This window comes from Clostridium perfringens ATCC 13124 (assembly GCF_000013285.1).
Lineage (GTDB): Bacteria > Bacillota > Clostridia > Clostridiales > Clostridiaceae > Sarcina > Sarcina perfringens.
In genome coordinates this window covers 1,326,446-1,384,116 of the sequence record NC_008261.1, presented here as the reverse complement: position 1 = coordinate 1,384,116, position 57,671 = coordinate 1,326,446, and the positions used below count along the sequence as shown (strand labels likewise).

Genomic DNA, 57,671 nt, shown 5'->3' with positions numbered 1-57,671 from the left:
AAAAGTTTTTGGAGTGAATTCATCTCCCTTTGCTTTTGGTTCTCCAAAAACAGCTTTTACACTTTCACTTTGAGGATTATGATTTATGTGTTTTTTGTTGTTATTTTTTTTACTCATTAATATCACCTCAAAAATAGTTTGTGTACTTCCCTTCTCTTTATTCCTAGCATATATTAACTATTTATGAAATTATATTTTCTAATAAGATAGTTTACTCTAAAAAATACCTATGTATCTTTTAAATTTTTCTTCACCTTAAAAACAGTAATACCTAATAGAAAAGAATTTATTATGCTAAGCCACCCCAAATATGAACCTTCTATAAGAAAAACTATAGTTACTATAAAAAAATATACTACTCCTAAAATCCATAAATATCTTTGATTTTTTAATGACATTAAATCACCTAAAAATTACATATATATAAATTATATGATTACAAATCTTAAATTGTCAGTTTATTATAATTAAATCTCAAATTTCTATTTATTTAAAATAATTTTTATATATTATTTAATATCTATTACATTAACCCCTACTTTAATAGTAAATAATATAAATTAAACTCAAAATTATACACTTTAATTAATTTTATAAATTTTGGTAAATTTATTACTTTTATATGAAAACCATTTAAAATTTACTTATTTTATAAAAATATATTCTTTTACAGATATTTTCTCCTTCTTTTTATTAACAAACCATTAATTTATTAACATACTTTACTTTAATTTAATGTGTATTATTTGTATACTTAAGAAAAATAAGGCTTTAAAAGTATATATGAGAGGTGATTTTATATGGAATCAAAAGAAAAAAGTAAATTAACCCTAACAGCCTTAATCCTTATGATCTTTACATCTGTTTATGGCTTTACTAATATGCCAAGAACCTTTTATTTAATGGGTTATAGCGGAATCATATGGTATATAATGTCAGCTATTTTATTTTTTATTCCTTATGCTTTTATGATGGCTGAATATGGTGCTGCCTTTAGAAAAGAAAAGGGAGGAATATATTCTTGGATGGCTAAATCAGTAAACCCTAAGTTTGCTTTTATAGTAACCTTTATGTGGTTTTCTTCAAATCTAATATGGATGGTATCTGTATCATCATCTATATGGATTCCTTTATCTAATGTATTTTTTGGTAAAGACACAACTTCCACTTGGAATATATTTGGTTTAACAGGCCCTCGTGCAATGGCTGTGCTAGCTATAATATTACTAATAACAATAACATTTATTTCTTCTAAAGGATTAAATAAAATTTCAAAAATTACATCCATAGGAGGAACAGTTGTTGCCTTAGCTAATGTAGTTTTAATTCTTGGTGGTTTTTTCGTACTAGCAAGCAATGGTTTTGAATCAGCTCAAGGTTTTAATATTGAACAGTTCATACATTCTCCAAACCCTGCATATCAATCCCCTTTAGGCGTACTTGGCTTCGTTGTATTTGCAATATTTGCTTATGGTGGAATAGAAGTAGTTGGTGGATTAGTTGACCAAACTGAAAATCCTAAAAAGAATTTCCCTAAAGGAATAAAAATTTCTGCCTTTGTAATTGTTATTGGTTATGCAATAGGAATTTTATGTATTGGTTTCTTTGTTAATTGGAATAGAGACTTAACTGGTCCTGATGTAAATATGGCAAATATAGCATATATTGTAGTAAATTATCTTGGTTATTACATAGGAGAAGCAATTGGCTTAAGTGCTAATGCTTGTACAATGTTAGGTAACTTCTTTGCTAGATTTATAGGACTTTCAATGTTTTTAGCACTTATAGGTGCATTCTTCGCTTTAAGCTACTCTCCTTTAAAACAATTAATAGAAGGTACTCCTAAGGATATTTGGCCTGAAAAATGGACAAGATTAAACAAAGAAAATATGCCAGCTACAGCTATGTGGATTCAATGTATAACAGTAATTATATTTGTTTTATGTTGCTCAATGGGTGGCGAAGATTCATCTAAATTCTTTAACTATTTAATACTTATGGGGAATGTAGCCATGACATTACCTTATATGTTTTTATCCTTTGCTTTTTCATTCTTCAAGAAGAAAAAAGAAATTGTAAAACCTTTTGAAGTATATAAAAATTATAAGAGCGCTTTAGTTTGGTCTATCATAGTAACATTAACAGTTGGTTTTGCTAATATATTTACAATAATACAACCTCTTACTTCAGAAAATAAAGATTATGTTGCTGTAATCTTCCAAATTTCTGGTCCTATTATATTTGGATTCTTAGCATGGTTAATATATAGAAGATATGAAAACAATGTACTAAAAAAACAAATTTCAAATATTGATAATAAAATTGATACAGAACTTGAAAAAATAGAAAAAGCTGAAGAAGAAGTTACAAGTGAAACAATAGGAGTAATAGATATAGAAGTTCATGATGATGATTCTAAATAAGCTAGAAGGACTATACTTTATAGTTAACTATAATAATAAAAATCTCTAAAAAAGTAATTGGTCATAAATTTCTATGACCAATTATTTTTTTAATAAATTTATTTTAATTCTTAAAAGTGTCAACAATACATTTTTCTTCTCTAAAAAAAATCATAGCAATAGTTATAAATATAAAGCATCCTATAGCAATTTGAAATGGATAAAACATTACTTGTTTACTAGTTAATAGCATTGGCAAAACAGCAATTGCTGCAACTGGTGGAAAGTACATATTAAATATTTCAAGACATATAAATAAACTAATTAATAGGAAAATAGTACAAAGCCATAAAGGCAGTCCTAAATATTCGTTAAATCCAATTCTAAATATAAATCCTAAAATAGCTACAACAATAAACAAGAATAATAAACTTTTTGAACGCTGCCTAAATTTACAATGCTCATTTGTAAGTTCTATAAAAGCAACTATTAAAGGTGGTGCTATTAATAAAGTAATATTAAATTTAACAGAAAAATATGTTAAAATACCCACAGTAATAAATATCTTAAATAATCTAATAAATTCTTTTTTTCTAAGTGAAGTATTTCTTTCAAGTTTAGCAATTTCTTCTTTAAATTCTTCTCTTACCTCTTCACTTACTCCATAATCTTCTATAAAATACTTAATTGAAACTATAAGTATAGTAAGTATAAATACTGATATTGGATAAACCCAAGTCTCAGTTCTAAGTACAATAGGTAAAATACAAGCTGAAATAATTGGCACAAGAGTTGTTTTTGATAGCTTTAATATAAGCCCAGTAAAAACTAATCCTATTAAAACTTCCATAGTTAACCCTAAGTTAACATATCTTACAATAAATACCCCTACTATAGAACATAGTGTCATAAGACCTACTAATCCTACTTTGCTAACCTTCCAAGGTTGCTTTTCTAAAACCCAAGATCCCACAACTAAAGCGGCCACCTCTGGAAATATTATCTCTCTTTCCCCTGTAATTTCTGCAATACTTACCATAGCTAAAATAAGTACAAGTGATATAAAATATCTTTTATATTTCATATTATGACATCCTTTGTTTAAAAATTTCAGATTAATTTTATCATACCAAAAGTATTTTGTTAAAAATAAAACAACTATCTCTATACTATTTTTAAACATTTTCATTTTTTAATCTATCAATAAATATGCTATATAAAAATTATTATAATACTTAAAATTAGTTTTATTAACAAACTTCCAATAATTAATCTCCTATATATTAAATAACTAATTTAATATATAGGAGATCTCTCTTAACTCATTTATCCCAAATCAAATTTTGATATACCACTATTATAAAAAACAGTTCTCTTTAAATTGTTATCAGCAGGTAAATAACAAGGTTCAAAGGCTAATGCTGCCCTATAATATCTTTGTGCTAACAAAACATTTCCTCTTTTTTCTTCAATTACTCCAAGTAAGTTTTCTATTTCTGCTGAACTACTATTAATTATTAAAGCATTTTTTAATAATAATTCAGCCTTATCATATTCTCTAGAGCAAATATACTTTCTTGCTTTCTTTAGAGATTCTTTTATATAGGTACTCTCTTTTAATCCCTCTACCTTTTTCATTATAAACTCAATTTGTTCTATTAAATCATCTATTAAACACTTTGAAATTATAATACTCATATTAAAGTTCACTATCCTTATCTTGAATTCTAAGTAGCCTATATCCAACCCCTATATGGGTTTGTATATAATTTGTATCCATAGCCTTTTTGCTTAATTTTTTTCTTAAAGTTGCCATAAAAACTCGTAATGAAGGAATATCACTTTCACAAGTGCTAGACCAAATTTCTTTTAATATATAATTGTGAGTAAGAACTCTTCCAACATTTTTAGAAAGTAAACATAGTAATTTATATTCAATTGGAGTTAAATGTATCTCTTCTTCATTTAAAAATACACATCCTGAAGTATAATCAATTTTTAAGTCTCCATTTACAAACTCTTGTATTTCCTGTGTATTATTTCTATCATAGTTCATTTTTCTTATAGCAACTCTTATTCTAGCCATTAACTCATCTACACTAAATGGTTTAGTCAAATAATCATCAGCTCCTAAATCTAAAGCTTCAATTTTATCTCTATCTTCACTTCTTGCACTAACTACAATTATTGGACAATTTGACCATTCTCTTACTTTTTTAATTATTTCTATGCCATCCATATCAGGTAGTCCCAAATCTAGTATTATAATATCTGGTCTTTTTGATATTGCTAAAATCATTCCTTGTGAACCATTAAAAGCCGTATGACACTTGTATGAATTTATTTCTAATGTAGCTGTTACAAAATTTCTTATGGCTTTTTCATCTTCAATAACTAAAATTGCTGGTTTCATTATTATTCACCTCAAATCTCTGCAAACTAAAGCCAATTATAGTTCCCCTAGGTTTATTATCTCTAACATATATTTCTCCTTCATGTACATTTATAATTGATTTGCACAATGCTAATCCTAACCCTAATCCTCTTCTACTATCACTAATATTTTTCTTAGATGTAAAAAACATATCAAATATATGTTCCTTATCTTCTTTACTAATTCCTACACCATTATCTGCTATCTCAATTATTACATTATCTCCTTTTGAAAAGGCACTTATTTTTATATTTGATCCTTTTTCTGTATACTTTATTGCATTATCAACAATATTTATTATTACTTGTATTATAAGTCTTACATCAGCATTAACCATTAACAATTCATCTTTCAAATCAATTTCTATATTATAGTCACAGGCATTTCTATTAACATGTTGCAAAGCCTCTAAAATAATTTCTTCTACTAATTGAGCTTCTCTATTTAAATTTATATTTCCATTATCTATTCTTGAAACAGAAAGTAAATTTTCAACTAAGTTTATTAACCAAATTGAATCATCATATATATCTAATGTTAACTTTCTTTTAGTTTCTTCGTCAAAATTATTATTTAAAAGCAAACTTGCACTTCCAGATATACTTGTTAAGGGTGTTCTTAAATCATGAGAAACAGCCCTTAATAAATTTGCTTTAAATTTTTCATTCTCAGCTTGCATTAAAGCCTGCTTCTTTGCTTCTTCTAAAATATAATTATCTATGACAAAAGATACTTGATTTATCATTGCAATTAGTAAGGATTTTTCTCCTTCCTCTAATTCCTCTCCTTCTTCTAAAATTATCCCTATTACTATGCCTATATCCTCTTGTCCTAATACAGGAATATACATAGCTTTAGCTCCAGGCAATGTTTCTGTACCCTTTCCAGCATATTTTCTATTATTGATAACCCAAAGTACTACTCCCTGTTCGTCTAAGTTAATATATTTATCACTTAATTCACTTCCATCTTTGAATTTATAATTATATATATTTTCAATTTGACTATTCTTCGCCTTATAAACTACTACAGGTTTTTTTACTAATCTACTAACTTGCTCTTGAGACTTTAAAATAATTTCTTCTAAATCTGAACATCTTCCAAGCTCACTACTAGATTCTAATAAAATATTTGTTCTATATGCTGTTATTGCTGATTTATTAGCCTGTACTTTAACTTTATTTGTAAGAGTACTAGTTATTAAAGCTGATACAAGCATTATAAAAAACGTAAATATATAGCTTGAATCATAAGCATTAAAAGTAAATTTAGGTTCCGTGAAGAAAAAGTTGAAAAGTAAAACACTAAATAAGGAAGATATAACTCCATATATTCTTCCATAAGTCTCCTTTGCTATAATTAAAACACCTAAAATAAATACTATTATTATATTAGCTTCACTAAAACCTAAATTTTCAAAGAATAAGCTTATAATAATTGTAATAATTAAAATCCCCAAAGTTTTTAAAGAATCTTTAATTGTTATTTTTTCTTTATTTAAGCAAATTTTATTTATATCTTCTACATTTTCTTCTTCATCTGGTATTATATAAACGTCTAGCTCTGGAGCTAATTCTATTAATCTGTCTACAATACCAAATCTTGACCATAGATGTCTTTTCTTCTTTGTTCTCCCTATTATAACTTTTGAAACTGAACTAATCTTAGAAAACTCTGAAACTTGATATGCAACATCATCTCCATAAACTGTTTCTATTTTAGCCCCTAAATCTTTTGCTAATTTAACATGTTCTCTTAACCTTTCAATATTTCCTTCTTTTAATTCTCTTGATGAAGTTGTTTCAACAAATAAAGCAGTAAACTTTCCATGAAAGGCTTCTGCCATTCTTGCTGATGTTCTAATTACTTTACTATTTGAAGGGGAAGAACTTAAACATACCAATATATGCTCATTAGTATGATAAAAATTTTCATTTTTATTTATCATAACCTCTTTATTTACACTATTAGCAGTCTCTCTTAAGGCTAACTCTCTCAAAGCAACTAAGTTTTCTCTTATAAAAAAGTTTTTTAATGCCTTTTTTGCTTGATTTTTAACATATATTTTTCCACTATTTAATCTTTCAATCAAGACAGATGGATCTACATCTATTAATTCAATTTGAAAAGCATTTTTAAATATTCTATCAGGTATTCTCTCTTTAACAACTATATTAGTTATAGATGCCACTACATCATTTAAACTCTCTATGTGTTGAACATTAAGAGTAGTATAAACATCTATGCCAGCATCTAATAATTCCTCTATATCACTATATCTCTTTTCATGTCTAAGTCCCTTAACATTGGTATGAGCTAACTCGTCCACAATGATTAAATCTGGTTTTCTACTTAAAGCTAAATCTAAATTAAATTCCCTTAATACCAATCCTCTATATGCTACTTCTAAATTAGGTAATAATTCTAATCCTTCTAAAAGTGCTAGGGTTTCTGGTCTTGTATGAGGCTCAATATATCCAACTACAACATCTAGTCCCATAGCAATTGCTGAATGTGCCGCTTCTAACATTGCATATGTTTTCCCAACCCCAGCAGCATATCCAAAGAAAATTTTAAGTTTTCCTCTTTTACTATCTTTTTCATTCTTATTTATTTCTTTTAATATTTCCTGTGGATTAGGACGAGTTTCCCTCATTTATAATCCTCCTATTCTCGTAATATACCATCTAAAGCAAGATTAACTTTTAAAACATTAACTGTTTTTTCTCCAAAAATACCTAAAAATCTTCCCGTAGTATATTTATCTATTATTTCATTAACATAATCTACACTTAAATTTCTCTCCTTAGCAATTCTATCTACTTGATATTTTGCTGCTGCAACAGATATATGTGGATCTAATCCACTACCTGATGAAGTTACCAAATCTACAGGAATAGGTTCTTCTTCCTTACCTTTATTGTAACTTCTTATTCTCTCTACCCTCTCTTTTACTAACTTTTCATATTCTTCACTTGCTGGACTTAAATTTGATGGAGATGAATACATTAATGGTTTTCCATTGCTATCCTTAAACATTTCTACATTTATATTCATAATCCTTCCCCACAAATATTTATTATCTGTAAATTGTTGACCTAATAACTCACTTCCATATTTTTTACCATCTACTTCTATAATGCTTCCATTTGCCTCTTCTTTAAATAAAACTTGTGCTAACACAGTCGTTGATACTGGATAAATTATTCCACATAATATTGTAAAAACCAAAACAGCTAAAATAGACTTCCTGATAATTTTCATATTAATCTTCCTCTCTAAACTATTCCTAACATTGTTATTAAAATATCTATACCTTTTATAGCTATAAATGGAGCTATAATACCTCCTAATCCATATACAAATAAGTTTCTTGATAATAACTTATTTGCTGAGACCTCTCTGTATTTAACGCCCTTAAGAGCTAAAGGAATTAAAAATATTATTATAAAGGCATTATATATAACTGCAGATAATATTGCACTTTCTGGACTTTGAAGATTCATTATATTTAACCTTGATAATTCAGGAAATAACCCTATAAAAAGTGGAGGAATTATGGCAAAATATTTTGCTATATCATTAGCTATGCTAAAAGTTGTAAGTGCACCTCTAGTCATAAGAAGTTGTTTCCCTATTTTTACTATCTCTATTAATTTAGTTGGCGATGAATCTAAATCTACCATATTTCCAGCCTCTTTAGCCGCTTGTGTTCCTGTGTTCATTGCTACAGCTACGTCTGCCTGTGCTAGGGCTGGCGCATCATTAGTTCCATCTCCAGTCATGGCTACTAAATGCCCCTTCTTTTGAAAGTCTTTTATCATGTTTAATTTACCTTCTGGAGTTGCTTCCGCTAAAAAGTCATCAACCCCAGCCTCTGCTGCAATTGCTGCTGCAGTAAGTGGATTATCTCCAGTTATCATTATTGTCTTTATTCCCATTTTTCTTAAATCAGAAAATTTTTCTTTAACACCTCTTTTTACTATATCTTTTAAATATATTATTCCTAAAACTTTATAATTTTTAGCTACTACTAAGGGAGTTCCTCCTTTCCTAGCAATTTCTTCAACTTTTTTCTCACATTCATCAGAAAAATCCCCACCATGTTCAGTTATATATTTTTTAATAGATTCTGCTGATCCTTTTCTTATTTCATCTCCATTAAAATCAACACCACTCATTCTTGTTTTAGCAGTAAATTCAATAAACTTAGCATTTGAAGAACTTAAATCTCTTCCTCTAATTCCAAACTGTTCTTTTGCTAAAATAACTATACTTCTTCCTTCTGGAGTTTCATCTGCTAAAGATGATAATTGGGCAGCATCTGCAAGTTCTTCTATATTAGCCCCATCAACAGGTAAAAATTCACTAGCCTGTCTATTTCCTAAGGTAATTGTTCCAGTTTTGTCTAACATTAAAATATCAACATCTCCTGCAGCTTCTATGGCTCTTCCACTCATAGCTAGAACATTAGCTTGGTTTAATCTACTCATTCCTGCTATACCAATGGCAGATAATAAGGCTCCTATTGTTGTAGGTGCAAGACAAACTAATAAAGCTAATAATGATGTCACTGAAGTGCTATTTATAACTCCATTCTGATTAGAAGCAAATTCTGAATAAGCATATAATGAGGCTGTAACAACTAAAAATATTATTGTAAGAGAAACTAATAGTATTTGAAGAGCTATTTCATTTGGAGTTTTCTTTCTAGAGGCTCCTTCTACCATAGCTATCATTTTATCCATAAAACTTTCTCCAGGGTTATTACTTACCTTAACTACTATATAGTCTGATATAACTTGAGTTCCTCCAGTTACGGCACTTCTATCCCCTCCACTTTCTCTTATAACAGGAGCTGATTCTCCTGTTATTGCACTCTCATCTACTGATGCAGCTCCATAGACCACATCACCATCAGCAGGTATTTGTTCACCGGCCTTAACTATTATTAAATCTCCTTTTCTTAGCTCTGTTGAATTAACCTTACTAACCTTTTCCTTTGTCTCTATGGACTCTATTCTGTTAGCCAAAATATCTTTCTTAGCAGAGCGCAAAGCATCAGCTTGTGCTTTTCCTCTACCTTCTGCAATAGCTTCAGCAAAATTAGCAAATAAAACAGTAAACCAAAGTAAAATTGAAATAAATAATATAAAAGATGGTGAGTTATCTTTTATTCCAAATAGTGAAAAAACATATAAAACTGTGGTTAATATAGAAGCTATATATACTATAAACATTACTGGATTCTGTAATTGAATCTTTGGATTCAATTTTATAAAAGAATCTTTCATAGCTCTTTTAATCATTTTACTATTAAATAAAGAATTTTCTTTCTCCTTCATACTTTTCTCCTCCTTAAGCAATCATCTGTAAAAACTCAGCGATAGGACCTAAAGCAAGTGCTGGGAAAAAGCTTAAAGCACCTACTAATAAAACTACAAAAATTAGTAATCCTATGAATAATAAATTATGTGTTGGCAATGTTCCTACACTAGTTGCAACTTTTTTCTTTTTCACTAAGGAACCTGCAATGGCAAGTGTTGCAATCATAGGTACAAATCTAACAAATAACATGATTAATCCTATACTTACATTTATGAATACAGTATTAGCTCCTAAGCCTGCAAAGGCTGATCCATTATTTCCTCCTGCTGAAGAATAAGCATATAAAATTTCTGAAAAGCCATGGGCTCCTGAATTAGTTAAACTATTTAGTATTTCTGGATTAATAGATGCTAAAGCGCTTCCTATAAGAATAGAAATAGGAGTTGCTAAACATATAAGCATTGCCATTTTCATCTCATAAGGCTCTATTTTTTTACCTAAATATTCTGGAGTTCTTCCAACCATAAGCCCTGCTATGAACACAGTTATTATTGCAAATGCTATCATTCCGTAAAGACCACACCCAACACCTCCAAACACAACTTCTCCAAGCTGCATTAAAAGCATTGTAACCATTCCACCTATTGGAGTAAAACTATCATGCATAGAGTTTACAGAACCATTTGATGCTGCTGTAGTAAAAGCTGCCCAGGTACTAGAACCAACTACTCCAAATCTACTTTCCTTACCTTCCATATTTCCACCACTCTGATCTATATATCCTAAGTTTACATCTCCATTTTGAGCTAATTGTGGTGTTCCATTAGCTTCACTTACTCCGATTATGCATAATGCAATAATAAGCAAAGTAAACATAGCTATAAATATAGCTCTCCCTTGTCTTTTATCCTTTATATTTCTACCAAAGGTAAAACAAAGAGCCGCTGGAATCAAAAGTATAGATAACATTTCTAATAAATTTGAAAAAGCTGTTGGATTTTCTAAAGGATGAGCTGAGTTTACCCCGAAGAAACCTCCTCCATTAGTTCCTAATTGTTTTATAGCTACCTGGCTTGCTGCTGGTCCTTGAGGTACTATTTGACTAGTAACTCTATTTCCATCATCTAAAACAATTTCCTCTAGTAAAGCTACCTCTTCATAAGGTTTAAAATTTTGTACTGTTCCCTGCGAAACTAATAGTATTGAAAGAACTATTGAAAGAGGAACTAATAAATAAAGAACAATCCTTGTTAAATCCCTCCAAAAGTTTCCTAATCCACTTTTGTTTACCCTTGTAAATCCTCTTATTAAAGCAAACAAAACAGCAATACCAACTCCTGCTGATAAAAAGTTTTGAACTGTTAATCCAAGCATCTGAGTTAAATAACTTAATTGACTTTCACCAGAATAAGCCTGCCAATTTGTATTTGTAATAAAACTTGCTGTTGTATTAAAACTCAAATCCCATGAACTTCCACTTATTCCTTCAGGATTCAATGGTAATACTCCTTGTAACAAATTCAAAGCAAATAAAAATATAAATCCTACAGCACTAAATGCTAAAACTGAAAATGAATATTTTTTCCAATCCATATCCTCTTCATTGATTCCTAGAACCTTATATATAAAATTTTCACAAGGTAATATTAATTTTGATAAAAATACCTTTTCTTCATTCATAACTTTTCCGATATATTTTCCTAACGGAATTGCTAATAGAACTAAAATTATTAAGTATAAAGAATACTGTAAAATTGCATTACTCATTTCTCTCCCCCCTAAGCAATATATACCAAAGGTAAATAAATAGTATTAAAAATGTTAATCCAGTGATGATTAAAATTAAATCCATATTTCTCTCCCCTTTCTTAAATTATTATATTTAAAAGCGTATTAAGATGGCGTTAGAGTTTTATTTGTTAGTATTAAGATTGTATAAAGATTTTCTTCTTAAAATTTTATAAAAAAAGTCTTTAAGAATTAATCTTAAAGACTTTATGTATACTTCTATTTATTTTTTGCTCTTGTCTTAACTAAAAAATAAAATTTACTATATAACACGTAAATTTATCCATATTTAATATAAAAAAAGCATATATATATGCTTATATACATGCTTTTTATTTTAATATTTCTAGTAATGAGTCTAAATTTTTCTTAAGTTCTAATATTTGCTCTTTTTCTATTCCTAAAGAACAAAAAGCCTTTCTTGGCACATCTATCATATCATCTTTTAAATTTCTTCCCTCATCTGTTAATTCAACTATTACAACTCTGTCATCCTCTTTTGATCTATATTTTGTTACAAGATTCATCTTTTCTAACTTTTTTATAAGAGGTGTTAAAGTTCCAGAATCAAGATGCAATTTTTCACCAATCCCTTTAACTGTTATTCTTTCATTTTCCCACAAAACAAGCATTGTTAAATATTGTGTATAAGTTAAATTATATTGATCTAAAATAGGTTTATATTTCTTTATAACTTCTCTTGAAGAAGCATATAATCTAAAACAAAGTTGGTTTTCTAACTTTAAAATATTATATTTATCCATAATAGCTCCCTTTAATCCTTTAAATATGCTACATTAAATTTTATACAATTAATTATAAAATTAAGATATTACTTTTTTATTATATTGTCAATATAAATTCGATTTATAATATCAGTTTTTAGTAATGATTTAATGATATAAGTATATAGGCAAATACTCTCCGATAAAGGTAAGTAGATAATTACATTTTATCTGTCTAGCTCTATCTATTTTATTATTATATCTAAAAATTTACTTAATTCTAAAGCTTGATAAGCTGTAAAAATTCCACCTTTTAAGTTTTCCATGTTTAAATCTATGTCTTCTATATTACAAGTTCTAAAATCAATATCCTTAATATTTGTTCCTCTAAATATAGACTCTTTTAAATTCACATTTTGAAAATTCACTTTTTTTAAGTTAGCTTCTTGAATAACAGCTCCTGTTAAATCACAATCTTTAAATTCCACCTCTTTTAAATTACTAAAAGATAAATTAATATATTTTCCTAAACAATCTTTAAAAGAAATATTGTTTAATGATGATTCATCAAATCTACTTCCTATGATTTTACAGCCTTTAAACTCTACTCTATAAAACCCACCATCAAAGAATTCGCAATTAGATAAATCACACTTTTCAAATTTTACATCTGTCATATCTATTCTATTAAAATTGCAGTTTATAAATATAACATTTTTAAATATACATGAATCAAGCTTTATTGAACTCTCTTCTAAATTTTCTATAATTACATTTTCTATTATAACTTCCTCTAGTTTTTCTTCTTTCAAAATTTCTTCTGCTACATCATCTACATTATTTAATTCTAAAGGAATTTTAGGTAACTCTATTTCCCAAACTTTCATACTTGTATCTCCTAAAACAAAAATTATATTTAATATGAATTATATCATACAAATATGGCTCTAATTTACAATATAATTTTTAAAATTTTTTACATACTAATAATATAAACATATAGGGAGTTGATTTTATGAAAAGTAAAAACAAAAAAGAATATTCTAAAGAAAATTACTTAGCTAATGGCCATAAAACTCAAAATCAATGGGCTAAAAATCATATTAACACAAGTATAGAAGAGCCAGGAATAAATGAAAGTGGAATAGAAGCAAAAAAACGCGGCTTCTAAATATCTTCTTTCTTATTTAACTAAAATCTAAAAGCCATAATATTTAAATTTTTAATTTTGAACTTAAATATTATGGCTTTTAATATAATAAAATTTAATCAAATTTAGGCTTAAAGCTTGGGTTATTATATGCTTCAAAACACATCTGTATTTGTTCTTTTGTATTTCTAGTCAAAGATAACTTTGGAAGATTATTTAGTTCAAAAAATCCACATGTCTCAGTCTCAATATTATCATTAAAATTAACATCTAAAAGATCACAAAGAATAAAAATTTTATAAATACTTTGAACCATTAAAGGTTTATTATGTTTATTTCTATCTAAAATTGCAATTATACTTTTAGGTTTAACCTTTGCCCCCGCTTCCTCATATGCTTCTTTTTTTATGTTTTCAGATACTGATAAGTTTATATCAGCCCATCCTCCTGGCAAACTCCAAGTGCCATCTAATTTTTCTTTTACCAATAAAATTTTATTTTCTTTTATTATAGCAGCCCTTACATCAACCTTAGGGGTTAAATATCCTCTTTCTTCAAATAAAACTTCCTTAACTTTATGTAATTCTAAATTAGTACTTTCACTAATAATATCAGCTGCAATATTCTTTAATTGATTAAATCTATCTATATCATACACATCTTTAGAGTAAGTTAATCCTGCTTGAGCAATAGAATCTATCTCAGTAGCCCATTTTAATAATTTATTCACAATAAAACCTCCAATTCAAATTAAAATTCTCGCAAGTTAATTATAATAAATTTTTCAAAATTAAAGATTACATTTTACATACTTTGCCCACTTTTACCTGTTTTTTGACCAGTTACGCACAAACTATTCCATCATCTTTAAATTATTGTTAGAATACACTTGTAATATTTCTTAAGTAAATATTTATTTTTATTAAGCAAGGGGTGATTTTTTTGAAACATACAAAAAGGATTTTAACAAGTGCAATTTTAATTACATTAATAACTCTTTTTTCTCCCTTAATACTTAAAAATAGCATAGCTTTATATATTGAACAAAGAGTATCTTATTTTACATCTTTAGAAGTTGTTTCAAGTATTATAAGTCCCATACTTGCTTTAATATCAATATTTTCAATTGCATATTCCATAATTGTAATTAAAAATAAATAATTACTTATTAATGATTTTACTTTAATTTAGTAAAAAACCTTACATAAAATTACCACCATAACTATTGATCCTAGAAATAGAACTGTCCACTCTATTTTTAGGATTTTTATTTTTTTCTTCTTTATGTAAAATGAATATTATGATAATATTTTTAATATAAACTAATGATAATTATTTTTAAAGGAGATTTTATGACAAAAGAAACTCATTCAACTGGAGGCGTATGCATTTCTTTAATAATGCTAAATACAATTTTAAGCCTGTTCTTATTTCCATATGATATAGCTTATAAAATTTTATTAATAGCATTATTTTTTCATTTTTCTTATATAGGATCTCTATTTCCTGATATAGATCAAAGAAAATCTTCAATTAGTCAAATGTATCCTTTTCTTTCAAAGCATATAGGTAGTAAATGTAGACATCGTGGATTTACTCATAGTTTACTATGTCTATCTTTAATAGTATTAACCTTATATATTATTTTAAATGTTAGTAACTTCAACATAATATTATTAATAATTTCAATAGGATTTATAGCTGGATATATATCCCACTTAACTTTAGATTTTTTAACTTCAGAAGGAATAGAACTTTTCTATCCTTGGAAAACTAACTTTAAAATAGCCAAAATTAAAACTGGATCAAAAACTGAAAAGATAATAAATAAAATACTAAAAATATTTAATTTCCTTCTCATTATATATAACATAGTCTTAATTTTATCTGATATTTTAGGAATAAATATATTAAGTTTTATAAGTAAAAGCACTCTATTTTGAGTGCTTTTACTTTTTATATAAAATATTTTGGAACAACATAATAAAAATTTCATAAACTGATATTATAAAATTGATTTTAATAGTATACAAGGAGTTTTGTTATGATAAGAAAAATTTATAATCCTAATAGATATTATGATGATTACAATAGATATAATTGTTACGATAGATATAATTGCTATGATGATGAGTATTGTCAAGATGATTATTATTGCAAGGAAGACTGTTATTGTAAAGATGATTGCTATTTAGAGATAAATTGCAATTGTTGCGATTGTTGTAAACCTGGACCAAGGGGTCCAAGAGGACCTCAAGGTCCTAGGGGTCCTCAAGGACCAAGAGGTCCTATGGGATGTCAAGGTGAGCGTGGTCCAATAGGTCCTATGGGCCCTATGGGGCCTATTGGACCTCAAGGTCCACAAGGTGATCAAGGTCTTACTGGCCCTCAAGGCCCTGCTGGTCCTCAAGGCGAACAAGGTCCACAAGGTGATCAAGGTCCTGTTGGTCCTATAGGCCCTCAAGGTCCTCAGGGTGAGCAAGGTCTTACTGGTCCTCAAGGACCTGCTGGTTCTCAAGGCCCTGAAGGTCCTACTGGTCCTCAAGGTGCTACTGGCCCTCAAGGTCCTGAAGGTCCTACTGGTGCTCAAGGAGATCAAGGTCCTGTTGGTCCTCAAGGAGCTCAAGGTCCACAAGGCCCTCAAGGTCCTCAAGGTGCTACCGGTCCTACTGGCCCACAGGGTCCTCAAGGTAATCAAGGTCCTGCTGGTCCTCAAGGCCCTGTTGGTCCTCAAGGTCCTCAAGGTGAACCTGGAGTGGATTTTGATGATACCTTATTAGTTAGTTATTCCTCATTAACTTCTCAAAATGTTAATGCTAATGGTATATTCACTTATAATATCCAAAATCCTAATGGCTCAACTTTTACAGCAATAACTGCCAATATAGCAAACGGAACATTTACAATAAATGAACCTGGAAGATATTTATTTATGTGGTCATTTAATTTAGATAACACAAATAATACCACAGCTAGCGCTATAGTATCTTTATTTAGAAATGGTTCTAGAGTATTTTTATCTGGAACTCCTAGAGTAGCTCCTGGTGAAATAGGCGTAGTAAATGGAAGTATTGCCGTAAATGCTAATGCTGGTGATGTATTTGCTTTAGTTAATAATTCTACAAGAAACGTTTTATCACAAATAATATCTTCACCAATTTCTGTAACTCCAGCTATCTTAGGAGAATCTACAGGAATAAATTCAGGAATAGGATCTTGGGTTCAAATAGTTAGAGTATCTGATTAATAAAAAATTGACTAAATAATTAGTTAACTTTAAATTATAAACCGCACATCAAAATATTAAAGATGTGCGGTTATTTTATAAAAAATTATTTTCTTTATCTTATTGCAGTTATTACATCAGTTTTAGCCGCCTTTCTAGCAGGAAATATCCCTGCAATAAAACCTATAACTAAACAAAAAACAAGAATTCCTAAAATCAATGAAAAACTCGGAACTGATATTTTCTCTATAGGTTGTCCCATCATATTTTCAGTAATTGATTTTGCAACAGAATTTATTCCTAAAGTTGCTAGTACTCCAAGTATTATTGAAATAAATCCACCTGTAATAGAAATTGCACAAGCTTCACCAACAAATATTTTTATGACATCCCTTACACTTCCACCAATTACTTTAATTACTCCAATCTCCCTATTTCTCTCATAAATAGCCATATCCATAGTATTAGTTATTCCTAAAGCAGCTACTAAAAGTGAAATTCCTGCTAAGGAACCAAGGATTATATTGACACCTAGTAACATTGACCTTGTTTGTTTTTCAAACTCTTTAAAAGAACTTGTTTGGTATCCCATATTTCTTAATGTTCCCTCATAAGATTCTAACATTTCTTTATCATCTACCCTAACATCTATTCCTTCATATGTAGTAAGTTGTTCTTTTAAAAACTCTTCATCTACTAATGGCGCTCCCTTTATTATATCTTCAACAAGTTTACGCGAACCTTGTATTTCATAATTTTTCTGACCATTTCCACTTGATAAAATCCCAACAATATTACAAGTTATTTGTTTGCTTTTAAGAGGATTTCCTTTGTCATCAGAACCAAAATCTTCTCCTCCTAACTTTACTCTTTTTCCAATAAGTTTTTGAAATTCAGAATCATCTTTAACCTTATCTTCCCAAGAGTATCCTAAAAGTTCCTTAGCTACATCATAACCAAGTAATAATTCTTTGCTTCTATTTTTAGGTACTTTTCCAGCTAAAAGAGAACTTTCAGAAATTAAATTAGCCTTATCATTAGCTAATATTCTTGCATAAGTCTGATTTTTCCCATATTTTATTTGAGTATGAGCATACCTCTTAGGAATAACTTCTGAGAAATATCCTAATTTATTCAACTCTTCAACATTTTTATCTGTTAACTTAGTTTTGGTGGTACTATCTTTATTATCTTCAGTTTCTGATTTCCAATTAGGATAAATACTTATTACTGAAGTATCCATTAAACTTTCCATTTCATAGGTTAAGTATCTTTCAAAACCATTTGTTATTGAAATTATTATAAAAATTGCAAGACACCCAATTATTACTCCCATCATAGTAAAAATTGTTCTTGTTTTTCTTTTCCACATATTTCTCCATATTATGGATAACAAATCATTAAACTTCATAAATTCTCACCTAAAATCCGAATAAACTCTTTATTAATGATATTAACCCTAATTTATTCTTTTTTGGTACTGTCTCTTCCACAGGCATCATAGCTGGTATAATACATGAACTTGTTGAATTATATTTCTTACCTGTAGCATCTTCATAAGTAACTTCAATGGAAGCATTTCTTTCTTCTTCAGAAGGAGTTATTGCTACATCCATATATTCCTCCCCTTCTACATCAATAGTTCCTATATTTTGTTCCATGACCTCAGTGCCTATAGTAACCTTAGCATTTACATTTTTTATTTTTGTTTTACTATCATTCCTTAAGGCAGCACTAATAGTACTTTCAGTTGGAGTAACTCCACTTATACTTAAACTTGGAGTGTTCTGAATCATTACCCCTATAACTTTTGTTATTTCTTCTTGCTCTTTTCCTTTTTCATTAAACATAAGGCTAGTAACAAAATTGTGTACACCAGCTTTTATATTAGGATCACTTGCTAAAGTCACGCTAACATATTTAATATCATTACGTGCAATGCTTCCTACATATATTTCATTTGTTGTCCCAACTGGCATGAATCCATCTAGTGTTCCTTTTCCCTCAACATTTACAATTTTAAGAGAAACTCCATATAGACTACTTCCACTTATATTTTCAACTTTAAAGGTTAATGTAAATGGTATTCCTGGCTCTATAACTTCTTCATCTATTGATACTGAACTTATTATTAAATCCTTTGATTGAATATTGCTTATTTGAGTATTTAATTGCTCTCCCCCACTTGAATTATTATTTTCACTGTTATCACTTTGATTTTGAATTTCAGATAGTGCATTAGAAACCTTATCTGTAAAACCTAATGCTTTTTGTGGAACTGATACAGTCGTCAATATTGTAGTTAAAGCTAAAACTAAACCCAAATTTCTTTTTTTCATAATTTCTCCCCCTAAATTCACCTAATTTATATAAATATTAATTTTAATTATTTTATTAGCAAAGAAGACCATCTTCCATTTTTATAACTCTATCTGCGTATTCATAAACCACTTGTGAATGAGTTACCACAACAAAAGTTGTATTAAAATTTTTATTTAAATCCTTTAATAAATCTAAAATTTCTATGGTAGTCTTACTATCTAAATTCCCCGTAGGCTCATCAGCTAGTATTACACTTGGATTATTTATTAAAGCTCTTGCTATAGATACTCTTTGTTGTTGTCCCCCTGATAATTCTGATGGTTTATGATTCATCCTATCAGCTAATCCAACCTTTTCTAGCATTAATTTTGCTCTTTCTATTCTTTCCTTTTTAGAAACTCCTGAAAAAATTAGTGGCATCTCTACATTTTCTAAAGCTGTAAGTTGAGGCATTAAATTATAACTTTGAAATATAAACCCCATATTTTTTCTTCTAAATAAAGCTAATTCATTTTCATTTAAGCCTTCAATATGATGTTCATTTATTACTATTTCTCCTTCATCACAAGGCATTATACCTCCTAAAATATTTAAAAATGTAGATTTTCCTGATCCTGACTCTCCTATAACTGCAGTAAATTCCCCCTTATTAATTTCTAAACTTATTCCCTTTAGAATTTCAACAGAAGTATCTCCAACCTTAAATGTTTTCTTTATATCTTTGCATTGAATTATCATTCTTCCCCCTACTTTAACATTTCATATTTACTTTTCTACTATGAAATTTTACAAATTATCACAATTAAGTATATCTTTATTAGAATTCGACTTAATAACAAATTAATTACTCTATGATGAATATTAAGTTAATAAATATTAAATAAAATATTAAAAGGCTTATGATTAGTATTAACAATCTAATCATAAGCCTATTTCTTAAAAAATATATTATTCTTCTAATAATTCTTCTATTAATTCATCTAACTTTTCAGGTTCAAATGTAGGTGCAAATCTAGCAACAACTTCACCATTTTTATCTATTAAAAACTTAGTGAAATTCCACTTTATTTCTTCTCCTTCTGTAGTAAATCCTAAGCCTTTTAATTTATCATAAAATCCTAAAGATGTTTCATCTTCCTTTGCCATTGGAGCTTCTTTCTTTAAAAATTTGTATAATTCACAAGCATTCTCTCCATTAACCTCTACTTTTGCAAAGGTCTTAAATGTAGTTCCATAATTTAACTTACAAAATCCAACTATTTCTTCATTACTTCCTGGTGCTTGCTCAAAGAACTGGTTACATGGAAAATCTAATATTTCAAACCCTTTATCATGGTATTTTTTATAAAGCACTTCTAATCCTTCATATTGAGGAGTAAATCCACATCCTGTTGCAGTATTAACTATTAAAAGAACCTTTCCTTTATACTCCCCTAAAGAAACCTCATTTCCTTCAATATCCTTAACTTTAAAATCATATAGCATAATTAAATCTCTCCTTTTAATGTATTTTAATACCTTTTTAATTTATCCTATAAAAATTTTTTTAATACAAAAATACTGAAAATTTTTTAAAATTATATAAAAATTAACTAATTCCACCTTTAAAATATAAAAAACTTACAAAGAGATTTTGAGAATTAGTAGATGAATCCTCATATCCTTTGTAAGTTTTTACTTTGACAATTTTAATTAAAGAATTTAAAAATCACTTCCTGCTAAGTATCCTGTTGAAAATGCCATTTGAAGATTATATCCACCAGTTTCTGCATCTATATCTATAACTTCTCCTGCAAAATAAAGATTTTTTATAATCTTTGATTCCATAGTAGAGGCATTTATTTCTTTAACCTTAACGCCACCAGAAGTTACCTGAGCTGCCTTTATAGTTAAAGTTTCTCTTACAGTAAGTTTCATCTCTTTAATATATGAAATTATTTTATTTTCATCTTCTTTTTTCAAATCACTAGCCTTAATCTCTGTTAATCCTAGCATTTCAAATATCTGTTTTAAAAAGTTTTGTGGTAATGTTCCTTTTAAATTATTTAATACAGTTTTATTAGGATTGCTTCTTATTATCTGTGATAATTCCTCCTTGGATTTATCACTTAAAAAGTCTAAGCTTAGCTCAACCTCTCCTTGATCTAAAGCCTTAGTTATATAAGAAGATAATTTTAGTATTGCAGGACCAGATACTCCAAAGTGAGTAAATATCATATCTCCAAATTTCTCATACTTTTTCTTTTTTATTTTAGCTGAAACAACCACATCTTTCATAGCTACTCCTTGAAGATTTTTAACGAAGTCTTCTTTAGTAACAAGAGGAATTAAGGCTGCATGAATAGGAGTTATTGTATGTCCATATTTCTCTAATATACCGTACATTTCTCCATCTGACCCTGTATTAGGAAAACTCTTTCCACCTGTAGTTATTATTATTTTATCACCTAAAATCTTTTTACCTTGCTCTGTTATTATTCCTTTTATTTCATCTTCCTCAACTATAAAATCACATACCTTAGTATTGTATAAAACTTTTACTCTACAATCATTTAATTCATTTTTAAATATGCTTATTACTTCTTCTGCTGTATCGCTTTTAGTATATACTTTTTGATCTAATTCAACCTTATACTCTAAGCCCTTTTTACTTAAAAAGTCTAAAAGTTGATAGTTTGAAAATGTATATAATGCACTATACATAAACTTGTTATTTGTAACTATCTTATCAAAAAACTCTTCTATTTCTCTATTGTTAGTTATATTACATCTTCCGCCACCAGTAAGTCTAAGCTTTTTACCGATCTCATTATTTCTCTCTATAAGCACAACCTCATTATTAGCTGATGCTGTTAAAGATGCCATTATTCCTGCTGGGCCTCCCCCAACTACTATTACCTTTTTATTACTCATTTGTTGCCTCCAAATTTTATTTTGAAAATATCTCCAAAAATTTATATCTTATTCTTTATGATTAACTGAAATTAAATTCTACTTTTAATAATTTAATTTTAAAAAATATATAAGTATTATACACTAAAAAAGGTGAGCAAAACTACATAATAATTTAACTCACCTTAATATTTTTTACTTAAGGTCAATTGCTTTATAATCTTTTATTTAACTTAAAATCACTTCTAAAGTTCTTAATAAAAAATTTTAAGCATATATTATACTTAGTAGTTTAATTTACGTTTTAAGGAGGTTTTCTTATGAATTCAATATTACCACAAGCAGTTAATCTATTAAGTTATATAAATTCTGGAGAAACATTCATAATAAAAGATCTTTTTCCTAAAATAATTTGGGATAAGCTATCATATACAGAAAAGAGAACCTTAGAATCCGCATTTTTAAAGCATATAAATAAAAAAGTTGATCTAAGAATTAAAGCACTTAATGAAATAAGAGAAGGACTAAAAGTTTACGAAAAACTTTAGAATTATATTTATTAAAATAAAAAAATAAGCAATTTAATTTCAAATTGCTTATTTTATACTTCTAAAAATTAATTTTTCTATTCTTTCAAAAGTCTAAATCCTTTTAACTTTCTAAACTCCATATTATATTTATAACAAGCCTATTTCCAACCTTTTTAGCCTCTATCTTTTGTCCTTGCTTTTCTACTAATAGTTTAACTATGGCTAGCCCTAAGCCAGTATTTTGCCCTGTTCTCATTCTATCCTTAGTAAAGAACTTTTCAAAGATTCTATTTACATCCTTAGGTTCTAATTCTTCTGCTTTATTAGAAAACTCCATTACTATGTATTTATTTTTCTTCTTTAAGGATATTTTTACTTCCCCTTCACCATGCTTTATGATATTTTCAATTAAATTAGTAAATATTCTATTTAAAGCCTGTTTATCACCTAATACAGGTCCTAAGCCCTCTTCAATATTAATTTCTGGTTCTCCAAATTTATAATCTAAGGTTTCATAAAAAGCCGCAATAATTTCACCCAAGACTAATTCTAAATTAACAGGTTCAAGTTTAATTTCATACTGATCTGCTTGTATTCTAGATAGTCCATAAAAATTAGTTATTAAATCATTTAAAACTAAAGATCTTTTTTCTATTATTTTTAAATATTCTTTTCTTTCCTCTTTATCTAATTTATCATCATTTAATAAATAAACATATCCCATTATAGAAGTTAAAGGAGTTCTTAAATCATGAGACATATTTGCAATGGCTTCTCTTAACTCCATATCCTTTTCCTTATAAATATTCTCCATTTTTCTTTTATCATCTATTAATGTATTTATCTCTACTATTAAATTTTCAATATTTTTATTTGGAAGTGATAATCTTAATTTTTCTATTTTCCCCTCACTATTTAACTTTTTTAACTCCAAGGTTAATCTATTTATTTCTTTAGTTTTTAAAATAAATATTATTAAAAGCACAATAAGGATTGTCAAAGACAATCCTATTATAAATCCTTCCAATATACCTCCTCCTTTATTTAACTTCTTGTTTTCTTATTACTAAAATTCCTAAAATTAAAAATACTACTGTATTTATTATTCCTACTATAATATTAGTTCCTATTATTTTTGTAGTTAAAACTTCACTGACTAAACTCTTTAAAGGATTAAATAATAAATAAGGATAAATTAAAGTGAAAATTCCTTCATATATACTTGATAATATAGAAAATATCATTGGTACTCCAGAAACAATACCTAAGATAACTACAACTGCTAACCCTTCCTTTTTAGTTATTATGGTAATAAAATCATATATAGCTAATGCACTAATATATATTGGGAAAGCTATTAGTAATCTTAATATTACTTCCATAAAATCTGAAAATCCATTAGGACCAACTAATCCTAAGGCATAAGAAGTTCCTATCATAGTTAATACTGCTGTTATTTCAATAACTAAAAATATAATTACCTGAACTATATATTTACTTAAATACACTTTTTCCCTTGATATACTTGAAGAAATTAAATTTTTAAGAGTATTTTCTTTATATTCTTCTAAAACTATATCTATAAACATAAGCATTATCCATGGAATAGCTCCCATAAAGTTAATTGTTATAAAAACTAATGCTGAGAAATCAGGTATTCTAGAATTTTCTAAGAAAGCATAATGCATAGCTATTCCGGCTAAAATTATAAGTAAATTAAATATTATACAAATTGTAATATATAAAGGTCTTCTTGCTATCTTATAAAGTTCTGCTTTTATTAAATTAAGCATTATATTCACCTCCAATTAAATCTACAAAGTAATCTTCTAAATTAACTCCTACTCTTTCTAAAGAATAAACTTCAACTCCACTTTCTACTAACGCTCTGTTTATTAATTGAGGTTCATCTAACTTATTATAAATCTTAATAAATCTATCAGGTAAAACTTCATATGAGTTATTATCTAAAACCTTTTCCAATATTACTGCAGCCTTTTTACAATCGTCAACTTTAATAAGCAAATGATTCCTACATTTCTCATTAAGTTCCTCTGATGAAATCTCTTCTATTATTTTCCCATCCTTTAAAAAGCCATAACAATTTGCAAGTTGTGATAACTCTCCTAAAATATGACTTGATACTAATATTGTAACTCCATTTTTCTTATTTAAATTAATTAATACTTCTCTTACTTCTTTAATTCCCATAGGATCCATTCCATTAGTAGGCTCATCTAAAATAAGTAATTCTGGTTCTCCTAAAAGTGCCAAGGCTAATCCTAATCTTTGCTTCATACCTAGTGAAAACTTTTTGAACTTTTTATTTCCCACATCTCCAAGTCCAACCATTTCTAAGATTTCATCAATAGATTTTTCTCCTACTATTCCTCTTTGAATTCTATAATATTCAAGATTTTGCTTTGCTGTAAGAAAAGAATAAAATGATGGAGTTTCTATTATATTGCCTATTTTCTTATGCTCATAAAGCTTTTTCTTTTCATCAATTTCACCAAAAAGTTCTATTTCTCCTGAGTCATAGTTAGCTAAGGATAAAATAATTCTTATTAAAGTTGTTTTACCAGCACCATTTTTCCCAACTAAACCATATATATCGCCTTTTTTTAGATTCATACTTAAATTATCAATAATATTTTTCTTACCATAATTTTTGTTTAAATTTCTTATAGAAATTATATTTCCCAAAATATTTACCTCCTAACAAGTTTTCTCTTTATCTTTCTCTATGTTTATATAATAAACCTTAAGTCTCAAAATACCTTAAAGAAAACCTTAAGAAAGTCTTAATTTTTCTATTAACTCTTAATTAAATGTATATTTAAAATATAAACTCCTCTATATTTTGATATTTATTCAAATCAACTTATTAAGGAAATTATGAATCATCAATGTAGCTAATCCATTTTAAAGCCTACTCCCCAAATAGTTTTTATATAATCATTTTCATTATCTAAAAGATTTATCTTATTTCTAAGATTGCTTATGTGAACATTTATAGTATTATCATCACCTAAAAACTCCTCTTCCCATACTGTTTCAAATAAGTTTGCCTTAGTAAAAACTTTCTTTGGATTACAAACTAAAAGTTCTAATATTTTAAACTCTTTAGAAGTAAGTTGTATTTCCTCTCCCTTAACCTTAACTTCTCTACTTCTAGGTTCTAATATAAGGTTCTTATATTTTATTGTCTCTACACCTTCACTTGAATTTGTTATTTTACTTCTTCTTAAAAGCGCTTCAACCCTAGCTAAAACTTCATTAACATCAAAAGGTTTACTTATAAAATCATCAGCACCTAATTTTAAAACATTTATCTTATCCTCCATTGCAGTTTTTGCTGATATAACTATTATTGGAGTGTTCTTTATCTTTCTAATCTCCTCTATAAATATTTCACCAGTTATACCTGGTAGCATAAGATCTAAAAGTACCATATCAAAATCAAAAAATTCTAAACACATCTTACCTTCAGATCCTGAAAATGCTTGTCTAACTTTAAACCCTTCCTTCTCTAAAATTTTACTCAATAAATTATTTATATCTATATCATCTTCAACTATTAAAATACTTTCTGAATTAATCATAATTATAACTCCCCTAAAAATTAATTTATAATTGTATTTTTAAAACTTTCTATACCAAAATAATATCATAATACTACAGTTATATTTATTTAAAATAATCTTAAATTTTCATTTAACCCTTAATATAAAATAAAATTTATATATTAATATCAAATTAAAGATTGGAAAGAATGTATTCCATATAAAAGACAATAAATTTTCTATACACTTATATCAAATAAAACTTAAAGGAGCTGAACAAAACTTTAGTTTAAAACTTATTAATAATAAGCTTTAGTAAGTCTTTAATTCAACTCCTTATATTAGATATTTATGTATTGTATTTTAAAATAAATTCTTAATTTTATGCTCTTTGTACTAATTCTTCAACTTTATATTCTTTTCTTTTTTCCGTTTGATCAACTATTAATGCAGCAACTGAGGCCCCTGTTACATTTGTAGCAGTTCTTATCATATCAATTATAGAATCTACTGCAATCACCATAGCTAATGCCTCTATTGGTAATCCTAAGGCCGCTAACATTACAGTTGTTGACATTGTTGCTGATCCAGGTACCCCTGCTATTCCTATAGAAGATATTATAGCAGTTAAAACTATAAGTATATATGAATAAATAGTAAGTTCTACATTAAAAACATTGGCTGCAAATATTGCAACTATTGCTGGATAAAAACCTCCACATCCATTTAATCCAATTGTTGATCCAAGTGGTGCTACAAAGCTTGCTATATTTTCTGATACTCCTACACCTTCTACTAAAGATTTTATTGTAACAGGTAAAGTACCATAACTACTTTGGCTTGTAAAAGCTACAACTTGCGCTGGGAAAATTCCTTTAAAGAATTTTAATGGATTCATCCTTGCAACAAAGCTTATTAATGGAGTATATACAAATAAAAATTGAAGAAAGGCAGCTATATAAACAGCTAGTATAACCCATATTAATGACATCAAAGTATCCATTCCATTTTTAGCTGCTGCTGTAGCTATTAAAGCAAATACTCCATATGGTATTATCCTTAATACCATTTTAGTTATTCTTAAAACTATATCATAAGCTGATAAAATAAAATCTTTAAATGGCTTTGCTTTTTCTTTATTAGTATTATCTTCAATAACTAACGCAATTGCTATAAACATTGAAAAGATAACTATTGGTATTATTTTATTTTCTACAATAGCTGCTAAAGGATTTGATGGTAGCATATCTATAAGTACCTTAGAAAACCCTGGTATTTCTCTTGCCTTAAAATTTTCAGCCCCTATAAATCTTAAACCTTGTCCAAGATTTAAAGAACTAGCTACAATAATTCCTATAAAAGCTGCAGCTCCTGTAGTTCCTAATAAAACAGTAAATGTTTTTAATCCTATTGATTTTAATGTATCTAAATTTTCTAATCTAACAATACTAGTTATTAAGGATGTTACTACTAAAGGAACTACTATCATCTTAATTAAAGACATATAAGCCTTTCCTACTGTATCTAAAAATAGTATATTCTCCTTAAATATGATTCCAAGTACTACCCCTAAAGTTAATGCTGTCAGCGTAGCAAATGAAAATTTATTTGTAATTTTTCTTATTTTATATATAGCATATGTTGCTAATATTGAAAGCACAATTGCTAATATTAATTTAATATTAATCATAAAAAATTTCCTCCTATAAAATTACTTTTTATTTAATATTGCTAAGCTTTTATATTAAAAGCCAAGCTTACAAAGTATAATTTTATTGTTATATGCTGGCCAGCAAAATGTAATAAAAAAAGCCCTCTACCTCTGTAAATTACAGAGGCAGAAGACTATACTTCCACGGTTCCACTCTGATTAGATATATAATATCCATCTCTATTTAGGTACATTCATACCCTAACTCTATAATGGGAGTTCCCATAAACACCTACTTAATTCGGCACTTAAGCTCCAAGGGGCACTTCAATAATACTCATTACAGGTTATCTCAGCAAACTAACCTCTCTCTGTAGTAACTTATAATATTTACTTTCCCTCTTCAACGCATTTAAATAAATATTTTTCTTGTTTTAAATAATATATTATTTATTTTTTAAAGTCAACATATTTTTTCAACTTAAATTATTTCTTGACAGTTTCATATTTTAAATGGTATTATTATTAAGCAGTTGGCACGTATAGTGCTAATTCTTTTGTAGAGCTTGGTTTAGTCCTTCGCCGGATGCCAAGCTCTACTTTTTTATCCAAAATTTAATTTAAAGATTTTAATTGTGAATAATTATTATAAATATTAATTCTTAAAGGAAGTTCCTATATAAACAAATTAGAATTCCTATGCATATACTATAGCGATGTCTACATTACTATAGAAGGGAGGCCTACTCAATAGGTGAATATTATCTAATGATTTTATACTCTTATTGAAGATTTTATGGAAAAAGATCTGTTTAATAATGAAGCCTTAGATGATATTATTTTTAGGTTATCAAAAAGTACTCTTTCAGATTTTTTCTATGAAAAAATTGGTGAACGAAACATGATAATGGGCGGGCTAAATTCTGATTTTTCTGGAGTAGCTTCTACAACCTTAACTGGCTGCTCTTTTCAACTTCAACAATTAACTCTTTTTAAAAGATTACTAAATGAAGGAGAATTAATTTTAGAATTTTTGCTTGAAAATAAAGATGAATTTAGAAATTGGTTTAATAACAATCCTTATGCTTATTTTAAACACTGTTCTATATTCAAAAACTCAACATTAGAAAAAGATTACTATAAAGATTTTAAATCTTCATACAATGAGCTAACCTCCAAGTATAATTTAAACTTGCTTAACTTTATATCATCTCTTATTTTTCTTTCTTCTTATAATTGCTGCATAAAGAAAAAAGCAAACTATGAAGAAGCCTTTGTTAAAGCAATTTTAGAAAACCATATAGATAAAGTCTATGAAAAATCTATTGATATAAAAAATTTTCTTGAAAAATTAGAATTAAAACCTCTAGAGTTTAAAGATGAAATAAGAAATTTGTTAGTATTAATTTCATCTGAGTCCTTATATTTTGAAGATATCCCATTAAGATTATTAGATTATGCAAATGCAACTGATATACTTACCGTTATAATCTTAATTGTAAACGTAAAAGAATACATTTCAGAAAGTAAGGTTATTCCTCTTAATCTATCTAAAAACTCTTTTATGAGTATAGATGAATATAAAAAATTTATGAATTCTATAAGTGAATCCTATATTAGAATATATGATTTTGATGAAGAGGTTAGAAAAAAAATAGAAGAAGATCTTAAACTTTAAGTAAAAAGGCAACTAAAATTTTATTTAAGTTGCCTTTTTATAAGAATATTTATAATTAAAAGCTTATAATCTCTTCTCTAAGAGTAATATTATGTGATAGAATAAAAAAATATGACTTTTAAATTAGTAATTATATAATTTATCTTTATAAAGTTATTTTAAATAAATTAAAGGTATTTTTATTTAGAAAGGTGGTGGATACGTTACTATATTAGTTAAGTTTATAATATATAACTAAGACTTAGTAACGATTATTATGACACAAACTCAAAAAAACACTCAAATTTTCAAATACAATAAAGCAGAAAAAAGAAATAAAAATTTTATGTATATGGATTTTAGAAGAGGAAACTGCTATAACTGTGATTTCTCTTGTTCTAATTTTAGTTATGCAAGCTTTAGAGGTGCACATTTTAAATCTTGTGATTTCTTTGAATGCAAATTTGACTCTACAGAATTTATAGGTAGTAACCTTAAGAAAAGTAAATTTAAAAAATCTAAATTTAAAAATGTAATCTTTGAAGGTGTTAACTTAGATGGAGTTGATTTTTCAGGTGCTACCTTTGAAAATGTAATATTTATAAATAGTGATATAAGCAAAACATCTGGCATGAAGTTTAAAGAAGATGAAGTTAAAATTTATGAAGATATGCCATCTTTTGAAATCAGTGACTCTCTTAAGGAAGCTGCTTTAAAGGCTTTAGAAAATAAATACATAAAAAAATCTAGGGTTTTAGATACAAAAGAAGGTGACTTAAATACCTTAAGTTTAATTAGACTTCTTGAGAATCATAAAGAAAATATGCTTATAGAAGGACTTAAACTTTCTGCTGAAAAAATAGATAGAGATTTCTGTACTTTAAGCTACATAGACAAAGCTATTACTAAACTTAAAAATGAAGGTTTATTATAAGAAAGATTATCAATATAAAAGATATTATAAGAGAGGCACAACCTCTCTTATAATATCTAATTATTTTCCTCTAAAAATTTAAATATCTTATCTAAATAATCATAAAGAATTTCATCTTTTTCAAAAAACCCCTCATGTTTACTTCCCTTCACTTCAATAAGTTCACAGTCCTTGGCTAATTTTTTAAACTCATCATGAAATTTTGTGTCAACATAGGAATCAAACTCACTTTTAAATAATAAAATAGGTGTGTCAATTCTCTCTATATTTCTCTTTTTCATTAAATAATCAGTTGCCCTTGCAGCTTCTTTATACCAATGAATAGAGCCTCCACCTCTTCTCAAAATAGGATTTTCTAGGAGAAATTTATGGTATAAGCCATGTCTAAGTTTATCTGATGTTCCTGATGCCTCTAAATTCTCCTCTTCCTCAAAGGGTTTTTGTCCAAAAATAAAACTCTCTCCTTTTCCCATAAGAATTAAAAATTTAGCTATTAATTTGCATTTTATATGAGAGTATTCTCTTGTATTTATTCTAAACATTGGAGAATTTAAAATTACCTTCTTAAAATATCCATGATTATTTTCTAAAAATATAGTACCTATAGCTCCTCCCATAGAATGTGCAAATAAATATAAATTATTATTAAACCTCTTATCTTTTAATACAACCTCATTTAAAAATGTCTTTAGATCTTTAACATAGTAATCAAAGGATTCTACTTCCACCTGTGTATTACAAGATTTACTTAAACACCCTGATCTCCCATGACCTCTATGTTCCATTATATAAACTGAAAAACCTTCATTTAGAAAATAGTATATTATTTCATGATACTTCTCTATACATTCCGAAAACCCATGACATATAACTATTGCTTTATCCGATTCTTCCACTATGTATTTTTCATAATATATATTAGCAAAATTCTCTCCTTTAAAAGTTCCACTATTTCTCATCCTATTTAGCATATTTTCAACTATTTCTACATCCTCTTTTTTCTCCCCATATTTATAAATATATTTTCTATTTAAAGTTTTACACATAAAGTTCCCCCTTTTTTATATGTTCATAGATTATATATTTTCCCTAAAATAATTATACTACTTATTAAAAATAAATATTTATAAAAGGTTAAAATCAATTAAAGGCTTTATGCTATACTATCTATATAAAATTGAATAAAAAAATAATTTTTTTACAATCTAAATATAAGGGGTGAATTTAATATGTTTAGACATATCTTAGAAGGTGCTATATGGATAATAAATGCAGTATCAATAATGGTTCTTTTATGGGGAGTTCTCTTAACCGTAAAGAATTTTGTTATATCTGAAATAAAATCTAAAGATAGAATTGAAGCTATAAAAAAGATTACTATTGTCAAAAATTGCTTAGGAACTTATATATTACTTGGATTAGAAATTCTAATATGTGCTGATATAATTGAATCTATATTAAATCCTACTTTCCACGATATTATAGTTTTAGCATCCATAGTAGTAATAAGAACTGTAATTTCTTACTTTCTTAATAAAGAAATAGAATCTAATAAGGAGCACCTTGAAAATTAAATTCTAGATTATTATGAAGGAAGTGATTTCTTTGGTACACAAAACTTTAGAATGGTTGATTCTTATTTTGCAAGGAATATCTGTTACAGTAATTATTTATGGAGTCCTACTAACTATATTTAAATTCTTCAAAATTGAATTTTCAAAGGAAAATAGAATATTAAAGGTTAAAGCATTAAATAAGGCTAAAAACTTTCTTGGTAGTTATATATTATTAGGTTTAGAAATATTAGTCTGTTCAGGTATTATATTATCCATTTTAAAACCTACATTATATGATATTTTGCTTTTAGGATCAACAGTTGCACTAAGAACTGTAATCTCTTACTTTCTAAAAAAAGAACTTAAATCAAGCAATGGAAATTCTAATTTAAAAGAAGAAAACTCTTAAGGAGTTTTCTTTTTTATTTAATAGGTTTATATTAAAATTTATTAATAATTATACTATTTCTTAAAGAGTAACAATATGTATTAAATAAGCAATTATTGAGGTTAAATTAAATGAATTTAAAGTATGTTTTTTCCATATTTATTTTGTATTGCAAAGACTTATTATCAATAAAATTTACCAAAGTATTATTTAGCTTTTTATACTGTCAAATTATTCTTTTAATAACTACTCCCAATAAACATACTACTAAACACAAAAATAAAATTAATATAAAAAATTTTTCAAATATATATAATTCATCAAAAATAAAAAATAAAGATAATACCCCTCCTAATAAACTAAAGGTATCAATTATTCACCTAAAAAACTCTACTTATCTACAAAATATAAATAACAATATTTTAGAAAATAAAGTTAATTTTAAAATATTAGAAGATAAACTTCAAGAATATAGGCTACCTATTTTTTTAAGCCACCTCTCCATAATTGATGTCTTTAAGGGAGATGTAGAATTTCCTAAACATATTACCTATATAGATTCGATAAAAAATACTCTAAACTTATGTTCAAGCTCCTTAATTTTAGATGCATCTAGTAGAAAGTCTGGATTTTTATATTTAGATGGGTACTTAGAAATAGATTTAACATATTCAACACCAGAAAACAACAAAATTCCTCTTATATCTAAACTAAATAACTATGTAATTAGAATTCCTTTTAATAGTTCTATTCACATTAATTTTATTTATCCATTAATGGGGAATAAGGTGTATTTTAATGAAACTAACATATCCTTAAAAGAAACCAAATTTACTAATGATATAAAATCTAGCGATATAAAAGTTATAGAAGACTGCATTAACTTGCACAAAGTCTTAACATTCTCCATAATAGCTAATTATTCTATTGAACTCTACGATTTTTTATAGTATTTTTTAATCTTAATTAATCAAAACTAAAAAACATAGAACATTTTCAAATAAAATAGAATACTATATAACATAAGGTCAATAATTAAAATTTTATGTTATGAGGTGAAATTAAATGAGTTCATGTTGCGAAAGAAGATTTCCTGTATGTGCTGATGATATAGATGTAACTGTTGATAATTTTGATACAACAGCACTTCCACTTATCCCTAATCCTACTACAAACGCTAAAGTCCTTGTTAGACTTGCTACTGTAAATATAAATCATGCTTTAACCGATTCAATTGTAATTCCTGAAGGATTTTATAGTATAAAAGGAATATCTAGAAGATTAGTTTTAACTCAATGTTATATAGTTCCAACTTCAACAGCAACAGCAACAACAAATAGTGCTCAACTTTTCGTTGAAGGATATATTTTAAAAAATGTTCAATACGCTACTCCAAGCGCTGATCAAGCTCCTGCTGATCCATGTGAAGATTGTGTTGTTATGAGAAATGACTATAGAGATTTAACAGCAAAAATTAACTTTAATTTTTCAGTTCCAATAACTTTAACTAATGCTAATATAGTTACTCCTGTAACTGAAACAGAAAGAGCATTATTAAAAGACTGTATGAAACCATGTGATAAAGGTACAATGAGTGAATCTGATTGTGAAAGATTATTCTCTCAAGCAGTTGTATTACAAGAACCATTTTCTTGTGAATTAGATAGATATACTATTAATGAAGCTGTTATAAGCAAAACAAATTGTTCACTTACTAATGAAGATTTATTTGATACAGTAGTAGAAAAATTAAATCTTAACTTAGTAATTTCTATCTTCCAACTTAGACCTGTTACAGTAACAGGTCTTGGTATTACTGCCGCTTTAGCTGCTGAAGTTGAATAGACTCTAAAATTTAATGAATTTATAAAATAAAAGTACTGGAATAAAAATTCCAGTACTTTTATTTTATCTAAAAAGACTTCAATGCTTTTTCAAAGGCTATTCTTTCACTTCCATCCTCTAAATATATTATTCCACATCTTTTAAAATTATTTTTTACTACTGCCCCCTGCATAGAAATATTATCTCTATGAGTATCTATTTTTATGCTAAAAATCCCTTTATTTAAAGCCAAACTCTCTGCCTCTTTTATTAATTCTTTGAAAATTCCTTTTCCCTTGTATTTGTCATGAACAGCAACCCTATGCATAACAATATATTCATCATTGGTAATCCATTCCCCATTAAATATTGAATTATAGGTACTTTCACCATCTAAGGATATTACAGTGGTAGCAACAATTTCATCTTTATTGGTTAATACATAACTATTTCCACTTTCTATATCTCTTCTTAAATCTTCCTTTGATGGATATCCATCTTGCCATTGATCAACCTTAGTTTCTTTAAGATATTTTTTAGATAATTCTATTATTTCCACAATCTGATCTAAATCAGAAATCTTTGCTTGTCTAAATTCCAAATTTACTCCCCCTAATTTCTAAAGTTTAAATGAAATTTTATATTAAAACTTCTATTTTGTCTACCTTAAAATAAAAATCAAATTTATCTTAATTATAAAAAATCAACTATTAAATCTCAAAAATTAAATTAATCTTAATAATATATAATTATAAAAACAAACTCTTAAATATTAAAAATCAAACTTAATCTTAAGAATGTAAAAATCAACTCTTACTATAATATAAAAATAACTTATTTTTGTCTCTTATACTATTTTATCTTTTAACTATATAATAAAATACTCCCTTTATAGTAAAAATTTAATTATTACTACAAAGGGAGTTTGTAAGAATACTAACTTTTATATTATTTAATAGCTTTTTTATTATTACATATTCTTAAAATAAAATATCCTAAGAATATAACTGTATATATTATTACAGCATTTAAATTAAAAACTTTCTTATTAAATAAGATTAATATTATATGTACATACACTAGAAAATAAAAAGGATATGCCCATCTTTGAACCATTTTCCATTTACTTGGTGACATAGTAACTCTTACTTTCTTAAATGATGTTATAAATAGAGGTATCATTATTATAAATGCTATTAATCCTACTATTATAAAAGATATGTATAAAATGCTTAATGGCTTTCCACTAAATAATCTTACTAAGAACTTATAAGTATAGATTATAAAATGAGGTAATATAAGTATAGATGCTAAAATTGCCATTTCTGCTCTAACTCTTAAAAGTTTTTTAGTAATTCCCCATTTCTTACTTAAAGCTCCTGCAAACATTACTAAAATAAATAATGCTGTTGATACAAAGCCTTTCATAAAGCTTCTTTCTAAAACAAATATAATTCCTTCTAATTTAAAGCCTGTCCATATTTTAAAAATCTCATATGATGTAACTACTACTGATATTAAAGTAGCCAACATATAAAAATATTTAGATTGCTTTTTAAAAATGTTGTTTAGACCTACTGTTAAAATTATTACTGCTATTAATGAATAAATTAGATATTCCATTGATTTCTCCTTCCATATGTTACTGACAATCATTTTCATTTAGAATAATACTATACAATTCATTAAAAGTCAATTAAAAATTTAGAAATATTATTAATAAATATTTATTATTTTTAATTTAATTATCATAAAATATAAAAAAAGATGGATAAGTTCTTTAATCCACCTTTTTTCTACATAAATAAAATTACCATATTTAATTTATAAAAAACTATTTCTTAATCTAAGCTATGAAGTTATATGAAAATATCACACACTCTACCTTATTTTTTTAAAACTATTGTTTAATCTATTCACATATACTCTCTTCAACAATTTCAACTTCAATATCCTCTTTGCCTAAACTCTTATTTTTATATGACTTTTCAGATAAAGCTCTTAAAACAAGACCTAAAGCCATAAGAATAACAGGTCCACCATAAGTTTTTATTATTAAAATGGTTGCCTCTTTCCCTGAGCTTCCAACAATGTCTTGAAGGCCAGCACCAAAGAATCCAGCACAAGAAAGCACTAAAGCTATTCCTGCGACTGTGTATGCTAAGGCATCACTTTTAAAAAATTTAAAGTCTAAATCTTTATTGTGTTTTCTAAAGGATATAAATGCACATATTAATACTACATATGGAACCACAACTGCTAGAGATGATAAATCTGTTAATAATTTAAAGAAATCATTAATTGATCCTATTCCTAATAAAGGTATTGATATTAATACTACTAAAATTGCACATTGTGTCCATAAAGCATTTACTAAAGTTCCATCTTTTCTCTTATTAGTTAAGAAACTTGGAAATGTTCCCTTTGGAACTTCTCCAAACATGGCTCTTATTGGTGATTCCATCCAAATTATATAGGCTGCTATTGATGTTATTAAGTTAATAGCTGCATATACTTGTACTATAACCTTACCATTTATTCCAAAATTATTAGCTAATATATAATATACAACGTAACCGGCATCTTGAATTCCTGCCTTTTGTAAAACTTCTGGTGATGCTATAAACTGTATAGCTACAGAACCTAAAATGTATGAGAATGCTATTAAAGCTGTTGCAATTATCATAGCCTTTGGAAATGTCTTTTTAGGATTTTCAGTTTGCATTATATAAGTACCTGCAACTTCTGATCCTGACACTGCAAATAATAACCATGAGAATGTAGAAAAATAACTCACATTAAAATCAGGAATTACATTTTGAACTGTAAATTCTGTTGCAGAAGGTGTTCCCATGAAATATCCCACTATTGCCATTAATATAAAGATAACAGTTGCCCCTAAAGTAAATTGTCCTCCAAAGTCAGCAAGTTTTGAAAACTTACTTACCCCTATGGTGGCTATATATGTCATTGCTATACATATTACAATTGATAAAATAGGTAATAAATATGCATTAGAATCAGTAAATACATTTCTTCCAAGTATTGCCCATGATGCAGCTACTGGTATTCTTGAAAAAACCATTTGTAAGTAAAATAATATTCCTATGAAATAAGTCCAAGTCCCTACAAAAGCCCATTTCTCTCCTAAAGATTTATTTATCCATGAATATATTCCACCCTCTTTATCTCTATTTGCTGAAGCCATTTCTGCTATTATTCCACATAAAGGTAAGAAATAAAGAATAGATACTATTACCCACGATGGAATAGCTGCTGGCCCTAAATACACAGCATTACTTGCTATATTACCAAACCCAAATGTTGGTACGAAAATAAGCATTACCAATGCCCATAACTTTATTTTTTTATCCTTTCCCATTTTAAACTCTCCTTAGCTTACATTTTTAAATTTAATTTAATATTTGTTAATTTATTATTCATATTTAATATGTTAAAATTATACTACTAACATAATAAATATACAATATATTTTTTGAATAAAAATGCATAAACTATGCATATTTATTTATGAAATCGTTATTTTAGATTCGAATACTTAGTATATTAAGGATTTTCATATATAATAGATTTTTCTTCATGCACAATTTATACAAAATACTGCATAATTTTAAAGTGGAAAATAATAATAAATATATTTAAAAGACTCTTTCAATATTGAAAGAGTCTTTTAAATATATTATGAAAAATTCCTTTTTAAAATAATTTAATTGGGTATATAAAAAATTATTTTAAACTAATCTTTTAATTTAAGTTATTGGGTATTTATAACTTAATTATTTCATTTATCCGATTTACATATATTAATTTTTACTGTTGTTTGTTTATTAAGTTTATATAAAAAGTCTATTGTATTTATGCCTTTTATTATTTGCTAGCTCTAATTATTAGAGCTAGCACTTATTATATTTTTAATTATTTTTTTACTATAAAGCTAATCTTTTATTAGAATGCAGCTTTGAATATTTCAACGATGTCTCTTTCGTTACCTTTTCTTGGGTTACTGAATGCATTACCATCTTTAAGAGCCATTTCAGCCATGTATCCGAAGTCTTCTTCTTTTACTCCCATGTCTCTTAATTTTGCTGGTATTCCGATATCAGTTGATAATCTGAACATTGCATCTATAGCTTTTTGAGCAGCGTCCATTACTGATAATCCTTCTATGTTTTCTCCCATGAATTCAGCTATATCAGCGAATTTTTGTGGGTTAGATATTAAGTTGTATTTACATACGTGTGGTAATAACATAGCGTTAGCTACTCCGTGAGGCATGTCATATAATCCACCTAATTGGTGAGCCATAGCATGTACATATCCTAAGTTAGCATTGTTGAATGCCATACCAGCTAATAATGATCCATAAGCCATGTTTTCTCTAGCTACTAAGTTTTCTCCTAAAGCAACAGCTTGTCTTAAGTTGCTTGATATTAATTTTATAGCTTGTATTGCAGCAGCATCTGTTACAGGGTTAGCATCTTTTGATACGTATGCTTCTACAGCATGAGTTAAAGCGTCCATTCCTGTTGCAGCTGTTAATCCTGCTGGTTTTCCAACCATTAACATTGGGTCATTGATTGAAACTAAAGGTAAGTTTCTCCAGCTTACTATAACGAATTTAACTTTAGTTTTAGTGTTTGTTATAACACAGTGTCTAGTTACTTCACTTGCAGTTCCAGCTGTAGTATTTACTGCTACTATTGGAGGAAGTGGATTTGTTAAAGTTTCTATTCCAGCATAGTCATAAAGATCTCCTTCGTGAGTTGCAGCTATACCTATTCCTTTACCACAATCATGTGAGCTTCCTCCACCAACTGTAACGATCATATCACAGTTTTCGTCTTGGAATATTTTTAAACCATCTTTAACGTTTGTATCTTTTGGGTTTGGTTCAACTCCATCATAATAAGCAACTTCGATTCCTGCTTCTTTTAGGTATTTTTCAGTTAATTCAACTGCTCCACCTTTTAATCCTCTTAAGAATTTATCTGTAACTATTAAAGCTTTCTTTCCACCTAATATTTTACATCTTTCACCAACTACTGATATTGAGTTAGCTCCCATAAAGTTTACACTTGGTACTAAATAATCGTACATTCTCATTTCATTTTCCTCCATTTTCAAACATTTTATATCTATTAAAATATATTTTAAATATTTAATCTATTATATAGGTTAAATACTATTAGCTTTTTATTACTTATTGTTAAAGCAATCTACTGCTGCTTGTGCTATAGCCATATCTTCTTCAACTGTTCCACCACTTACACCAACAGCTCCTACAACTTTTCCATCAACTATAATTGGGAATCCACCACCAAATGGTACTATTCTACAATTGTTTGTTAATTGAAGACCATAAAGGCTTTGTCCTGGTTGAACGCATTCTGCAATTTCATGACTTCCTTGCTTTAAACATGCAGCTGTATAAGCTTTGTTTATAGCTATATCAATACTTGTTAAAAATGCATCTTCCATTCTGTGCATAAGCATTAAATTAGCACCAGCATCAACTGCTGCAAATATAACTGGAACATTCATTTCACAAGCTTTAGCTTCAGCAGCTTTAGCCATTTCTTTAACTATTTCTAAGCTTAATTCTTTTACATCATTTAATTTTTTCATATTTTTCTCCTCCTTTAGGTTAATTATTTTTCTTCATAATATCTTGCTAATGCAAATAAAGTATCTGATAATCTATTTATATATTTTTTAATTTCTTCTCTTAATGGCTGTACTTCGTTTAAAGCAGTCATTATTCTTTCTCCTCTTCTAGCTACAGTTCTAGCTACATGAAGAGTTGCTGAAGGTTTATTTTTACCTGGTATAACAAAGGCAGTTAAAGGCCCTGCTATGCCCATGTATTTATCTATTAATTTTTCTAAATACTCTATATGCTCTAATTGGATTTTATCTTTTAAAAGCTCAAGTCCTTTTTCATCACTAGCAAGCTCGGCTCCTAACATGAACAATTCCTTTTGTATTTTATTAAGTATTTCCTTCTCTTCTTCATCAGTTAATTCAGCATAAGCAAGACCTATGAAAGATATTAATTCATCTATTGTTCCATAAGCATCTACTCTTAAATCACATTTATCTACTCTACTTCCTCCGAAAAGAGAAGTTGTTCCTTTATCACCAGTTTTAGTGTAAATATTCATGTTAAACACCTCTTCAATTTAAATATTTTTTAAAGGCATCCCCTTAACTAATCTTGCTCCATTAGCTCCTAAACTTCTTAAACAGGTATTTCCTTTTTCTAAGTTTATAAAGAATAAAGGTTCTTCTTCCTTTAACTTATTAATAGTTAAACTTACATCACCTTTACTATTAACTCCTATTCCAACTGAAAGTTTGGAATCATTGGCAGCTAAATTAGCAAGTTCCTTAGCATCATTTAAATCTTTATTTTTTAATATGAAAGGGATTCCTTCTTCTTCTATTCCCCATAGAATTTCTTCTATATCCACTTCATTTATTCCTAAAGAACAATATACAAATATGCTTGGATGATTATAATCCTTAATCATTTTCCTTGACACCCTTTCTGTCAAAGGCTAATACTAATCCAGTTGCAACTGCATTTCTTGGACCTTCACATCCTCTTATATTTCCTCTTCCTGCAACTACTCCATAATGAGATAAAGCATCTGTTACTAATTCAGGAACCTCAAAGTCTAATGATGATCCTCCAACTAAAACAACGAATTCTATATCTCTTATATTTCCTGTAGGTGAAACACTTTTTAATGCTCTTAAACAGTTAATTACAAAAACTCTTTCCTTAGCAGTTTTTCTAACATTTTTAATCTTTTCTAAAGAATTCTGTCCATCTACCGGAATAAGCATTCCCTCTTTAATAATTACAATCTTAGCAAAAACTGAAGAATCTAAAGGTTTTTCAAAGAACTCTACAGTTCCATCTTCATGTCTTATATGGAACAAACTCTCAACCTTAGCTAAAGGATATTTCTTTATATCCTCTGCAAGTCCAAAGTCTTCTATACCTAATTCTGATTTAATAAGCATAGTTACCATGTTTCCTGCACCAGCTAAATGTATTGATGTTATTTTACCTTCTTTATTTATAATAGAAGCATCTGTAGATCCAGCTCCCATATCTAAAATAGCTAAAGGAGTATTTGTACCTGGAGTTGTTAAGGCTCCTCTTATTGCCATGTCAGCTTCTACTCCACCAACTTCTACTGGAACACCTAACTTTTCTTCAAGTTTATTAGCTATTATTTGCATTTGAAGTTTATGAGCTTTAACCATTGCTGCTATTCCAACAGCATTCTCCATTGAAAACTCTTTTGCAAGTCCACCCTTAACCTTTTGAGGGATAAAAGTATCTACTGCTAATAAATCCTGAATCTTTATATCTGAAATGCTTTGATTAGTTAAATCAGCCATAACTTGTCTAACTTTTTCAAGCATTCCTCCAACATTAGAACCAGCATCTCCTCTTAAATCTTCTATTGGAGAACAAAGGCTAACAGCCTCCATTATTTTATCTGCTCCCTCTTCAACATCCACAGACTCTTTTCTTCTCATTCCTGTTATATTAATCTTACCAGCTGGTATTTTCTTTTCCTTAACATCCCCTTGAGGAGTTTTTATTACAACAGCTGATCTATTTCCTATTAAGGCTCTTGATACAGGAACAATCATTTTTGTCTCTTCTGGACTTAAGTCAAAAACAGTAGCTATTCCATATGGATTTGATAGCTGTCTTATTACTGAACCTTGTGGTGCTACTTCAACAGCTGCTTTCATATCTACAGGAACCTTTTCTAAAAGAGAAACTTCATCAACTATAGGTATTTTTTTATCTAATCTGTTATTGATTAATACTCCATCATCCTTTTGAACAATGGCAGCAGTTATATTAATACCTCTTCTAGTTGCTTGATTTATTCTAAATACAGCCTCTAAAAAACTTATATTTCCTAAAACCAATGGAATAAAAGCATTATCTTCCTCTTTGATTTCATTAATATTTAAAGTTTCTAAAGTTTCTAATCTTATAGTTTTACCTATTCCTACACCTAATCCTCCTGGAGTAGACGGGTTATGTCCTATCATTGTTGATTCAGTTATTATTGTTTCAGTTATTGTTTCCATAGCAACATCCCCTATAACAGGTGCTGCTTCGTTAATTCTAACTAAATCTAAATCTTCTAAAGTTAAGTTAGCTTTCTTTAAAGCTTGGTTTAAAGAAGCTATTACCCCACTTATATTTTCTTCCGTTCCTTTGATTCCTGTAGTGGGAATTATCCCACTAGACAGAAATTCAACATTATTTTCATAAACCTTACCTAAAGCAGTTTCTGTAGAAGAGTTTCCTATATCAATTCCTGCTATGATTTTCATCTTTTCACCTCTGATTTTACTCTTCTATTCTTAATTTATTTCTAGTTTCATATACTTCAGCTGCTTCTCTAACAAAATCAGCATTAACTTTAGCATCATATTTTGTTTCAAGTTCATCAGCTATTTTGAATAAATCTTCTTTTGTTGAACGATATGGTCTTAAAGCATTGTACATCTCTAATATTCTATCGTCTGGAACTCTTATAAGCTCCGCAGCTCTTCTAAAGTTTCTAGCTATAGCATCTCTGTTCATGCTTTCAGCTATTTGAGCTTGCATTTCTAAAGTTTCTGGTGAAATTCTTATATCATCTGCATTGATTTCTCCACTTAAAACTTTTTCTAAAGTTATATCTTCTAAAGCTTTTCCTGTAGGAGTTTTTATATCTCCTTTTCTCTTAGAAGTTAAAGGATAATCTGCAGCAGTCATTCTCTTATTTTCCATGATTTCAATCCTTTCTAAATTAAAACTTAACTTCTAATTGAACTGGCTTTTTACCTGGTTCAACGTGTTTAGTTTCTTTTATGTGTAGTAAAGCTGCCTTTGCCATGAATTTAGGTCTAACCATTTGGTCATTTTTTACTGGTACTGGTGTTGGTGACTCACCTTTAGCATATTTAGCAGCATTTTTTCCGATTAATCTATATGTTTCTGGAGTTAAAAGCGGAGCTTGTGAGAATAATTCTAAGTTATTTAATGGTAATAAATCTTTTTGATGTATTACTGTAGTACCTTTTGATTGTATTCCTATACCTATTCCTGATCCACTTAAACAAGCTGCATCATGAGCTATAAAAGATACATCAGATGTTCTTAAAATTCTAACTACTCTTGCATGTAATCCTTCTTCTTCGATACCTGCTATGATTTCAAGTAAAGTTTCAGTATGAGGAACATCTACTATTGTTTTATTTTGATATTTTAAAAATGCAGGTGCTAATCCTATAACAACTTCATCTGATCTTAAACCAACCTTAGCTTCTCCAACTTCTTCAACTGTTATTTCTGGTATAAAAGTTCTTTCTTCCATTGTCATTCTCCCCCTACTCTATATCCTCTGGTCTCATTACTGTAGGAACTTTTTTGATTTCTTCCCATCTTTGACCATCTAGTCTATATCCTGTTCCAGGTCCCATATAGTCATTTACATCATTAACAGCACTTATAACATTGAAATCTTTATCTAAAATTGCTGAAGTTTGAAGATAATCTCCAGTAACTCTTTGCTTAAGCATGTTTAATAAGTTGTTTGCTATATCTTCCATACCATTTTTGCTTAAAGCTTTTATTATATCTAATCCTGTTATTCTTCTTTCTAACATTTCTTCTGCAGCTTTTAAGTCTTCAACTACATTTCTGTTTGGCATTTCCTTACTTCCATGACAGTAAGTTGCAGCTTCTACTTCTTCATCAGTAACTTCTGGGAATCCTAATTCTCTAAAGATTATTTGTATGCATTTAGCTGCTTTATTTCTAACCTTTATAGTTTCTTCTTCTGTAACTGGTCTTAATCCACCGTCAACTTTTAAGTCTCTTTGAAGTATGTTGTAATCATCAAAGTCTTCTGCATCAAAGTTTGATCCAGCAAACATGTTATCGTAGTTTGGAACTGCACTATATCCTGAGAATATGAAGTCTGTTCCTGGAAGCATTTGCATTAACATTCTTGCTGTTCTTCTTATGTCTGAATGTGAGAATGTTTGGTCATTTGCTGATGCAACCTCTATATCAAGCATTGCAGCTATTAAGTTTTCTCCAAGAACTGCTCTTATTCCTGATGGAACTGCTCCTGTCATACCTATACAACTAACTGCACCATTTTGTAAGCCTTGAACTCCAGCTCCCTTAGTTATATATATACATCTTGATTCTAAGTAAAGCATTGATCTACCTTCTGAGTATCCCATTAATGCTTCTGAACCTGAACCTGATGTAAATCTCATCTTAAGTCCTCTTGAAGCATAAGCTGATGCTAAGAATGCTTTTGACCATGGAGTATCATCTCCATCTGTAAATACTGATTCTGTTCCATAAACTGAAACTGTTTCTGCATAACTTGTAAGTCCTCTCATTCCTAGGTCAAGTTCAGTAGCTTCCTCAACTGCACATTGAGTTAAAACTCCTCCTCTACCTACTTGTGAACCTACTAAGATAGCTAATGCATTAAAAGGTGCATATCTAACTATACCTACTGTAGTTTCTTGCTCTGCAAATCCTCTTAAAGCAGCCTCTGCAGCATCTGCTGCTATTTGAACTGGGTTGTCTTTTACGTTAGTAACGTGACATTGGTTAGCAGGTGTTCTTCTTGCTCTCATTTTTTGAAGAGCCATCATCATTTCAACAACGTTCATTTCTTGAATAACTTCTACAGCCTTCATTGGTGTTATTGAAGTAGTGATTTTTACTATTTCATCTCTACTAACATTTATATCAACTAATCTTCTTGCTATTTCTTTAGATGAAAGTTTCATAGATGCTTCTGCGTCTTCTATATTTATAGCGTACTCTGCTATAAATTTATCTATCATATCAAACTCATCTCTTGATCTGCCGTCTAATTCAGTAATTATTCCATTTTCTATTTTTATTGATGATTTTGGATCATTTGGACTATCTAAAGCTATTAAGCCTTCATCAGCCCACTCTCCTATAAGTCCATCTTGGTTTACAGGACGTTCTGATAATACTTGGAATCTTTTAGATTTCACTTTAACGTCTCCTCACTTTCAAATTCAAATTCGTTTGTTAATTTTTTGTCTATGTCTAGATTTTAATATAATTTTAATCAAATTCCATTGGAAAATCTTCATGTGTTATGTTAAATTTTTGTCGTATTTTAAATAAAAAAATAGGATTATTTTAACTCTACCTGCGTAAAAATTAAAATAATCCTATTTGTATGTCATTTTTTTAATATATTTATTGATTTATAACTATATTTTCCTATAAAAGTTGCTTTATTTATAACAATATATTATCTTATATTATTTTTTTCTTCTGTAACATTTCTCACAAAAATCTTATGTTTGTTAATTTAATAATTAATTATTCTTCTCTAAAGGCCTTAGGAGTTAAGCCTGTTATCTTTTTGAATACCCTTATAAAATACCCACAATCATCAAAGCCTAAGTCTAAGGATATATTTATTATAGGGTCTTTACTTTCTTTTAAAAGTTTCTTTGCTCTTTCTACCTTTTTCTCATTTATATATGTTATTACGGTTTTACCAGTTTCCTTTTTAAAAACCCTACTAAAATACCCTGGGCTTAAATTACAGATTGAAGCTAATTCTTCTAACTTCAGCATTTTATCCATATTGTCATCAATATACTTAGAAACCTTATCTACTATTTTCTCTTCATTTGTTAAGTTTCTATCTAGAGTCTTTTCATCACTATGACTTTTTACTCCTAATTCTATATTCTTATTTTCAATCTTATCCATAATATTATCAACAATTTCCATTAGTTTATCTGGTTTTATTGGTTTTATTATGTAGTCCGATCCTCCTAACACTAAAACTTTGTGTATAAACTCAAAATCATCATATGCTGTAAGCATTATTATTTCCTTGTTAGGATTTTCATTTTTTATAAGCTCTAAGGCTTTAATTCCATTTATTCCTGGCATCTTTATATCCATTATTATTATATCTGGATTAAATTCTCTATTTAATTCTAAAGCTTCTTTTCCATTTTTTGCTTCAATAATTTCTTTAACTCTTACATTCTTTTTTAATATAGAGGTTAAAACTCTTCTTTCTAATTGTTCATCATCAGCAACCATTATGCTAAACACAAAAATACACTTCCTTTATTTAAAGTTTTCTAGGTATTATAATTTCTACTTTAGTACCTTTTTTAACTTTACTATCTATATTTATACTATATTCTTCACCATAATAATGAAACATTCTCTTATTTACATTATTTATGCCGACTTTATCTAAATCTAGTTTATCTCTACTTTTTATTTCATTTCTAATTTCGCAGAGTTTTTCAACTGATATTCCAACACCATCATCAGAAATAGTAATAATCATATCATCTCCTCTACTCTTAATTGATAGGTTTATGGTTCCCCCCTGTTCTTTTTCCTCAATCCCATGCAAAACTGCATTCTCAACAAAAACTTGAAGTGCCATAAATGGAATTTGTACATTTGAATCCTCTTCATCAAAATCTATATTATATTGTATTCTTTCACCAAAACGAACCTTTTGAATTTCTAAATATGCCTTAACATGATTTATTTCTTCACTAAGTCTTACAATTTTATTAGCTTTCTTTAAAGTGTACCTTAAAATATACGACAAATTATAAATTACTTCTTGAGTTTTAGGGGCATCCTCTATAATTGCTAAAGATGCTATGCTATTTAATACATTAAATAAAAAATGTGGGTTTATTTGAGATTGAAGAGCTTTTAGCTGACAAGCTTTGTATTCCTCTTCAAGTTCTAACTTACTTCTCTCTGCTCTTGCAATTTCTATATTTTTTGTATAAATCTCATTTTGAGTTCTTTTAAGTAAGGCTTCCTCAACAATGTAATTGCTTACATGAGACATCATCTCTGAAACAGCTTTTATTTTATCAAAACTAAGAACTGGTATTTTTTCATATGCATCAATAATTTTATCTTTTATCTCTGAATCATATTCTAACTCCTTAGTCAAAACAGCTTCTAATTCATGATCATCTGCATCCATCAATAAAACTTGTCCTACCATAACTGCCCCTAGATATTGTCCATCAATTATTATTGGAACAGCCACATCCACAAGACCTCTATGACATTTATATATGTAAAAACTTCCCTCTCTAGCAGCTTCTAATCCACCTCTTGAATCACATTTTTCACATAATTTCGAGAACTCTTTTTGTTCTCTTATTAATCTACAAAACTCACTACATCTACTATGCTTAGTAACTGGTATTCCTTTGTAATCTACTGTAATCATAGCAAACTCAGTTGCTTTAGCTATATCATCTTGTATTTTTTGAAAGGAATTAACATCTAAAATCTCTCTAATATCTAATAAATTTGCCATATTTCCTCCTCTTAAGAGCTTTAATAATATACACACTATATTTTACTATAAAAAAATAATACTTAAAAACATAATATTAAATAACGTATTTTTAAAGTTATAAGAAATTTATCATTTATAATTAAAAAAAATTATTATCTATATTGATCTATAGATAATAATTTTAAACTTATTTACCTTGGTTTATTAAAATATATTTACATAAACTAAGGCTCCACATATTGCTCCTATTATTGGTGCAACTATAGGAATCCAAGCATATTCCCATTTAGAACTTCCTTTTCTAGGAATCGGAAGTAAGAAGTGTGCTAATCTTGGACCAAAATCTCTAGCTGGATTTATTGCATATCCTGTTGGACCACCTAAGCTTAATCCTATAGCCCATATTAAGCATCCTATTATAATTACTTTAACACCATAATCTATATTTTGTGCTCCTATTCCTAATACAGCAAAAGTTAAAACAAAAGTTCCTATAAACTCTGTTAAGAAGTTTATTTTATGATCTTCTATTTCTGGAATAGTACAAAATACTCCTAATTTTGAATTTTGATCTTCTGTTTCTTCAAAATGATTATAGTAAGTTATATAAACAACAACTGCTCCTAAAAAAGCTCCTAAAAGTTGTGCAATTATATAAGGAATAACTTGAGACCATGTAAATTGGCCAACTATAGCTAATGCTATTGTTAATGCTGGATTAAATAATGCTCCACTTACACTAGTAAAAATAGCTGCTGGTATAGCAACTGCTAAAGCCCATCCAGTAGTTATAACTATCCATCCTGAGCTATTTCCCTTTGTTTTCTTTAAAACTACGTTTGCAACAACACCATCACCAAGTATGATAAGTAGCATTGTTCCTATTAATTCTGCTAATAATGATGCCATAAATTATACTCCCTCTATATTTATGACACAAATACAATTCTTTTTAATAAACATTTAATATTCTTTTAACAACAATTATACTATAATACACATGTTAAAAAATAGTCAAGCTTATAATTGAAAATTTCTTTTATTTTTAATAATTTTGTTAATTTGACTAAAAAACACTTTCTATTACAAGAAAATTTATCCATGTAAATATTTTAAATTAGTTAAATTTTCAACATTTTAATGTTCTTTTTCTTTTAAACTTTCTGAAATCTCATTTAACTTATTTTCTATTCTCTCTAATCTATTAAATGACTTTATTATATGTCTTACTATTTTAACTACTACATATGCAATTAAAATTATTAAAGATAGGTTTAATAAAGTAGCAAATATTCTAAAAAAATCTAATTCCATTTTACTCCTCCAGTTTACTCTTTTATTTATATTAATATTCTAATTAATTTTTATGATTTTTTCAAATTTATAAAATTTGTACCATGATAAGAAAATTTATACAATAAATAGACAAGGGATTATATCAAATACTTATATTAAAATTTATAAGTTATTTTGATACAATCCCTTGTATTTTATATATTTAAAACTTGTCCAGTAGAAATATACTCTATTTTATCTTGTAACTTTTCCTCTAGCATTTTAAATGCTCTCATTCCTGTGCAGTGACAAGTATAAAACTTAGTATTTCTTTTATTTAAGTTATCTCCTAAAGTATTTATGAATAAATCACTTTCACTTATTCCTGTGCTAGGATTAAAAATATGGAAACCACTTATAACATAGTCTAAATCTTTTCCTATTATAACCTCTGCCTTATCAATTATATTTCTTATGTCATTATGAGCACAACCACCCATTAGTACATTCTTATTATTTTCTGTTATTATAAGACTTTGTTCATGTACAAAATCATCTTCTAAGTACATACCATCTACTCTTTTATAAAGGACCTTATTAAATTTAGATACTTTATGTCTATTTTCTACTACTGAAAATAAATATAACTCATCATCTATTTTCATATCTCCCTCTGTCAATATTATTCTTGGATTTTTCTTTAATTCTTTATCTAATCCTATATACTTTTTGAAAATTCCTGCCATACTATAATACTCATTGAAAGCATCTTTGTGTATATAAACCTTAGCTTTATTATTTATTTTTAAAAATTCTTCTAACCCACCACCATGATCATTATGACCATGAGATATTACTACAATATCAACTTCTTCTAAGTTTATATTTAACTTCTTTGCATTTGTTAAAAATGTATTTTTAGGCCCTAAATCAAAAAGTATATTATGTTTTTCTGTTTCTATATGAAATGATAAGCCATGCTTATTTTCATATTCATCTGATATTTTTGTGTTTTCTACTAATGTAGTTATTCTCAATTTACTCACTCCTCTTGTATCTCAAACTGCCTTTATACTAAAAACAACTAAAATAAACTATAAAAATATTAAAAACATTATAATGGTAATAAGCTTATATTCTTAGAAAATTCCTTTTCCTCTTCACTTAAATTTCTTGATACATATTGATAACAATTTAATATTAAATCTGAATATGCATTAAAAGCTTCTTGGTTTGCAAAGCCTTTTCCTTCAAACATCCTATCCATCATCTGCATAATATTATTTATATATAAATATGGATTTACAAAGGTTATTAAGTCTCTAAATCCGTTTCCTTCTGACTCTTTAATCTCATCTTGTAAAATCTGATCGCAATTTCCCTTGCAACAAGGAATAACCCTTACTATTTCATCATTCTCATCAGTTATTATTTGTACCATAGACATTTTTATATCTTCCATTAAATCTTTGCCACACACGGTACATCTTATTATTTCATCATTGGAAAATACATTTGACTTTTCCATAATATTTACATCTCCTTTGTTTATAATCAATTCATATCAGCTAACAATTTATTTATTTTATAAATTGTATTTTCTTCATTGATGTTATCTTCATAACAAGTTACATAAATACTTCTTCCTGATTCTAAATGTAAAACCCAATTATCTAACAAGTTTAAATAAATATATTTAATATACAAGTCGCTAAATTCTCTTCCAACAAATCCATTTCCGCTATTATAAACTTCATTGCTAACAGCATAGTTAGAATGATATATTATATCTTCTGGATTACTTTGTATTAACTTCAAATTGCCTTCAAAGTCTATTATTAAGGAATTATTATATCTATCATCGCCCTCGTTTAAAACTTTCCTTACGTCTTTTTCAGTAAAAATATTAGGCTTTGTTTTTCTATGTACTACTATTTCAATATTAAAGTTCTCAACACCATAGCAATTTAACTGAAATTCTGAAGTATTGACCTTTTCATCATTTATAAAAAGAATATTATTATCAGCAAGCCATTTTTCAGCTTCTTCATGTGTGTTAAATATCATATCATTTTCAAAATCAATAGTTAAAAAGTGCTCTTGTGGCTCCCAATTATTATTTTTCTTCAGTCTATAAACTGACTCTAAAGGTATTTTATAAGCATTAATTGTAAAAACCATATCCTCACCCCTAGTCATTAAATATAAAAACAAAACCAAATAATTACATTTTAATTATATCATTCTATTAACCTTTTGTACACATTTACATACCATATAAAAACATCTAATTTCTTAAAATTGTAAAGTAGCTCTTTATTTTCAAATTTAAAAATCTAGTAATAAAATTAATAATACAAGCTCACTTAAATGCTATTATGTTTCAATCAAAATTAAAGATTAAATGAATTATCTTTTTAAAAAAGCAAACTAGCTTCTTATTTGCTAGTTTGCTCTTTACTTATTTATATTTATTAAAAGAATAAATTTCATCAATATTCTTTCTTATTTTTCTTCTTGCAACTTTTTCATCATAGTATCCTAATGAAATTACTAAATGGATTTCTTTATTTGTAGGAATATCAATAAGCTTTTTAATATTTTTTTCTTTAAACCATCCCATCATACAGGTTCCAAGTCCTAGCTCGGTGGCTGCCAAACATAAATGTTCTGATGCTATTCCTATATCCATAGAAGTATAATCCTTCTTCTTTATAAGCTCTCCCATTTTAGATGTTAAATTTCTCTTTTCTCCAACCACAACTATAAATGCTGGTGAGGTAATAGCAAATTTATTAATTCCTATCATGGGATCATATAAATTCTCTGCAATTTTTCTAACTAAATTTTTATCATTAACAACAACAAATTTCCAAGGTTGTGCATTGCAAGCTGATGGTGCTACCCTTGCTGCTTCTATTATTTTTATTATCTTTTCTTTTTCAACTTCTTTATCTAAATACCCTCTTACACTTTCTCTTTTATTAACTAAATCAAAAAAATTCATTGTTCCACTCCCATTAATTATAAATTTCATATTTATCTTTAAACAATATTACAAAATTATAAGATATATTTAAATTCTTTTTAACTCTAAAAATTCCTCTACAATCATAGGATCAAATTGAGTACCAGAATTCTTTTTAAGCTCCTTTTTAGCTTCTTCAGCACTAAGGCTTCCTTTATAGACCCTTTTATTTGTCATAGCATCATAAGAATCTACTACATTTATAATTCTAGCAAGTAGTGGAATATCATTACCTTTTAGTCCTAATGGATATCCAGTACCATCATATCTTTCATGGTGAGCTAATATGCATGGTGCTATTTTTTTAAACTCTGGATTAAACATAGCAATTCTATATCCTTTTTCAGCATGAGTTTTTATTATTTCATACTCTTCTTTTGTTAACTCACCTGGCTTAGATAGTATTTCCTCAGGAATTCCTACTTTGCCTATATCATGAAGTTTAGCTAGCATTTTTAATTTTTTTAATTCCTTTTCTGATAAGTTCATCTTCTTACCTAGTTCAACAGCATACTTTTTAACTCTATTTATATGATCTTTAATATCATCATGTCTTAAAAAAAGCTCTTTATTTAATGAGTCTATTATATTCTTTTTTATACGTTTTTCATTCACCAATTTTTCTCTATAAACTTTATCTTCAGCTTCTACTAAAACTTCATCTATTGGTTTTTTAGCCTCTTTTTTACTAGATACTCCAAGTGCTATACTTAAAGGAATTATAGTTTTATGATTGAGCTTGCAATTTTTCCTTATTCTATTACATATAGCCTCTGCTTCTTCCTCTGTTGTCTTAGGCAAAAGAATACAAAACTCATCTCCACCCCATCTAAATATAAGATCATCTTTTCTACAAGAATTTTTTATTACCCCTGAAATTTCTTTTAAAATTTTATCTCCCTCTAAATGTCCAATAGCATCATTTATAACCTTAAGTCCATTTAAATCTCCCATTACAAAGCTTAAAGGGAAAAACTCTTCATTATTTAATTCTTCTAGCTTTTCATCAAAATAAGCTCTATTATAAAGTCCTGTAAGTTTATCTCTGTAACTCATTTTTTTTAATTTATTTTCTAAAACAACATTCTCAGTTACATCTCTCACTACACCTACAATACCTGTTACACTGCCATTGTTATCTATAACAGGCACTTTAATAGATTCTATATACTTTACTTTTCTATTAAGCTTTACTCGTATTTTTTCCTTGACTTTCTTTTTTGTATTTATAACTTCTTTATCTTGAGCTATAAAATCATCTAGTATTTTTTCTCCCTTAAAAAGGCTATTTCTATTAGAAGATTTTTTAGAAATACGCTTTATGTCTTTCCCAATTATTTCTTCTCTATTTTTTTTATAATATTCATTAACTAAAGTATCATTACATTTTAAATATTTTCCATTCTTATCTTTATGATAAATCCCATCTGGAATAGATTCCACAATAGTATTTAAAAGTTCCTTTTGATTTATGAGCTCTTCTTCATACTTTTTTCTTTCACTTTGATCTTGAAGAATTCCTAAAAAACACTTTATCTCTCCATTTTCTTTTATAGGTGCTAAATAACATTCTAGAAAAGCTCCATTTGGATATCCTAATCCATTTTCATATCCTGAAAAAAGTTTTGGCTTTCCTTCTTCTATTACTAACTTATAATTTCCAATATATTCATCTGCCACTTCTTTAGTATAAATTTCACTTAAACTCTTTCCAATTATCTCTTCTTTACTCAACTTTAAAGCATTTGAGTAATATTTATTTACAAAAATAAATCTACTATCTATTCCTATTAACCATACTGAATAAGGTATGTTATCTAATAATACCTCTAATAAATTTGAATTCATAAACTTCATCCTTCTTTACTTATATACTATTAGAATTTAATTTTATCATAAAAAACAAGTGTATGATTAAATTAAAATTATTATCTATATTAAATACATAAATTTATAAAAACAATATTTATATATATGTACAAATTTAATTATATAAAATATAAAATATAAAAAATAACTATATCTAATTAAATTCTAACACTTAGATATAGTTATTTTTTATACTCAAACTATTTAATTAATTTTTTTAGCTTCTTTCTTAATTCCTTTAATTTTTCTACAGATGGATATGAAAATTCTTCCTCTAATGCATCATCAATTACAGCTATAGCCTTTCTATACTCTCTCCTTTTTTCATAAGCTAAGGCTAAATAATAAGAATATATCCTCTTATTACCATAACTCTCTATAAGATTTTTATAATAATCTACTACTTTTCCATAATATTCTTTATCAAATTTATTAGTTTTCTTTAATCCATTTTCTTTAATAGAGTAAATCTCTATTTTGTAAGCTTCCTCTATTTCATTTATCCAAATAATAAGTTCAGCTTCCTTATCCTTATTTAAATTTTCCAAAAATACCTTACTATAATAGTACTCATTTTCATTAAAAGCCTTAACAAACTTTCCATCTTTTACTTTCAAAATATGAAGTTTGTTTAGTTTAGTGTCTACTTGAAAACCTATGAATACCAATACTTCTTTTCCTAAATTCAAAACAAATAAATCCTTTATAGTAAAACCCTCACCCCTAAAATTATGTTTTAGCATATAAGATTCATAATTTTTATTTAATAAGGCTAAATATGGAGTTTTATCTAATAAATAAGGTATTAAGATACTTTCTTTTTCTTCATCTACTATTCTAAGAAGATTACTATGCTCTAAATTCTCTAAGGTTAAAAATTCAGTTTCAATTGGGAACTTATTTGCTATATTAAGTGGAATATTATTCTTTTTTTCATTTCTACTAAAGGAACTTGCCTTTCTACTTTCAATAAGATTAGAATTTTTTATTAAATTATCTTCTTTATTTAATAAAAGATCCTCTTCTTCATAAGTTTTATAAAAATCTATAAATGAAGAATTCATGGTTTTTATACACCTTAATCCACTTAACTCTATAGGAGATTTTTCTTTTAATTCCTCATCTCTATCCTCTTTTGATATAACATTTCCTAATTTAGAATCTAAAATTATTTTATCATTTGAATTAATCATGTAAATTCTTCCTTAATATTATTAATTACACTATATTCTATTTTAAAACAGATAAAAAGTTTATATAATATTTAAATCATATTTCTATTTCTTTGTTCTTATTATTTTATACCAAAGTTTATTGCTTTTAGGAAACTCTTTCTTTTGTAAATATTTCAAAGTTCTCTTTAAGTCCTTTTCATGAAGATTTAAAAACACTTCCCTATTAAACCCATTTTCACTTACATTGAATAACCCCTTATCTATTTTTTCTATTTCAACTTCTCTATCTTTTTTAAATGTTTTAAAATTAACTTTATCATTTATTTCTATTCTTTTTACTGTATATAAAGCAACATCTACAAAATCTGCTATACTTACCAATTTATATATCTCCTTTTATATTTTCTTTACATCCTTTAATTTTGAAACTAATTTTGTGAATTCATTTTTTATAATTATATTTGAAATAAAAAATATAATTATCTCTTCTTTATAGAAAATATATGCAACCCTACAGTCCAATCCAGCTTCTAAGGGAATCTTATATTCATATATGGTTTTACCCTTATACTTATATCCTCTTACCTTCTTAATCTTATGAGGATTATTATTTATTAAATCTAATGTACACTTATATATTCTATTTCTTATATAATCTTCATGTTTTCTATTGTGTTCAAAAAACTTTTCTAAATAACTGTTCTCTTCAATGACTATTTTCTTATCAATCAAGCATATCATCTCTTTTCAAAATACTTATAGCAATATTTAAGCATTAAATCTTTTTATTATATTTTTTTCAAATTCTTCTTCTCCAATTTTTTCAATAATCTCTGCTAACCTTTCTTTTTCATCTGCAAGCTCATTATAATAATCTATAGTGCATTCTAGAAGTTTTAATAATTCTTCTTCCTTAAATCTTCTCTTCATCGGCTCTGCCTTCCTAGCTTTTCTCCCAGCTCTTCCACCTATAAAAACTAAAAACTCTACTTCCTTACTTTCTGAATTCACAATTGGTACAATACCAAAATCATTGCTTTGAGCTTTACCATAACTATTTATACATCCGAAAACTCCTATTTTAAATTTTGATGGAACCTTTCTTCCTAAAAACTTCTCCTCAAATAATTCTCCAATTTTTCTTGTATCAATAAGTCCATGCTTACAAACAGTTCCCTTACATGTAACTATAGCCCTAACAGTTTTTCCTGCTCCTCCAATTCTAAGACCTTTTTTTCTTGATATTTCTACTACTTTATCTATATTTTCTTCCTTTATATAAGGTATTTCCACAGTTAATCTACTAGTTAAACTTAATTCTCCATTTCCATATTCTTTAGCAATCTCAGATAAAGCAATCATCTCTTCTGCCTTAAAATATCCAACTTTACTTAAAAACCTTATAGCATAGAATTCTTCTTGCTTTTGGTTTAATATACCCTTAGCTTTTAATATTTGCTTTTCTTCTACTGTTAATTTCTCCATTTATATTCTCCTCTTAAATCATGTAAAATCATGAACAACTATTCTATATATTTATTATAATATTTAAACATTAATAACTAATATACTTTTTATTTAGAATATTAATAAGCAATAACTTATATAAATATCTAAATATTAGTAGAATCAAACCAATTACTGGATTCAATTAACATTTTATTCAAAAAATTAATGAATAATATTTAAATTAGTAATATAATAAAAAATAGATTTATTCATTTTAGTTAGGAGATTTTTTATGAACTTAATAAGCAATTTTTTTGATTTAATATTACATTTAGATAAATATCTAGGTGTTTTTATCAATAATTATGGAACCTTGACTTACTTGGTTTTATTCTCAATAATCCTTGCGGAAACAGGATTAGTAGTAACTCCTTTTCTTCCTGGAGATTCAGTAATATTTGCATCAGCTACTTTCTGTGCTTTAGGCATGATTAATATTTACATATTAGTACCATTATTATTAATTGCAGCCATACTTGGAGATACTTTAAACTATAGTATTGGTAAATTTTTAGGTAGCAAATTACTTGCTAATTCTAAACTTATAAAAAAAGAGTATATTGATAAAACTAATACTTATTATGATAAATATGGTGGAAAAACCTTAATAATAGCTAGATTTATTCCTATAATTCGTACCTTTGCTCCCTTTGTTGCAGGTATAGGAACAATGAAATATAAAAACTTTTTAACTTACAATGCAGTTGGTGGATTTATTTGGGTTATACTTGTATCAAGTTTAGGATATTTCTTTGGTAATATAAAAATTATTGCTGAAAATTTCTCAATAGTTATTATAGGTATAATAGTTGTTTCTATTTTACCTGCTATAGTAGGAATACTTAAAGCTAAATTTTCACCTAAAGCTGCTATTTAATAAAAATTTAAAATCATATATTTAAGATAAAAAAACAAACAGTAATAAAATATTACTGTTTGTTTTTTAGATATTATTTAATCTGATCTATTAAATTTTTCAAAGCTTTTTTGCTTGTATTATTTATTCTATCGTTGCTTA

General features: G+C 27.5%; 60 protein-coding genes and 1 other annotated feature (1 of these 61 cut by a window edge). Of the genes, 13 read left to right on the top strand and 47 right to left on the bottom strand.

The annotated features are described in order from the left end of the window. Both CPF_RS15195 and CPF_RS14975 read right to left on the bottom strand, forming a co-directional pair. Positions 1-117, bottom strand: the 5' portion of a protein-coding gene (locus CPF_RS15195; protein WP_003456254.1) for a CPC_1213 family protein. 6 nt of this gene lie to the left of the window's left edge; only the first 117 of its 123 coding nucleotides appear in the window; its start codon is at positions 115-117; its stop codon lies off the left edge, out of view. Between the two features lie 110 nt (positions 118-227). Further along, positions 228-398: a hypothetical protein gene (locus CPF_RS14975; protein WP_003450391.1), complete on the bottom strand. Its 171-nt coding sequence runs from the start codon at positions 396-398 to the stop codon at positions 228-230. Between the two features lie 402 nt (positions 399-800). Between CPF_RS14975 and yjeM the strand changes: the two genes are divergently transcribed. Beyond that, on the top strand, positions 801-2,423 hold the full coding sequence (yjeM, locus tag CPF_RS05960) for a glutamate/gamma-aminobutyrate family transporter YjeM (RefSeq protein WP_003456313.1): 1,623 nt from the start codon (positions 801-803) through the stop codon (positions 2,421-2,423). A gap of 103 nt (positions 2,424-2,526) precedes the next feature. On the opposite strand, the gene CPF_RS05955 is transcribed toward yjeM, so the two are convergent. The 9 genes from CPF_RS05955 to CPF_RS05915 all read right to left on the bottom strand — a co-directional run bounded on the left by CPF_RS05955 (position 2,527) and on the right by CPF_RS05915 (position 13,564). Further along, on the bottom strand, positions 2,527-3,486 hold the full coding sequence (locus tag CPF_RS05955) for a hypothetical protein (protein WP_003456130.1): 960 nt from the start codon (positions 3,484-3,486) through the stop codon (positions 2,527-2,529). 242 nt (positions 3,487-3,728) lie between these two features. Beyond that, positions 3,729-4,100, bottom strand: coding sequence for a hypothetical protein (locus tag CPF_RS05950; protein ID WP_003456405.1), 372 nt, complete (start codon positions 4,098-4,100; stop codon positions 3,729-3,731). 1 nt (position 4,101) lies between these two features. Next, positions 4,102-4,815 carry a response regulator gene (locus CPF_RS05945; protein ID WP_003456175.1) on the bottom strand — a complete coding sequence of 238 codons (714 nt, stop codon included), beginning with the start codon at positions 4,813-4,815 and terminating at the stop codon, positions 4,102-4,104. Beyond that, positions 4,790-7,492 (bottom strand): sensor histidine kinase, encoded by a 2,703-nt coding sequence (locus CPF_RS05940; RefSeq protein WP_003456245.1) that lies wholly within the window; start codon positions 7,490-7,492, stop codon positions 4,790-4,792. The genes CPF_RS05945 and CPF_RS05940 overlap by 26 nt, the downstream gene beginning before the upstream one ends. Positions 7,493-7,503: 11 nt before the next feature. Continuing rightward, positions 7,504-8,100: a potassium-transporting ATPase subunit KdpC gene (gene kdpC / locus CPF_RS05935; RefSeq protein ID WP_003456358.1), complete on the bottom strand. Its 597-nt coding sequence runs from the start codon at positions 8,098-8,100 to the stop codon at positions 7,504-7,506. A 14-nt stretch (positions 8,101-8,114) separates the two neighbouring features. Then, on the bottom strand, positions 8,115-10,181 hold the full coding sequence (gene kdpB, locus CPF_RS05930; protein ID WP_003456252.1) for a potassium-transporting ATPase subunit KdpB: 2,067 nt from the start codon (positions 10,179-10,181) through the stop codon (positions 8,115-8,117). Between the two features lie 13 nt (positions 10,182-10,194). After that, positions 10,195-11,931 carry a potassium-transporting ATPase subunit KdpA gene (kdpA, locus tag CPF_RS05925; RefSeq protein WP_003456394.1) on the bottom strand — a complete coding sequence of 579 codons (1,737 nt, stop codon included), beginning with the start codon at positions 11,929-11,931 and terminating at the stop codon, positions 10,195-10,197. Positions 11,932-12,284: 353 nt separating this feature from the next. After that, complete coding sequence (locus CPF_RS05920; protein WP_003456274.1) at positions 12,285-12,716, bottom strand: MarR family winged helix-turn-helix transcriptional regulator; 432 nt, start codon at positions 12,714-12,716, stop codon at positions 12,285-12,287. Between the two features lie 206 nt (positions 12,717-12,922). Then, positions 12,923-13,564, bottom strand: a complete 642-nt coding sequence (locus CPF_RS05915) for a pentapeptide repeat-containing protein (RefSeq protein WP_003456145.1) — start codon at positions 13,562-13,564, stop codon at positions 12,923-12,925. Positions 13,565-13,692: 128 nt separating this feature from the next. Here CPF_RS05915 and CPF_RS14970 point away from each other — a divergent pair, with 128 nt between their 5' ends. After that, positions 13,693-13,848, top strand: coding sequence for a hypothetical protein (locus tag CPF_RS14970; RefSeq protein WP_003456266.1), 156 nt, complete (start codon positions 13,693-13,695; stop codon positions 13,846-13,848). Positions 13,849-13,942: 94 nt separating this feature from the next. Here CPF_RS14970 and CPF_RS05910 read toward each other — a convergent pair whose 3' ends face one another. After that, entirely contained in the window at positions 13,943-14,557 is a 615-nt protein-coding gene (locus CPF_RS05910; RefSeq protein WP_003456298.1) for an NUDIX hydrolase N-terminal domain-containing protein, read from the bottom strand. 203 nt (positions 14,558-14,760) lie between these two features. Here CPF_RS05910 and CPF_RS05905 point away from each other — a divergent pair, with 203 nt between their 5' ends. The 3 genes from CPF_RS05905 (at position 14,761) to CPF_RS05895 (ending at position 17,074) form a co-directional block, all read left to right on the top strand. Continuing rightward, positions 14,761-14,988 carry a hypothetical protein gene (locus CPF_RS05905; protein ID WP_011590609.1) on the top strand — a complete coding sequence of 76 codons (228 nt, stop codon included), beginning with the start codon at positions 14,761-14,763 and terminating at the stop codon, positions 14,986-14,988. Positions 14,989-15,179: 191 nt separating this feature from the next. Further along, on the top strand, positions 15,180-15,770 hold the full coding sequence (locus CPF_RS05900; protein WP_003456331.1) for a metal-dependent hydrolase: 591 nt from the start codon (positions 15,180-15,182) through the stop codon (positions 15,768-15,770). A gap of 101 nt (positions 15,771-15,871) precedes the next feature. Further along, entirely contained in the window at positions 15,872-17,074 is a 1,203-nt protein-coding gene (locus CPF_RS05895) for a collagen-like protein (protein WP_011590608.1), read from the top strand. 94 nt (positions 17,075-17,168) lie between these two features. Here the strand turns inward: CPF_RS05895 and CPF_RS05890 are convergent, their stop codons facing one another. The 5 genes from CPF_RS05890 to CPF_RS05870 all read right to left on the bottom strand — a co-directional run bounded on the left by CPF_RS05890 (position 17,169) and on the right by CPF_RS05870 (position 22,288). Then, positions 17,169-18,464, bottom strand: coding sequence for an ABC transporter permease (locus tag CPF_RS05890; protein WP_003468551.1), 1,296 nt, complete (start codon positions 18,462-18,464; stop codon positions 17,169-17,171). Positions 18,465-18,474: 10 nt separating this feature from the next. Beyond that, the gene (locus CPF_RS05885) at positions 18,475-19,392 is read right to left on the bottom strand and encodes a hypothetical protein (protein ID WP_003456383.1); all 918 of its coding nucleotides are present in this window, start codon (positions 19,390-19,392) and stop codon (positions 18,475-18,477) included. Positions 19,393-19,447: 55 nt separating this feature from the next. Then, entirely contained in the window at positions 19,448-20,113 is a 666-nt protein-coding gene (locus CPF_RS05880; protein WP_003456309.1) for an ABC transporter ATP-binding protein, read from the bottom strand. Positions 20,114-20,323: 210 nt separating this feature from the next. Continuing rightward, entirely contained in the window at positions 20,324-20,860 is a 537-nt protein-coding gene (locus CPF_RS05875) for a glutathione peroxidase (protein ID WP_003456157.1), read from the bottom strand. A gap of 216 nt (positions 20,861-21,076) precedes the next feature. After that, the gene (locus CPF_RS05870; protein ID WP_003456357.1) at positions 21,077-22,288 is read right to left on the bottom strand and encodes an NAD(P)/FAD-dependent oxidoreductase; all 1,212 of its coding nucleotides are present in this window, start codon (positions 22,286-22,288) and stop codon (positions 21,077-21,079) included. A gap of 299 nt (positions 22,289-22,587) precedes the next feature. Between CPF_RS05870 and CPF_RS05865 the strand changes: the two genes are divergently transcribed. Beyond that, positions 22,588-22,815 carry a single-stranded DNA-binding protein gene (locus CPF_RS05865; protein ID WP_003450420.1) on the top strand — a complete coding sequence of 76 codons (228 nt, stop codon included), beginning with the start codon at positions 22,588-22,590 and terminating at the stop codon, positions 22,813-22,815. A gap of 103 nt (positions 22,816-22,918) precedes the next feature. Here the strand turns inward: CPF_RS05865 and CPF_RS05860 are convergent, their stop codons facing one another. From CPF_RS05860 to CPF_RS05840, 5 genes are all read right to left on the bottom strand, one after another. Next, positions 22,919-23,824: a sensor histidine kinase gene (locus CPF_RS05860; RefSeq protein WP_003456262.1), complete on the bottom strand. Its 906-nt coding sequence runs from the start codon at positions 23,822-23,824 to the stop codon at positions 22,919-22,921. Positions 23,825-23,837: 13 nt separating this feature from the next. Next, positions 23,838-24,590 (bottom strand): ABC transporter permease, encoded by a 753-nt coding sequence (locus CPF_RS05855; RefSeq protein ID WP_011590607.1) that lies wholly within the window; start codon positions 24,588-24,590, stop codon positions 23,838-23,840. Beyond that, positions 24,583-25,503, bottom strand: a complete 921-nt coding sequence (locus tag CPF_RS05850) for an ATP-binding cassette domain-containing protein (protein WP_003456219.1) — start codon at positions 25,501-25,503, stop codon at positions 24,583-24,585. The genes CPF_RS05855 and CPF_RS05850 overlap by 8 nt, the downstream gene beginning before the upstream one ends. 209 nt (positions 25,504-25,712) lie before the next feature. After that, positions 25,713-26,402 (bottom strand): response regulator transcription factor, encoded by a 690-nt coding sequence (locus CPF_RS05845; protein ID WP_003456183.1) that lies wholly within the window; start codon positions 26,400-26,402, stop codon positions 25,713-25,715. 343 nt (positions 26,403-26,745) lie between these two features. Then, on the bottom strand, positions 26,746-28,053 hold the full coding sequence (locus tag CPF_RS05840; RefSeq protein WP_003456155.1) for a dicarboxylate/amino acid:cation symporter: 1,308 nt from the start codon (positions 28,051-28,053) through the stop codon (positions 26,746-26,748). Positions 28,054-28,193: 140 nt separating this feature from the next. Further along, positions 28,194-28,430, bottom strand: a binding site (T-box leader). 380 nt (positions 28,431-28,810) lie between these two features. Between CPF_RS05840 and CPF_RS05835 the strand changes: the two genes are divergently transcribed. Continuing rightward, on the top strand, positions 28,811-29,692 hold the full coding sequence (locus CPF_RS05835; protein ID WP_003456226.1) for a hypothetical protein: 882 nt from the start codon (positions 28,811-28,813) through the stop codon (positions 29,690-29,692). 325 nt (positions 29,693-30,017) lie between these two features. Beyond that, complete coding sequence (locus tag CPF_RS05830) at positions 30,018-30,605, top strand: pentapeptide repeat-containing protein (protein ID WP_003456169.1); 588 nt, start codon at positions 30,018-30,020, stop codon at positions 30,603-30,605. A 56-nt stretch (positions 30,606-30,661) separates the two neighbouring features. Here CPF_RS05830 and CPF_RS05825 read toward each other — a convergent pair whose 3' ends face one another. After that, the gene (locus CPF_RS05825; RefSeq protein ID WP_003456141.1) at positions 30,662-31,651 is read right to left on the bottom strand and encodes an alpha/beta fold hydrolase; all 990 of its coding nucleotides are present in this window, start codon (positions 31,649-31,651) and stop codon (positions 30,662-30,664) included. Between the two features lie 183 nt (positions 31,652-31,834). On the opposite strand from CPF_RS05825, the gene CPF_RS05820 reads away from it, so the two are divergent. The 4 genes from CPF_RS05820 (at position 31,835) to CPF_RS05805 (ending at position 34,394) form a co-directional block, all read left to right on the top strand. Then, positions 31,835-32,179: a DUF1622 domain-containing protein gene (locus CPF_RS05820; RefSeq protein ID WP_003456325.1), complete on the top strand. Its 345-nt coding sequence runs from the start codon at positions 31,835-31,837 to the stop codon at positions 32,177-32,179. 31 nt (positions 32,180-32,210) lie between these two features. Beyond that, complete coding sequence (locus CPF_RS05815) at positions 32,211-32,570, top strand: DUF1622 domain-containing protein (protein WP_080503683.1); 360 nt, start codon at positions 32,211-32,213, stop codon at positions 32,568-32,570. Positions 32,571-32,680: 110 nt separating this feature from the next. Next, positions 32,681-33,499, top strand: coding sequence for a hypothetical protein (locus tag CPF_RS05810; RefSeq protein WP_003456368.1), 819 nt, complete (start codon positions 32,681-32,683; stop codon positions 33,497-33,499). A gap of 115 nt (positions 33,500-33,614) precedes the next feature. Then, on the top strand, positions 33,615-34,394 hold the full coding sequence (locus tag CPF_RS05805; protein ID WP_003456323.1) for a hypothetical protein: 780 nt from the start codon (positions 33,615-33,617) through the stop codon (positions 34,392-34,394). 67 nt (positions 34,395-34,461) lie between these two features. Here CPF_RS05805 and CPF_RS05800 read toward each other — a convergent pair whose 3' ends face one another. The 24 genes from CPF_RS05800 to CPF_RS05690 form a co-directional block, all read right to left on the bottom strand. Then, positions 34,462-34,974, bottom strand: coding sequence for a GNAT family N-acetyltransferase (locus CPF_RS05800; RefSeq protein ID WP_011590604.1), 513 nt, complete (start codon positions 34,972-34,974; stop codon positions 34,462-34,464). 347 nt (positions 34,975-35,321) lie between these two features. Then, a complete protein-coding gene (locus tag CPF_RS05795; RefSeq protein ID WP_003456389.1) occupies positions 35,322-35,996 on the bottom strand; it encodes a ferric reductase-like transmembrane domain-containing protein in 675 nt (224 codons plus the stop codon). A gap of 289 nt (positions 35,997-36,285) precedes the next feature. Beyond that, positions 36,286-37,755, bottom strand: coding sequence for an amino acid permease (locus CPF_RS05790; protein WP_003456207.1), 1,470 nt, complete (start codon positions 37,753-37,755; stop codon positions 36,286-36,288). A gap of 584 nt (positions 37,756-38,339) precedes the next feature. Further along, entirely contained in the window at positions 38,340-39,497 is a 1,158-nt protein-coding gene (gene dhaT / locus CPF_RS05785; protein WP_003451991.1) for a 1,3-propanediol dehydrogenase, read from the bottom strand. Positions 39,498-39,590: 93 nt separating this feature from the next. Continuing rightward, the gene (locus tag CPF_RS05780) at positions 39,591-40,019 is read right to left on the bottom strand and encodes a GlcG/HbpS family heme-binding protein (protein ID WP_003451873.1); all 429 of its coding nucleotides are present in this window, start codon (positions 40,017-40,019) and stop codon (positions 39,591-39,593) included. 23 nt (positions 40,020-40,042) lie between these two features. Further along, positions 40,043-40,555: a cob(I)yrinic acid a,c-diamide adenosyltransferase gene (locus CPF_RS05775; protein ID WP_003451906.1), complete on the bottom strand. Its 513-nt coding sequence runs from the start codon at positions 40,553-40,555 to the stop codon at positions 40,043-40,045. Positions 40,556-40,573: 18 nt separating this feature from the next. Beyond that, entirely contained in the window at positions 40,574-40,924 is a 351-nt protein-coding gene (locus CPF_RS05770; protein ID WP_003451934.1) for a glycerol dehydratase reactivase beta/small subunit family protein, read from the bottom strand. Further along, positions 40,917-42,767 (bottom strand): diol dehydratase reactivase subunit alpha, encoded by a 1,851-nt coding sequence (locus CPF_RS05765; RefSeq protein ID WP_003456360.1) that lies wholly within the window; start codon positions 42,765-42,767, stop codon positions 40,917-40,919. The genes CPF_RS05770 and CPF_RS05765 overlap by 8 nt, the downstream gene beginning before the upstream one ends. 16 nt (positions 42,768-42,783) lie before the next feature. After that, a complete protein-coding gene (locus CPF_RS05760) occupies positions 42,784-43,209 on the bottom strand; it encodes a diol dehydratase small subunit (RefSeq protein WP_003451918.1) in 426 nt (141 codons plus the stop codon). 19 nt (positions 43,210-43,228) lie between these two features. Next, positions 43,229-43,795, bottom strand: a complete 567-nt coding sequence (locus tag CPF_RS05755; RefSeq protein WP_003451972.1) for a propanediol/glycerol family dehydratase medium subunit — start codon at positions 43,793-43,795, stop codon at positions 43,229-43,231. Between the two features lie 13 nt (positions 43,796-43,808). Then, positions 43,809-45,473, bottom strand: a complete 1,665-nt coding sequence (locus CPF_RS05750; protein ID WP_003451947.1) for a propanediol/glycerol family dehydratase large subunit — start codon at positions 45,471-45,473, stop codon at positions 43,809-43,811. A 337-nt stretch (positions 45,474-45,810) separates the two neighbouring features. Further along, complete coding sequence (locus tag CPF_RS05745; RefSeq protein ID WP_003451987.1) at positions 45,811-46,563, bottom strand: response regulator transcription factor; 753 nt, start codon at positions 46,561-46,563, stop codon at positions 45,811-45,813. A 19-nt stretch (positions 46,564-46,582) separates the two neighbouring features. Further along, entirely contained in the window at positions 46,583-47,815 is a 1,233-nt protein-coding gene (locus tag CPF_RS05740) for a sensor histidine kinase (RefSeq protein ID WP_003477608.1), read from the bottom strand. Positions 47,816-48,001: 186 nt separating this feature from the next. Then, complete coding sequence (locus CPF_RS05735) at positions 48,002-48,706, bottom strand: MIP/aquaporin family protein (RefSeq protein ID WP_003463638.1); 705 nt, start codon at positions 48,704-48,706, stop codon at positions 48,002-48,004. 228 nt (positions 48,707-48,934) lie between these two features. Then, positions 48,935-49,111 carry a hypothetical protein gene (locus CPF_RS14965; protein ID WP_011590603.1) on the bottom strand — a complete coding sequence of 59 codons (177 nt, stop codon included), beginning with the start codon at positions 49,109-49,111 and terminating at the stop codon, positions 48,935-48,937. A gap of 176 nt (positions 49,112-49,287) precedes the next feature. Beyond that, complete coding sequence (locus tag CPF_RS05730; RefSeq protein WP_041702653.1) at positions 49,288-50,109, bottom strand: MBL fold metallo-hydrolase; 822 nt, start codon at positions 50,107-50,109, stop codon at positions 49,288-49,290. A gap of 77 nt (positions 50,110-50,186) precedes the next feature. Then, the gene (locus CPF_RS05725; protein WP_011590601.1) at positions 50,187-50,600 is read right to left on the bottom strand and encodes a hypothetical protein; all 414 of its coding nucleotides are present in this window, start codon (positions 50,598-50,600) and stop codon (positions 50,187-50,189) included. 26 nt (positions 50,601-50,626) lie between these two features. After that, entirely contained in the window at positions 50,627-51,253 is a 627-nt protein-coding gene (locus CPF_RS05720; RefSeq protein ID WP_003451994.1) for a hypothetical protein, read from the bottom strand. 280 nt (positions 51,254-51,533) lie between these two features. After that, entirely contained in the window at positions 51,534-52,079 is a 546-nt protein-coding gene (locus CPF_RS05715) for a nitroreductase family protein (RefSeq protein WP_003456285.1), read from the bottom strand. A 69-nt stretch (positions 52,080-52,148) separates the two neighbouring features. Next, complete coding sequence (locus tag CPF_RS05710; protein WP_011590600.1) at positions 52,149-53,948, bottom strand: HD domain-containing phosphohydrolase; 1,800 nt, start codon at positions 53,946-53,948, stop codon at positions 52,149-52,151. Between the two features lie 221 nt (positions 53,949-54,169). Next, a complete protein-coding gene (locus CPF_RS05705; RefSeq protein WP_003480974.1) occupies positions 54,170-55,162 on the bottom strand; it encodes a hypothetical protein in 993 nt (330 codons plus the stop codon). 84 nt (positions 55,163-55,246) lie between these two features. Beyond that, positions 55,247-55,525 carry a hypothetical protein gene (locus CPF_RS05700; RefSeq protein ID WP_003456354.1) on the bottom strand — a complete coding sequence of 93 codons (279 nt, stop codon included), beginning with the start codon at positions 55,523-55,525 and terminating at the stop codon, positions 55,247-55,249. Positions 55,526-55,540: 15 nt separating this feature from the next. Next, positions 55,541-55,876 (bottom strand): hypothetical protein, encoded by a 336-nt coding sequence (locus CPF_RS05695; RefSeq protein WP_003456142.1) that lies wholly within the window; start codon positions 55,874-55,876, stop codon positions 55,541-55,543. 36 nt (positions 55,877-55,912) lie between these two features. Further along, positions 55,913-56,629 carry a nitrite reductase gene (locus tag CPF_RS05690; RefSeq protein WP_003456327.1) on the bottom strand — a complete coding sequence of 239 codons (717 nt, stop codon included), beginning with the start codon at positions 56,627-56,629 and terminating at the stop codon, positions 55,913-55,915. A gap of 256 nt (positions 56,630-56,885) precedes the next feature. Here CPF_RS05690 and CPF_RS05685 point away from each other — a divergent pair, with 256 nt between their 5' ends. Beyond that, complete coding sequence (locus CPF_RS05685; protein WP_003480970.1) at positions 56,886-57,530, top strand: DedA family protein; 645 nt, start codon at positions 56,886-56,888, stop codon at positions 57,528-57,530. Positions 57,531-57,671 lie beyond the last annotated feature (141 nt).

Coding starts and splice junctions, on each gene's coding strand:
- CPF_RS05735 (WP_003463638.1), bottom strand. CDS start 48,706: ATGGCATCATTATTAGCAGAATTAATAGGAACAATGCTACTTATCATA.
- CPF_RS05690 (WP_003456327.1), bottom strand. CDS start 56,629: ATGGAGAAATTAACAGTAGAAGAAAAGCAAATATTAAAAGCTAAGGGT.
- CPF_RS05790 (WP_003456207.1), bottom strand. CDS start 37,755: ATGGGAAAGGATAAAAAAATAAAGTTATGGGCATTGGTAATGCTTATT.
- CPF_RS05685 (WP_003480970.1), top strand. CDS start 56,886: ATGAACTTAATAAGCAATTTTTTTGATTTAATATTACATTTAGATAAA.
- CPF_RS05770 (WP_003451934.1), bottom strand. CDS start 40,924: ATGATTAAGGATTATAATCATCCAAGCATATTTGTATATTGTTCTTTA.
- CPF_RS05945 (WP_003456175.1), bottom strand. CDS start 4,815: ATGAAACCAGCAATTTTAGTTATTGAAGATGAAAAAGCCATAAGAAAT.
- CPF_RS05890 (WP_003468551.1), bottom strand. CDS start 18,464: ATGAAGTTTAATGATTTGTTATCCATAATATGGAGAAATATGTGGAAA.
- CPF_RS05885 (WP_003456383.1), bottom strand. CDS start 19,392: ATGAAAAAAAGAAATTTGGGTTTAGTTTTAGCTTTAACTACAATATTG.
- CPF_RS05705 (WP_003480974.1), bottom strand. CDS start 55,162: ATGATTAATTCAAATGATAAAATAATTTTAGATTCTAAATTAGGAAAT.
- CPF_RS05830 (WP_003456169.1), top strand. CDS start 30,018: ATGTATATGGATTTTAGAAGAGGAAACTGCTATAACTGTGATTTCTCT.
- CPF_RS05710 (WP_011590600.1), bottom strand. CDS start 53,948: ATGAATTCAAATTTATTAGAGGTATTATTAGATAACATACCTTATTCA.
- CPF_RS05940 (WP_003456245.1), bottom strand. CDS start 7,492: ATGAGGGAAACTCGTCCTAATCCACAGGAAATATTAAAAGAAATAAAT.
- CPF_RS05755 (WP_003451972.1), bottom strand. CDS start 43,795: ATGGAAGAAAGAACTTTTATACCAGAAATAACAGTTGAAGAAGTTGGA.
- CPF_RS05775 (WP_003451906.1), bottom strand. CDS start 40,555: ATGAATATTTACACTAAAACTGGTGATAAAGGAACAACTTCTCTTTTC.
- CPF_RS05880 (WP_003456309.1), bottom strand. CDS start 20,113: ATGATAATTCAATGCAAAGATATAAAGAAAACATTTAAGGTTGGAGAT.
- CPF_RS05920 (WP_003456274.1), bottom strand. CDS start 12,716: ATGGATAAATATAATATTTTAAAGTTAGAAAACCAACTTTGTTTTAGA.
- CPF_RS05950 (WP_003456405.1), bottom strand. CDS start 4,100: ATGAGTATTATAATTTCAAAGTGTTTAATAGATGATTTAATAGAACAA.
- CPF_RS05725 (WP_011590601.1), bottom strand. CDS start 50,600: ATGGAAAAGTCAAATGTATTTTCCAATGATGAAATAATAAGATGTACC.
- yjeM (WP_003456313.1), top strand. CDS start 801: ATGGAATCAAAAGAAAAAAGTAAATTAACCCTAACAGCCTTAATCCTT.
- CPF_RS05900 (WP_003456331.1), top strand. CDS start 15,180: ATGACAAAAGAAACTCATTCAACTGGAGGCGTATGCATTTCTTTAATA.
- CPF_RS05855 (WP_011590607.1), bottom strand. CDS start 24,590: ATGCTTAATTTAATAAAAGCAGAACTTTATAAGATAGCAAGAAGACCT.
- CPF_RS14970 (WP_003456266.1), top strand. CDS start 13,693: ATGAAAAGTAAAAACAAAAAAGAATATTCTAAAGAAAATTACTTAGCT.
- CPF_RS05805 (WP_003456323.1), top strand. CDS start 33,615: ATGAGTTCATGTTGCGAAAGAAGATTTCCTGTATGTGCTGATGATATA.
- CPF_RS05720 (WP_003451994.1), bottom strand. CDS start 51,253: ATGGTTTTTACAATTAATGCTTATAAAATACCTTTAGAGTCAGTTTAT.
- CPF_RS05955 (WP_003456130.1), bottom strand. CDS start 3,486: ATGAAATATAAAAGATATTTTATATCACTTGTACTTATTTTAGCTATG.
- CPF_RS05820 (WP_003456325.1), top strand. CDS start 31,835: ATGTTTAGACATATCTTAGAAGGTGCTATATGGATAATAAATGCAGTA.
- CPF_RS05865 (WP_003450420.1), top strand. CDS start 22,588: ATGAATTCAATATTACCACAAGCAGTTAATCTATTAAGTTATATAAAT.
- CPF_RS05760 (WP_003451918.1), bottom strand. CDS start 43,209: ATGGAAAATAAGAGAATGACTGCTGCAGATTATCCTTTAACTTCTAAG.
- CPF_RS05715 (WP_003456285.1), bottom strand. CDS start 52,079: ATGAATTTTTTTGATTTAGTTAATAAAAGAGAAAGTGTAAGAGGGTAT.
- CPF_RS05870 (WP_003456357.1), bottom strand. CDS start 22,288: ATGAGTAATAAAAAGGTAATAGTAGTTGGGGGAGGCCCAGCAGGAATA.
- CPF_RS05740 (WP_003477608.1), bottom strand. CDS start 47,815: ATGGCAAATTTATTAGATATTAGAGAGATTTTAGATGTTAATTCCTTT.
- CPF_RS05845 (WP_003456183.1), bottom strand. CDS start 26,402: ATGATTAATTCAGAAAGTATTTTAATAGTTGAAGATGATATAGATATA.
- CPF_RS14975 (WP_003450391.1), bottom strand. CDS start 398: ATGTCATTAAAAAATCAAAGATATTTATGGATTTTAGGAGTAGTATAT.
- kdpA (WP_003456394.1), bottom strand. CDS start 11,931: ATGAGTAATGCAATTTTACAGTATTCTTTATACTTAATAATTTTAGTT.
- kdpC (WP_003456358.1), bottom strand. CDS start 8,100: ATGAAAATTATCAGGAAGTCTATTTTAGCTGTTTTGGTTTTTACAATA.
- dhaT (WP_003451991.1), bottom strand. CDS start 39,497: ATGAGAATGTACGATTATTTAGTACCAAGTGTAAACTTTATGGGAGCT.
- CPF_RS05835 (WP_003456226.1), top strand. CDS start 28,811: ATGGAAAAAGATCTGTTTAATAATGAAGCCTTAGATGATATTATTTTT.
- CPF_RS05810 (WP_003456368.1), top strand. CDS start 32,681: ATGAATTTAAAGTATGTTTTTTCCATATTTATTTTGTATTGCAAAGAC.
- CPF_RS05895 (WP_011590608.1), top strand. CDS start 15,872: ATGATAAGAAAAATTTATAATCCTAATAGATATTATGATGATTACAAT.
- CPF_RS05915 (WP_003456145.1), bottom strand. CDS start 13,564: ATGAAAGTTTGGGAAATAGAGTTACCTAAAATTCCTTTAGAATTAAAT.
- CPF_RS05875 (WP_003456157.1), bottom strand. CDS start 20,860: ATGCTATATGATTTTAAAGTTAAGGATATTGAAGGAAATGAGGTTTCT.
- CPF_RS14965 (WP_011590603.1), bottom strand. CDS start 49,111: ATGGAATTAGATTTTTTTAGAATATTTGCTACTTTATTAAACCTATCT.
- CPF_RS05780 (WP_003451873.1), bottom strand. CDS start 40,019: ATGAAAAAATTAAATGATGTAAAAGAATTAAGCTTAGAAATAGTTAAA.
- CPF_RS05840 (WP_003456155.1), bottom strand. CDS start 28,053: ATGATTAATATTAAATTAATATTAGCAATTGTGCTTTCAATATTAGCA.
- CPF_RS05795 (WP_003456389.1), bottom strand. CDS start 35,996: ATGGAATATCTAATTTATTCATTAATAGCAGTAATAATTTTAACAGTA.
- CPF_RS05825 (WP_003456141.1), bottom strand. CDS start 31,651: ATGTGTAAAACTTTAAATAGAAAATATATTTATAAATATGGGGAGAAA.
- kdpB (WP_003456252.1), bottom strand. CDS start 10,181: ATGAAGGAGAAAGAAAATTCTTTATTTAATAGTAAAATGATTAAAAGA.
- CPF_RS05765 (WP_003456360.1), bottom strand. CDS start 42,767: ATGAAAATCATAGCAGGAATTGATATAGGAAACTCTTCTACAGAAACT.